Below are 54,312 nucleotides of genomic sequence, written 5' to 3' on the forward strand. Positions count from 1 at the left end.
AAACAACTCATTAGCGCCAAATTAAGTTTGCGTGACTATAACGGGCAGGTGGGTGAGGCATTGGCAGGGGTTAAGGCATTAAACAAAGTCATAAGGCTGGGTATGCCTGTTCGCCAGAAAATCTCGTAAAGCAGCTGAAAGCCTAGGGGTAGTTGCGTTCAAGCGAATGATTTGATCAACAACGCCCCGTAAAATACCCGAGAAGAGATTATCGAAACGTCCCCTCCGAGCCGAACCGCTATGCTTATTGCGTGTTGCGATTTGCTGCTGCACTTCTTGGAAGTCGGAGATTGATACAATCGCAGGGTAGTATTCAGGGATCGGCTCACCAATTGGCTGTCTTTGACCATCAACTCTTGTACAGTTTTGATACTCACCAATCACCCTACGGTTCCTTAAAAGGGAGCCTACACCAGATGGCCGCCAAGGATTGTTCTTACGAAACTCTGTGTGCCCCTCATTATTTATGAATCGCTGCAATTCGAGTATATCCATAACCTTGCATTGCCAGAGCGAACATACGCTGCACTATGGCCGCCCTTTCAGGAATAATAGCAACACGATCCCCTTCCCATTTTAACCACTGAGGAAGATAGGCGTTGCGAATAAGCGTTTTGCTTTCTACTGCAGCCTTTCTACTTTGTTCCCATACAGCTTTAGCCCTTCGGCTTTTCATCTCAGACTCTTCATTGGCACGACTCATATAAACCAAACTGAGCATCAGCTTTGACATATCCAGTTGCCCTTGCCGATATTCAACTTCATCGGTTAAAGTCACGACAACAATGCCAGCTCGTATAATCTCCATGAATTGCATGAGTGCATCTTCCACATTCTGTCGGCTTAATCTGTCATGAGACTCTACTAACAGATATGCCCCTTTAGGGATTTTGCCGTCCTGAACCAAGCGGAGAAAGACCCCTAGTGCAGCGTCTCTGTTGGCACCTTTAAATGCACTTACCCCCATATCTGCTAAAGCAAGCTCTTACAGTTCCAACCCCTTTCTCTTGGCATAATCACGAGCCAACTCAAGCTGACGTCTTGCACTATCACCCCGTACTTGTCTTGTTGTACTAAACCTAAGATAAGAATAAGCCTTGGTGGTGCTCATCATTTTCTCCTGTGGTATGTTTACCCCAACACAAACAAACAATTAAAACAGCATGGAAGTCGAACAGAACTCTCAAACAATAATGTACGGTATTTCTCCCCAAAAGTGCGACACGGTAAAAAAAGCACGAAAATGGTTGGAGGCCAAGGGCCTGCAAGTGACATTTGTGGATTTTCGTGAGCAGGAACTTTCACAAGACACACTCAAGGCCTGGGTCGAGCGCATCGGCTGGGAGGCGGTACTGAACAAACGCTCCACTAGTTTTCGCGCGTTGGATGACGCCGATAAGCAGGATATCGATAGTGCCAAAGCGATATCCCTGATGCTGGCCAATCCAACCCTTATCAAACGCCCTGTACTGACCCGGGGGCTAGATGTGATGACCGGCTTTAAAGAAGCCGACTACCAAGCGTGGTTCGGCCTATGAGTCAGCAGGTGCTTGAGCTTGCCAAGGCGTTGATCTCCCGGGCATCTGTTACCCCTCTGGATGAAGGCTGTCAGGCATTGATGGCCGAGCGACTCGCCAAACTGGGCTTTGCCAACGAGTCCATGGTGTTTGAAGATACCACCAATCTCTGGTCTCGCCGCGGTACTCAGGGGCCGGTTTTTTGTTTTGCCGGCCATACCGATGTGGTACCGCCGGGGGACTTGGCCAATTGGCATACTCCGCCCTTCGAGCCAGTGGTCATCGATGACTATCTTCACGGCCGCGGCGCCGCAGATATGAAAGGCTCGCTGGCAGCCATGGTGGTGGCCACCGAGCGTTTTGTGGCCGCCCATCCGAACCATCAAGGCTCTATCGCTTTTCTGATCACCAGCGATGAAGAAGGCCCCTTTATTAACGGCACCACCCGAGTGATAGACACCCTGGAAGCGCGCAATGAAAAGATCACCTGGGCCTTGGTCGGTGAGCCATCCAGTACCCTCAAACTGGGCGATGTGGTCAAAAATGGCCGCCGCGGCAGCCTCACCGGCAATCTCGTCGTCAAGGGTATTCAAGGACATGTGGCCTACCCTCATCTGGCGGATAACCCTGTGCACAAGGCTGCGCCGGCGTTGGCCGAACTTGCCGCCATGCAGTGGGACAAAGGCAATGAGTTTTTCCCGCCGACCAGTTTTCAGATAGCCAATATCAATGGCGGCACCGGGGCATCCAACGTGATCCCGGGTGAACTCAAGGTGATGTTCAACTTCCGTTACTCCACCGAAGTCACCGCCGAAGAACTGATTAAGCGGGTCGAGAATATCCTCGATGCCCATGGACTGAATTATGAGCTTGGCTGGATCTTCAACGGCCTGCCATTTTTGACCGGCGATGGCCCACTGCTTGAAGCGACCCGCCAAGCGATTAAAGAGGTAACAGGCTCAGAGACCGATCCGCAAACCTCAGGCGGCACTTCAGATGGGCGCTTTATTGCCCCTACCGGTGCTCAGGTAATAGAGTTGGGGCCGGTGAATGCCACCATTCACAAGGTCAATGAGTGCGTGAAAGTCGCAGATCTCGAGCTGTTGGCCCAGTGTTATCAGCGTATCCTGGAAAAACTGTTGTTGGAGTAAGTGATGGCAAGGGGCGATTTTCTCTATGGTATGGAGACTGAAAAAGCGCCGCTAAGGACACTGGTTAGTCTAAGCGGCAGTGAAAGCGGTTCAGGCGCTGAAGTTTGGCTGGAAGCCGAGACGGCCAAGGCCTTTCTTGAGATGCAGGCCGCTGCCGAGCAAGATGGCATCGCCCTGGCCATCTGCTCTGGTTATCGCAGCTTTGAGCGTCAACTCACAATTTGGAATGCCAAAGCCTCAGGGAAGCGCCCTCTACTGGATAAAGACTCACGTCCAGTGAGTGACATCGGCGCCCTTAGTGATGATGAGTTAGTGGCGCTTATTTTGCTTTGGTCGGCGCTGCCTGGCGCCTCTCGCCACCACTGGGGAACGGACGTGGATCTCTTCGACAGCGCCCAAATCAGCAAGCATGAACTCAAGTTGGTTAACGCCGAGTATCAACCCCTGGGCCCTTGCTATAAATTGGACCTGTGGCTGGACGAACGCGCCCCGGATTTTGGCTTCTACCGCCCTTTTCAGGCTGGACTCAGTGGCGTCAGCCCGGAGCGCTGGCACTTGAGTTTCCTGCCAAAAGCCAAAGGGTTTCTCGAGCAGTTTGATAGCGAGCGTCTGCGGCAAATACTCGACCACAGTGACATAACACTCAAGCAAGGTTTGCTTAGACGTTTGCCGGAACTGGTCGAGACTTATGTGAGGCACATTGCCCCCTATCCGGAAAGCCTCACATAAATGCCATTGAAGTAGGTTTGAATGAGCGAGTTTAAATAAACATCATGCAATTTCGTCCCCGGATCCTAAGCCGGCAAACTTGAGGTATCCTGTGTCCCAAACAATAAATCCGGGATACCTTTCAACAATGACTGACTTCAATCAATATCGGCAGCAAATCGAACTCAGGGGCGAAACCCTCAGCTATCTGGATCTGGGCCAGGGCCCTGTGCTGCTACTCGGCCACAGCTACCTTTGGGACGCCACCATGTGGCAACAACAACTGCCTGTACTGGCGAAACACTACCGCTGCATAGTGCCGGATCTCTGGGGCCATGGGCAGTCAGGCGCGATTCCTGCGCTTACCGAGAGTCTGGCGGATATCGCCGCCGATATGTTGACCTTGATGGATAAACTCAGTGTCGATGAATTCACTGTCATCGGCTTGTCGGTCGGTGCCATGTGGGGGGCCGAGCTGGTTCTGAAGGCGCCTTCTAGAGTCAAGGCGTTGGTGATGATGGGCAGCTTCCTCGGCTTTGAGCCCGAAGTTACCCGCAACAAATATATGGCCATGTTGGATGGTATCAACCAATTGGGACAAATTCCTGCGCCCATGGCCGAGCAGATAGCGCCGATGTTTTTTGCCGTGACCACAGCAAGTTTACGGCCACAACTGCTGAGTGATTTCGCCAGCGCCCTGCAAAGTATTTCACCAGAACGGATCCCTGATACCGTCGCCATGGGCAAACTGATTTTCAATCGCCGCGACGCCATGGAAGATGCCGATAACTTGACTCTGCCCTGTTTAATCATGTCAGGTGTGGAAGACACGGCGCGCACTGTACTGGAATCCTTTTTGATGGTCGATGCCATAGACGGCGCCGAGATGGTGCAGATACCGGCAGCCGGCCATATTTCTGTGTTGGAACAGGCCGATTTTATCAACCAAGCCCTGCTGACTTTTCTTAAAAAACATCACTGAAATCCGGCCGCGATGGATAGACCAGCGCGGCTTTATTTTCTGATACACTGCCGAAAATAAATCGGACCACTGTGTTCCCATAAGCCATTTTGTGAGCCTGAATGAAAATACTGAAACCGCTTTTTGAAAACAACCGCCGCTGGGCAGCCAGAATAAGCACTGAAAACCCATCGTTTTTTGAGCAGTTGGCCAAACAGCAAAACCCCGAATATCTCTGGATAGGTTGTTCCGACAGCCGGGTTCCCTCCAACCAGATCATAGATCTGATGCCGGGAGAAGTATTTGTACATCGCAATATCGCCAACATGGTGATCCACACAGATCTCAACTGTTTGTCTGTTCTGCAATACGCAGTCGATGTCCTCAAGGTAAAGCACATCATGGTAGTGGGCCACTACGGCTGCGGCGGCGTCAAGGCCGCCATGGGTACCGACAGACTCGGGCTTATCGACAACTGGCTGGGGCATCTTAGGGATATCTATCGCCTGCATCACCCAGAGTTGGAAACCCTCAATGAAAAACAACGGTTTGATCGCCTTTGTGAGCTCAATGTGATTGAGCAGGTCGCCAATGTCACCAGCAGCAACATAGTTCAGGAAGCCTGGGCCAAGGGGCAAAATCTGTCGATACACGGCTGGATCTACGGAATCGACAATGGGCTTTTGACCGATCTGGATGTCACAGTGGATGGCGGACATCAAAGGGTGGAGTGATCCAAACGGATAAGGGGCGCAGCTGCGCCCCTTGCTTTATCGGTGAAATTTTACCCAGTTGGATTTTTTCCGAAAGAAAGCATCGCAGTATGTTGGCCACCCCGTTATAATTCTGCAGTTAACACGGGTGCTCAGTCATCCGGTCACCCGGCGCACTTCGCGTAACAGCCTTATGGCATAAGGCCTTTTCTGGCGTGACCCTCCCAGAGCACAATACTATCTAAGGAGATATCTTCCATGCCCGGTTTTGAATTGTTTGGTCCTGAAGAAAAACAGGAAGTAGCAGACGTCATGGAGAACGGATTCACCTTCCGTTACAACTTTGATGCCATGCGTAATGATCGCTGGAAAACCCGCGATATGGAGCAGCTCTTATGTGACAAGATGAATGTCAAGCATGCTCACCTGCTCTCCAGCGGCACTGCCGCCCTGCAAACCGCACTGGCCGCCGCCGGTATCGGTGCCGGGGATGAAGTGATTGTTCCTCCTTTCACCTTTGTCGCTTCTGTTGAGGCAGTATTCATGGCCGGTGCCATTCCGGTATTTGCCGAAATCGATGAGACGCTGTGTCTGTCACCCGAGGGCATCGAAGCCGCCATTACCCCACGCACCAAGGCGGTAAACCTGGTACACATGTGCGGTTCCATGGCCAAGATGGACGAAATCAAAGCCATCTGTGAAAAACACAATCTGGTACTGCTGGAAGATGCCTGTCAGGCTATTGGTGGCAGCTACAAAGGTCAGGCACTGGGTACCATAGGCGCTGTGGGTTGTTTCTCTTTCGACTCGGTTAAAACCATCACCTGTGGTGAAGGTGGCGCTGTGATCACCAATGATGAAACCATCTACAACCACGCCCACATGTTCTCTGACCACGGCCATGATCATATAGGTAATGACCGCGGCGCCGAGTCTCACCCTATCATGGGTCTCAACTTCCGTATCAGCGAAATGAACGCCGCCCTGGGCCTGGCTCAGCTGCGCAAACTGGACACCATAGTGGAGATCCAGCGTCGCAACAAGAAGCTTATCAAAGACGCCATGGCTGATATCGAAGAAGTTACTTTCCGCGAAATCCCCGATCCTGAAGGCGACAGCGCCGGTTTCCTCAGCTTTATGCTGCCAACCGAGCAACGCACTCAGGAAGTCAACAAGGCGCTGGCTGCCAACGGTGTCGATGGTTGCTTCTACTGGTATGTCAACAACTGGCACTACCTGAAGAACTGGCATCACATTCAGCAGCTCAAGAGCCCTGCTGCCCTGCCGATCACATTAATCGAAGATCGTCCGGATTATACTAAAGTTTCTGTGCCCAAATCTGACGCTATCATGAGCCGGACCATTTCCATGCTGATCAAGCTGTCCTGGACTGAAGAACAGATTGCCGAGCGCATTGCCAACATCAAGAAAGCATTTGCCCAATAACCTAAAGGGAGCTGGTTGCTATGAGTTTCAAGAATTTTAAAGTCGTCCCCAAAATGATCTTTGGTCGCGGTTCTTTTGTCCAACTGGATGAAGTGCTGGCCGCCGAGCGCAAAGAAGCCAACGACTTCGTGGTTTTCGTCGTGGATGACGTTCACAAAGGCAAGCCACTGGAAGGCCGTTTGCCTTTGAAGGAGCAAGATTTCTTACTGTGGGTCAATGTCGACGAAGAACCAACCACAAAGCAGGTTGACAGCCTTACCGAGCAAGTTCAGGCATTCAACAGCAAACTGCCTGTGAGCGTAGTCGGTCTTGGTGGCGGCGCCACTATGGATCTGGCCAAAGCCGTATCTTTGATGCTGACCAACCCAGGTGGTTCTGCCAAGTACCAGGGCTGGGATCTGATCAAGAACCCAGCCATTCACCATATCGGTATCCCTACCATTTCCGGTACAGGTGCCGAAGCTTCACGCACTGCAGTGCTGTGCGGCCCTGAGCGTAAACTGGGTCTGAACTCTGACTACACTGTATTTGATCAGATCATCATGGACTCCGAGCTGATTGCCGGCGTACCCACTGACCAATGGTTCTACACAGGTATGGACTGCTACATCCACTGTGTTGAGTCTCTGCAAGGTACCTTCCTGAACGAGTTCTCCCGCGCCTACGCCGAGAAATCCATGGACATGTGCCGTGAAGTCTTCCTGGGCGATCACCCTGAAAAAGACGACAAGCTGATGATGGCCTCCTTTATGGGCGGTATGAGTATCGCCTATAGCCAGGTAGGTGCCTGTCACGCGGTTTCTTACGGTCTGTCTTATATCCTGGGTTATCACCACGGTATTGGTAACTGTATCGCCTTCGACGTACTGGAAGAATTCTACCCTGAAGGGGTTGAAGAGTTCCGTGCCATGATGAAGAAGCACAACATCCAGTTGCCTAAAAACATCTGTAAAGATCTGCCGGACGAGACCATTGCCGCGATGGTTAAAGTCACCAAGAGCATGGGTCCTTTGTGGGCCAACGTCTATGGTGACAGCTGGCAGGAAAAAGTCACCGATGAGATGCTGACCAAGCTGTTCCGCCGTATCTAAGCCGGCACAGGACTGCTATGATTAGGGCTCTTTATGAGCCCTTTCTTCTTGAATACTAGGAAAATTGAATGAAAGTCACCCTGTTGATCCCTGCACGCTATGGTTCCAGCCGCTTTCCCGGCAAACCTCTGGCACCGATTAACGGTAAACCTATGATCCAGCACGTTTATGAGCGCGCCGGACTGGCCAAAGGGTTGGATAACATCTATGTGGCAACCGATGATGTACGTATCAAGGACGCTGTAGAGGCCTTTGGCGGCAATGTTGTGATGACCGGCGCCGAAGCGGCCTCCGGCACCGACAGGATTAACGATGCCATCACCCAATTGGGGTTGGCGGATGACGATCTGGTAGTCAACCTGCAAGGGGATCAGCCCCTGATCGATCCCATCTCCATAGAGCAGATCATCAGTCTGTTCCAGCGTCATCCCGGTGAGTTTGAAATGGCCACCCTCGGCTACCAAATCACCGAAGAGGATGAATTGGACGATCCCAAACATGTGAAGATGGTGTTCGACAACGAATTCTATGCTCTATATTTCTCCCGCGCCCGGATCCCATTTGGTCGTGATATCAACGACTACCCTGTCTATAAACATTTAGGGGTGTATGCCTACACCCGCCGTTTCGTCGAAACCTTTGCCAAACTACCTTTGGGAAGACTGGAAGATCTGGAAAAACTGGAGCAACTACGGGCCCTGGAATACGGCCACAAGATCAAGGTCGCCATCAGCGCATTTGACTCGCCTGAAGTAGATACACCTGAAGATATCCGCCGCTGTGAACAGCGTCTGGCCGTAGACTGAAGCAGGTAGCAAGAGATGGAAATGTCATCTTTGGAAGTCTGGTTGATCATCATTTTGGTAATAGGCGTTATTGCCAGTAACCTGGCTGTACTCAAGTACAGTGCCAAGTTTAAAATGCCGCAATTTGGCCAGCAAAGTAAAGACAAGCAGATAAAGCGTAAGGGTGAAGCCGCCGGAAACACGGATAAAACCCCGGGCTCCCAAGCTGATGGAAAAGATCAGGACAAAAACAAAGACTGACAAAAAAGGCGCACTTTGCGCCTTTTTCATATATCTTCTCTACTTTCTACTTGAGCCTAGACTTGAGCAGGGATTAAGCTCAATAAAACTGCACATCGGAAACCCGGGTCAACCGCACACCATCAACCACCATCTGCCAGTCGCTTCCGACCCTGTGTGGCGGCTCTGATACTTCAAAACGACTGGAGAGAAAACCGATCCCCACCTCGAAGTCGTGACCTTCAAACTTCTGGATCCCACCACTTATCGAGGTGCTGCTGTTGCCATCATAACGCTGATACTCTACAGAGCCGTCGTGTTGTATAAGCAGATACATGTCAGCACTCTGCCACTCACCGGCATATTCGGCCTTATCCAGCGGCAAGGGCTGGCCGCAGCCGCCAAGGAGCCAGGCAAAAGCCAACAGCAGCAGATATCTGAGTCTAGAAGATAACTCTCTTAAATTAGTGGCTTTTGACAGACTAACAGAGTAAGGAATTACCGCTGAGCCATACATGACAAGACTCCTTTATCAGATCCGGAAAAGATTAATGACGAAAACCGCTGGCGAAAAAGGTATTTCCACAGGCAGGGCAAGACATTTTAATAGGCAGGGGCTGCAATCCAAGCAAAATCATGGTGCCAAGCCCGAGTGGTACTGTTAACCAGTTGGCAATAAAACCGAAATCGATCCTGGCCTCAGAGATACGACCATTTGCGCCCTTAAACGAACATGTCGGACATTGACAGGCGTTGTAATGCTTGATGATGCACTCGAATCTCACAAAGGCTCCTCCCTGAATCATACAAGCTTATTTATCGGCAACTGTTACGGCAGCAACTGAACTGCCCAAGAAAAACCAATAACTTTCCCCTTTTCAGACCAAACTACCCTAAAGCCAATAACAGTGCAAGCCAGCCTAAAGGACTAAAATTGTTGATTTTGTTGCCTATAAAACCACTTGAGCAAAGAAAAGGCTACCTTGGGTAGCCTTAGTCATTCACAGCTCACAGCCAAATGCTCACAGCGCTGCGATAGCCTCCTGGCACAATCTGGTAATTCTCGCCCAGTCGCCCTGCTCCATCGCTTCCACCGGGGCAATCCAGCTGCCACCAATACAATCGACATTCCCCAGCGCTAGGTAGTCTTTGTAGCTGCTCGGAGTGATCCCGCCGGTTGGGCAGAAACGGACATCGGCCAGCGGGCCGCTGAAGGCTTTGAGTGCATTGACCCCGCCTGAAGCTTCTGCCGGGAAGAACTTGAAGTGGGTATAGCCCAGCCCCAGTCCCACCATGACTTCTGAGATACTGGCCACCCCTGGAATAAGTGGGATCTTACCGGCTTTACCCGCCTTGAGCAGTTCTACAGTTGCCCCCGGGGTGATGGCAAATTGAGCACCGGCCTCTGCCGCCTGCGCCAATTGTGCTTCATTCAGAATGGTTCCGGCGCCGACCAAGGCTTCCGGCACCTCGGCCGCAATCTGCCCTATGGCCTCGAGGGCACAATCGGTACGCAGGGTCACTTCCAGTACCCGAATGCCACCGGCAACCAGGGCCTTGGCCAAGGGCACCGCATGTTCAATCTTGTTGATAACCATTACCGGAATGATCGGGCTCAGTTTAAATATGTCCTGAGGTTGCAAGGACCAGTTATTCTCAAGCATGTACTTTATTCCTTAATGATTAGTAATAGTCATCTATGGCACTGGTACTGCGAGCACCGGTTTCAGGACTGCTGAGATTGGCCCGCAGCGCACTGAACAGCTCACGACCCATGCCGTAACGCACACTTCTCAACTCCACTTTCTCGGCATTTCTTGCGGCCAGTTGCTGCTCATCGATCAGCAGACTAAGTTCGCCCTTTTCGGCATCGACCCGCAGCAAATCGCCGCTGTGTACCTTGGCTATCATACCGCCATCTAGCGCTTCCGGCGTCAGATGGATAGCTGCAGGCACCTTACCTGAGGCTCCTGACATACGGCCATCGGTCACCAGGGCAACTTTAAAACCTCTATCCTGCAAGGTTCCGAGAATAGGGGTCAGCTTATGCAGCTCGGGCATGCCGTTGGCCTTGGGACCTTGCCCCTTGACCACCACCACGCAGTCCTTATCCAGTTGGCCACTGGTAAAGAGCTCATTGAGCTGGTTCTGATCGTCGATAACCACAGCCGGAGCTTCCACCACTCTGTGTTGCTCCTGCACCGCAGAAACCTTAATAACCGCCCGGCCCAGATTGCCCTTGAGCAGTTTGAGGCCGCCGTTGCTCTGAAATGGTTTGGCCACAGAGGTCAGTACTTCGCTGTCCAGACTTTCGGCCGGGCCATCCACCCAACTGAGCTCGCCATTGAGCAACTTGGGCTCCTTGGTGTAACGCTCAAGACCAAAGCCGGCCACTGTGTTGACGTCTTGATGCAGTAAACCGGCATCCAACAACTGCCGCACCAGATAAGCCATCCCACCGGCAGCATGGAAATGGTTAATGTCGGCATGGCCGTTGGGATAAACCCTGGCAAGCAGCGGCACCACATCCGACAGCTCGGAGAAATCGTCCCAGTTGACTATGATGCCGGCCGCACGGGCCACCGCCACTATGTGCATGGTGAGATTGGTCGAGCCACCGGTGGCCAACAGAGCCACTATGCCGTTGACTATCGACTTTTCACAAACCAGTTCACCTATCGGGCTGTATTGGTTGCCAAGTTCGGTCAGACGGCACACCTGTTTGGCGGCCGCCTTATTGAGCGCCTCACGCAAAGGGTCGTCCGGATTAACAAATGAGGAGCCGGGTAGCTGCAGTCCCATGACTTCCAGCATCAGCTGGTTACTGTTGGCCGTGCCGTAGAAAGTACAGGTACCCGCGCTGTGATAGGACTTGGATTCTGCTTCGAGCAAGGCAGTTCTATCGACCTTACCTTCGGCAAACTGCTGGCGAATACGGGCTTTTTCCTTGTTGGGGATCCCGGACTTCATCGGTCCCGCAGGCACAAACAACATAGGCAGATGACCAAAGCTCAGGGCGCCAATCAGTAGCCCAGGAACTATCTTGTCACAAATACCCAGCAACAAGGCACCATCAAACATATTGTGGGACAGGCCAACAGCGGTAGCCATGGCTATCACTTCACGACTCAGCAGACTGAGCTCCATCCCGGATTGGCCCTGGGTAACGCCGTCACACATGGCCGGCACACCGCCTGCCACCTGGGCAACGCTGCCCACTTCATTGCAGGCCTGTTTCAGCAATTCAGGATAGTGTTCATAGGGTTGGTGCGCCGACAGCATGTCATTGAATGCAGTCACTATGCCTATGTTGGCCTTGTTCAACTGGCGCAGGCTGTCTTTATCGGCCGGCTGACAAGCAGCAAACCCATGGGCCAGATTGCCGCAACTCAAACTGCTGCGGTGCACGCCCTTGGCCCTGGCTTCGGCCAATGCCGCCAGGTACTTGCCCCTGTGGTCTTGGCTGCGGGCAATAATCCTGTCTGTTACGGCTTGAACTCTTGGGTGCATCTTGCCTCCTTAAGCGCTCCAGAACACATCGACCGGGGTCTTATGCTGCGCCAACACGGCACGGATCGGCATTTCCCTGGGATCGTCACTCTCGAGAGCTTGGTGATATACGGAAAGTTTGGTTTCGCCGACCAGATGCAGATAGATCTGGCGACTGTCAAGCACGGCCTTACGACTCAGGCTGATCCTGGCGTGAGGCGCATTGCCTGGATGTACGGCGCACAGCAATGCATCGGTTTCCAGCGCCTCGGTCAATTGTTCTTCGGGGGCGCAGGGAAACCAGGAGCAGGTATGACCATCATTGCCCATGCCCAACACGATCACATCAAAAGGCCGCGGAAAATTGGCCAACTGCTCTGAAGCCATACTCAACCCCGCTTCCGGGGTGGCAAACATATTCTTCAGGCCTCGGAACTTGGCGCTGGCGGCGCGATTTTGCAGTAGATGCTCGCGTACCAGGCGCTCGTTGGAGTCCTGGTCTTCGGCATCCACCCAGCGCTCGTCGGCGAGCGTGATATAAACATCGCTCCAGTCGATCATCTTGTGGCTGAGCTCGGCAAACAGTTTCAGCGGCGTCGAGCCACCGGAAACCACCAGGCTGGCCTTGCCGCGGTTATCTATCGCGTTTTGCAGCGCGCCAGCAATACGTTCAGCCAACTGGGCTTCCAGCGCAGTTGGGGTGTCAAACGATTTAAATACGGTTTCTTTAATCATGCTATCTCCTTATTCATCCCAGGAGCGGCCGTCTTTGGTGATCAAGGCCACTGAGGCCACAGGCCCCCAGGTTCCGGCAGGATAAGGCTTGGGCTTTTCGTTGCTCATCTCCCAGGATTGAATAATGCCATCTACCCAGGTCCAGGCCTGCTCCACTTCGTCACGGCGTACAAACAATGCCTGATTCCCCAGCATGGCTTCGAGCAACAAACGTTCATAGGCATCGGCGATACGTTCGTTCTTGAAGGTGTCAGAGAAGCTCAAATCCAGCTTGGTGGTTTGCAGTCGCTGTTTCTGCTCAAGCCCGGGCACCTTGTTCATCATCTGGATCTCCACCCCTTCATGCGGTTGCAGACGAATGGTCAACTTATTGGGCGGCAGATTGCGATGGCTTGAACGATACAGGTTATGGGGTGGATTCTTGAAATAGATGACAATTTCAGAACTCTTGAACGGCATACGCTTACCGCTGCGCAGATAGAAAGGCACCCCGGCCCAACGCCAGTTATCGATATCGACACGCAAGGCAACAAAGGTCTCTGTGTTGGAATCCACGTTGGCACCCTCTTCCTCCAGATAACCGGGAACCGGTGACCCTTTGAGGAACCCGGCCGAATACTGGCCGCGCACAGTGTTTTCAAATACGTTGTCCTGATTGATGGGACGCAGTGACTTGAGCACCTTCACCTTCTCATCACGAATGCTGTCGGCATCCAGGTTCACAGGTGGGTCCATGGCAATCAAGGTTAGTACCTGCAACAGGTGGTTCTGGATCATGTCACGCATCTGGCCGGCTTTGTCGAAATAGCCCCAGCGTCCTTCAATGCCCACCTCTTCGGCCACAGTGATCTGTACATGATCTATGGTGCGGTTATCCCACTTGGAGGCAAACAGTGAATTGGCAAAACGCAACGCAATCAGGTTCTGTACTGTTTCTTTACCCAGATAGTGATCGATACGATAGACCTGACTTTCATTAAAGTAGGCAGAAACCTGGTCATTAATGACTCTGGATGACTGCAGATCTGAGCCTATGGGCTTTTCCAGCACTACTCGGGTATCGGGATGGATCAGTTGTTGTTCATGCAGACACCGGCAGATATCACCGAAGATGGCCGGAGGCGTAGCAAAATAGTTGACCATCACCCGCTTGGCAGGTTCGAGCAGTTGGTGGAAGGCTTTGTATCCTTCAGATTCGGTAAAATTAGTGCCGACGTAATGGCAACGTTCGAGGAAGCGGGAAAGCGTGGTGTCGCACAAGGGTTCTTTAACAAAGGTGCTCAGAGCCGTTTTAACCAGTTCGCGAAAATCTTCGGCAGAGAATTCATCTTTGGCAACACCTATGACCTTGGTGTCCCGATTGAGCAGGCCGGCCTTATCCAGCTGGTAAAGCGAAGGCAACAATTTGCGCCTTGCCAGGTCGCCCTTGGTACCAAAGAGTACAAAATCACAAGCTTTGGCCTCTGATGTTGTTTTGCCCATTGCTTAATGCTCTCCTTTTGTCGGTGGTGGTTCCGCTATGCGATGAAGAATTCCACACTTTTGTTGTAATATAACAACAGTATTTGTTAAATGCATCTATAATTTGCAAATAAAGCCATGAGGCCAGTCTAGGCAGGTTTGGCAATAATCTGGTATGCTTTTCCTGCTTAAAACCTTCTTATCTCGGAAGTTAGCCTGTTTTCATTCCGGTATATACAGGACTTACGTCAAGATTGGTTTGCACCCTACTTTGTAGTGCTCAGGCCTCAAAGAAATAATAAAATTACATAATTTCAACCCAGCGGACGTACGCGTATGAATACCCTAGAAAAGGTTCAAAAAAACCTCCCCCATTTCAGCAAGTCAGAACGCAAAGTAGCCGAAGTTATCCTGGCATCGCCCCAGACAGCTATTCATTCAAGCATAGCAACTCTGGCCAAGATGGCGGATGTCAGCGAGCCTACAGTCAACCGCTTCTGTCGTCGTTTGGATACCAAAGGTTTCCCGGATTTTAAATTACATCTGGCCCAAAGTCTCGCGAATGGTACCCCTTACGTCAGTCGTCACGTTGAGGAAGATGATACACCCGAATCTTACACCACCAAGATCTTCGAATCTTCCATGGCTTCTCTGGATACAGCACGCCAGAGCATAGATACCACGGCCATCAACAAGGCGGTAGACATACTGACTCAAGCGAAAAAGATCTCTTTCTTCGGTCTTGGTGCCTCCGCCTCTGTGGCACACGATGCCCAGAACAAGTTCTTCCGTTTTAATGTACCGGTTTTATGTTTCGATGATGTGTTGATGCAACGCATGAGCTGTATCAATAGTGATGAAGGCGATGTCGTGGTACTGATTTCCCACACAGGCCGTACTAAGTCATTGATCGATATAGCAAGGCTTGCCAGAGAAAACGGCGCGGCCGTGATTGGTATTACAGCGCGTCACTCGCCGCTGTCGCAGGAATGTACCCTGCCGGTTACCATGGAAGTGCCTGAAGACACTGATATGTACCTGCCTATGGCCTCTCGTTTGGCCCAGTTGGTGATTATTGATGTGCTGGCGACCGGATTTACCTTGCGCCGGGGGCCACGCTTCAGGGAAAGTCTAAAGCGGGTAAAAGAGGTATTGAAAGAATCCCGCATCGATAAGAGCGAGCCACTCTAATCCCCTTTCCCGTAAGCACCTGGGCAGTTACCAAAATTGGCAACTGCCCAAGCCCCGCCTAAAATTAGCCGTAACTCACAAAAATAAAACTTTGAGTTAGATCATTTTGTCTGTAAGTTTCCTACATATTGAGCCGTTGTCTGTTAATATAGCGTAAGATTTTTTTAAAACTTAAACGGAGTATATTATGTTCCGCAGAACCAAGATCGTTACCACGCTGGGCCCCGCCACAGATCGTGATGATAACCTGCGTCGTATCATAGCAGCAGGTGCCAACGTTGTTCGCCTCAACTTCTCCCACGGTTCCCCCGAAGATCACCTAAAACGCGCCAGCCAAGCCCGCAGCATTGCGAAAGAGCTTGGTGTACACGTTGCCATCCTCGGCGATCTCCAGGGGCCGAAAATCCGTGTTTCCACCTTCAAGGACAATAAGAAAGTCCAACTCAAGCTCGGCCAACCATTTATCCTGGATGCGGAGCTGGGTAAAGGCGAAGGCGACGAAACTCAAGTAGGTATCGATTACAAGGAACTGCCGGACGATGTGGTTGTCGGTGATATCCTGATGCTGGACGATGGCCGGGTACAACTGAAAGTCGAAAAGGTAGAAGGCCGTAAGGTACATACCAGCGTGACAGTTGCCGGCCCCCTATCCAACAACAAGGGGATCAACAAGAAAGGCGGAGGCCTGTCTGCCGCTGCGCTGACAGATAAAGACAAGCAGGACATTGTCACAGCGGCACAAATTCAGGTCGACTACCTGGCGGTATCCTTCCCTCGCAGCGGCGCCGATCTTAACTATGCCCGCGAACTGGCGCAAAAGGCCGGCAGCAATGCCCTGATAGTATCCAAGGTAGAGCGCGCCGAAGCCGTAGCTTCCGATGAAGCTATGGACGATGTAATCCTCGCCTCCGATGCCGTCATGGTAGCCCGTGGTGACCTAGGGGTAGAAATCGGCGATCCGGCTCTGGTTGCCGTACAGAAAAAGCTGATCAGCCGCTCGCGTCAACTCAATAAGGTAGTGATCACCGCGACCCAGATGATGGAGTCTATGATCAGCAGCCCTATGCCGACCCGCGCCGAAGTCATGGACGTTGCTAACGCCGTACTCGACGGTACAGACGCAGTGATGCTCTCGGCCGAGACCGCTGCCGGGGATTATCCGGAAGAAACGGTTCAGGCCATGGCCAGAGTTTGTCTTGGCGCCGAAGCGCATCCCAGTGTGCGGGTATCCAAGCACCGCCTGGATGAAAGCTTCAGCTCCATAGAAGAAACCATAGCACTGTCTACCATGTATGCCGCCAACCATTTGCAGGGTGTTAAGGCGATTATCGCCCTGACCGAATCCGGCGCAACGCCCAAGTTGATGTCACGGATAAGCTCAGCGCTGCCTATCTTCGCCCTCGCCCGTCATCAACCCACTTTGGCCAAGATGGCACTCTATCGGGGTGTCTATCCGGTAGAGTTTGACTCCACCGTTTATGCCGCCGATGAACTGGCGAAAAAAGCCCTTGAAAGCCTCAAGGCCAAGGGATACCTGGAGAGTGGTGACATGGTACTCATGACCAAGGGTGATGCCATGGAAACCGTAGGCGGCACCAACACCTGCAAGGTGCTGATCGTAGCCTAATGGCTTGCCAATGACGCTAAGCTGATAACAAAACAGAAAAGGTACGCCGAGGCGTACCTTTTTAATTTCTGCTGCTTTCGTTGCTGTTTCAGGCTTGGTGATTTTGTTTACATCAGAGGTAAACCTGCCCGGGACAGGCTTACCAAACTGAAATTCACATACCAATCAATCTCAATTAAAGAGTTTCAAAATCATCGACATTGATTGCCGCCAAGCGCAGCTTATCGGCCTCAAGCAACTGCTCATACTCGGCTTTACTGATAACCTCAGCATCCAATGCCGCCTGATACAGAGATAAAGGCGCCAGTTTGGCAGGCAAACGGCCATCCTTTTGCGCCTTTCTCAGTTTGCTGTGCAGTTCACGGCACTGATATTGAGCCTTGAATGCCGCTTCCACCTCGGCAATACCACTGGTGTCGCCGTCAAATTCAGGACAGAGGAAGGTCAGCCTGTCGCGGGCCGGACCCGGTTTAAGCATGCTCTTGACCAGTTCAATGGACTGGCTGTCTTTCGGGCCGTTGAAGTGATTCCCCAGCGGGAATACCAGCACACGCATGACCCAGGCAACCGGACGATTGGGGAAGTTGGCTATCGCCTGCTCAAGCGCCTTGGCAGCCAGTTGCAATCGGGTATCCATCACATGTTTGACTATCGGTAGATCGTCAAACTGGCGGCCATTGTCTTCAAACAGTTTCAATGTGGCCGAGCCCAGATACAGTTGACTGAGCACATCACCGAGTCTGGCCGAAATCATCTCCTTGCGCTTGAGATCGCCGCCCAAAATAAGCATCGACAAGTCGGTCACCAGCGCCAGCGCCTTGGACAGACGGGCCATCTGCTTGTAATAGTCGCGGGTATCGCCACTCACGGGTGAGCGCTCAAAATAGCTACGGCTGAGGGCGTTGCCCAAAGAGCCAAAGGCGTTACGCAGCGCATAACCTATGTGGCCCATTAACAAAGAGTCGAAACGCTCCAGCGCTTCACTGTTGTCTTCCATGCCGGCAGCTTCCATCTCGGCCAGCACATAAGGATGACAGCGGGTCGCGCCCTGACCGAAGATCATCAAACTACGGGTCAGGATGTTGGCCCCTTCCACTGTGATGGAGATGGGGTTGGCCATATAACCATGAGCAAGATAGTTTTTTGGCCCCATCTGAATACCCTTGCCGGACTGAATATCCATGGCATCGTTCATCACCTGACGGCCAAGCTCTGTCATGTGATATTTGGCAATCGCGGTAACCACAGATGGTTTAACCTTGAGATCTATGCCTGTGGTTGTCAGACGACGGGCCGCTTCCAGCTGATAGGTGTTGGCAATGATCCTTGCCAACGCTTCCTGAACCCCTTCAAACTGACCTATGGCCATGCCGAACTGTTTACGCACGTAGCTGTAAGCGGTTGTCGTCTTGGTCGCCATATGCCCGGACGCCGTCGCCAGCGCCGGCAGTGAAATACCACGTCCTGCAGAGAGGCACTCCACCAGCATACGCCAGCCACGACCTGCGTATTGCGGGCCACCTATGATCCAATCCAGCGGAATAAACACCTCGTCCCCTTGAGTGGTACCATTCATAAAGGCCATATTAAGCGGATTGTGACGGCGACCAATTTTCACGCCGGGATGATCGGTTGGGATCAGGGCGCAGGTAATCCCCAAGTTCACCTTGTCCCCCAACAGCCCGTCTGGGTCGCGCATCTGAAATGCCAGTCCCAGCACTGTAGCCACAGGTGCCAGAGTGATGTAACGCTTGTTCCAGCTAAGCTTAAGCCCCAGAGTTTCCTCGCCCTGGAACTCACCGCGGCAGACTATCCCTTCATCGGGAATAGCACCGGCATCTGAGCCGGCTTCGGGGCCGGTCAGGGCAAAACAAGGGATCTCTTCCCCTTTGGCTAAAGCCGGCAACCAATGCTCTTTCTGCTCCTTGGTACCATAATGAGTCAGCAACTCACCCGGACCGAGTGAGTTGGGCACCATCACAGTCACGGCGGCGCTGACACTGCGGCTCGCCAACTTACTGACTATGGTGGAGTTGGCATAGGCTGAAAACTCACGGCCACCGTATTTTTTCGGGATGATCAGCGCGAAGAAGCCTTCTTTCTTGAAGTACTCCCACAGCTCAGGCGGTAAGTCCTTGCGGTTGTTGACTATGTCATAGTCATCGATCATTTTTAGCGCCGTCATCACCTGATGGTCGATAAAGTCTTTCTCATCGGCGCTCAGCGCCGGTTTACCATAGGCGTGCAGACTTTCCCAGTTGGGTTTACCACGAAACAGCTCGGCTTCCCACCAGACATCACCGGCCTCCATCGCTTCACGCTCTGTATCCGAAAGTGGTGGTAACACCTTGCGAAAGAAGGCCAATATCGGCCGGGTCACAAACTGCAGGCGTATATTGCGCACAAAGAACAGTGCTATCAGGGCAACTATTATTAAGAGGATAATACTCATAACCAGACCTTTATTCTGCTTGAGAAACCAGCGGCACAGCCACACCGGCGGCCATGTAAGGGATCACCTTGCGGATCACTGCCTCAATATCATTATGTTCACCGAAGTCGGCTTCGGCGATTTCATTGAGCGCATCGGCCGAGGCCATAGTGAAAACTATAGTTCCCAGGGTAAAGTGCAAGCGCCAGAACATCTCTGCCGGTGGAATGTGCGGTGCACTGCCGGAGACCGCCTGAACAAACTGATCCAGATGCTTGCCATAGTGGGTGGTAATAAACCAGCGCAAGTGCCCCTGGCTTTCGATGTAGCCACGACCAAGCAGTTGCAGGAAGATACTGGTTCCTTCGTTGCGAACTTTGTTAAGTTCAAGCAGCGGCCCCACCAGAGAGGAGAAAATGGCATCCAAAGAAGCCTGTTTATCCTGGCTGATAAGCTCATTGATGGCGTTTGACGCCGATGGCATAAACACGTCCAGATAACGTGCCAAAACCGCCCGAATGAGCTCTTTTTTGGAACCAAAATGGTAGTTTACAGATGCAAGATTCACTTCTGCTTTGCTGGTGATAAGCCTGAGGGAGGTTTCCGAAAACCCCCGCTCGGCAAACAGCTTCTCCGCGGCATCGAGAATTCTTGTCTTGGTATCAGATCGACTTGCCATTCCGTGACCTTAGTTAATTTAAAACACTCGTTTAAATTAAACACTGGTTACACTTATGTCAAACGAAATCTCGGCTACGGTCAAGGCAGATAATCTGCCGTCCCAAACCGCTCAGCGAAAGCCTGCTCCTTTATGGTTGGTCTCGCGGGATTCAATCCGCTTGGCATCTGATTTAGGTAACATCACATAGAGGGCGCCATAGCCGCCATGTTCGCGCTGGGCGCTGTGAAAGGCCTGTACTTCATCCATCTGCGACAACCAGAAGTTAACGCAAGATTTAATAAGCCCAGGAAACGGCTTGCGATTCTGTCCTTTGCCGTGGATCACCAGCACGCAGCGATGGCCTAAAACCACCTGAGATTGAATGAAACCGAGCAAATAATCTCTGGCTTGGCGCACCGACATGGCGTGAACATCCAGCTCGGCGGCTATCTTGTATTTACCGAGACGTAAATTCTTGAATACCGCCTCCTGGATCCCCTGCTGCTTGTAGCTGAGCATATCATCGGGTTTCACTCTGGGGATCAGCGCTAAATCCAAGGTCAGGCGCTGCAGATACTCATGGGCCTCGGCGGCGGCTTTGCGTGCCTGTTTTGACTCGCTGGAAAGAGGTTTCGCTCTGGTCAGGGCCTGCTGTTGCTGTTTGAGCGGCACCACATCGGCCATTTCTTGCATAAAAAGTGTCAGATCATCTGCTTTCATGATGCGACTCCTCCAACTTATGACGAGGTTTACACACTTTGTAAAGAAATCAATCTTCTGTTACCAAAGGGCTTCTATTATAGTGAGGTCAGATGAGCCTGCTTAGATGATTTTAATGAAATTCTTAACCTTATTGCTCGTTTGCCTGATTTCTGTGCTTCAGCCCCTCAAGGCCGCCGAATTGCAGGATAAAGACCAAGCAGCCCTTAATCGTGTCTATGTCATGTTCAACCGGGCATTTAATGAACTTAACTCCGCCCCTTTGGAAAACATATACGCAGAGGATGCCACTTATATTCCTGAACAGCAAAGCCTTGCCATAGTTCAGGGACGTGAAAACGTACTCAAACTGTATCAAAAGTTCTTTGACCGCATCCGCCATAAACAAGCCAGAATAGATGTGGATTTTCGGGTCGTTCAGCGTCAGGCGCACGGCAAGAGCGCCACCGACATAGGCTATTATCTAGTGCGCTTTCACCCGCCGAAAGACACAGAAGAACCCATGAGCGAGTTTGCCGGTAAAATCGTTATCGTCAGCCACAAAGATAAAAAAGGTAACTGGTTAGTGGATGTTGATACCAGCAACCGCGCCGAGCCGGAGCATTATTTCAACGCCAAACCCCAACCTAACCTGTATTATGGCGAGCAATTTGCCCCTGTACCCCCTGCCAGCGATCTCCCATCCAGTGTTGAAATTGAAATCGTTCATGCCAAGTAATTAGCGGTACTTGAGAGTGCGCCCTGCAAATAGAAGGGCGCTATCGTTTTTGCTGCAATAACAATGACGGGTTACCTTATTCACTTATCTTGCTGAAGTTCACGACAAGTAAAAGGAATTATGAGTCAGATGACACCATTCAAACTGAACGATTGCAAATGGTTCGATAGCACCTTTACCGGCAAATACGCTAATCTGGATTTAGGGAGCGAAATCACTTTACCCATCTCTTTAAGCTTTTTCACCCTGCCCTGGAGAAAAGAGCTGCCGCTGCTTTTGAGCCTAGTTCCCGTTATTGCGCTAGCCACTCTGGTGGCGCCGTTTATAGGAAAGGTTCAGTTGCTGCTTCCTGCCTGCAGCGTCATCTGGTTTTTGATATATATCCAGGTACGTAAAGGCCGGATACTGACTCAGTTAGGCGTAAAAAGCAGTGCCAAAGACGAGCGGCAGATAAGGATAAACCAAACCCATATTTTTCTGCCTCAATATCTCACGGGAGCAACGACCGCTGTTGCCAAAGAAGATATCGCGAGTATGGTGTTCCACTGGGTGGGCTATCATGACAATCATCAGATTGAGCGAAAACGAGCTCACGCCATGACAGTTAAGCTGAAGAATGGCCTTGAGTACCGTCTCTCGGGTATGGCATATCCTTTAAGAAGCCTGCTTTACCTTACTATCTTCTTTGGTTACCCAGTAACACTGCTCCAAGTTTCCCCTCAAGCGGAACGCCTTATCCATTTTGCCGCCTTACTCGCAATCAGTGTACTCACACTCAATGTTGTCATGCTTTTTGTCATCAGTTGAGTGAAGTCAGGCACAGTGAACCAACGCCTTTTTAAAGTAATGACGCCCCATAAACTACTCAAAGCAGATCTGATGCCTGGCTTTATCAAAACCATCAGTAACAAGTTATCGTCTGTGTCGACAACGGATCCTGCCTCTGCGTGACTCTTGACACAAGAGTCACCTAATAACTGAGTATCAAAGGCTTGCAGCACTATAAGAATAGCGAAAACGACGACGTCCCACAAAAACCATGCGGTTAACAATTCAGTGAAAGATACAAAGGAAAGTGTAAAGTTGAAGCGATTGCCTGCAGATATAAAAAAACCGCGCTTTCCTTACACTTCTTTAGGAGTGTAGGCTCGCGCGGTTGATTACTGTATCGCTCGGGTTACCCCGAAAAGCGATTAGCCGATAACAGAAACGTTTTCAGCTTGAGGACCTTTTTGGCCCTGAGTAACAGTGAAGGATACTTTCTGACCTTCGTCCAGAGTCTTGAAGCCGTCAGAGTTGATGGCGCGGAAGTGTACAAACACGTCTGGACCAGACTCTTGCTCGATGAAACCGAAACCTTTGTCAGAGTTGAACCACTTAACTACACCAGTTACTTGTGACATGATATAAATCCTGTAAATAAAACTATCTTTTAAGCCTTAACGGCGGTGGAGCTGAAAATGCCGGTATTACTTATGTTTACAGGACGAACTGGTCGTATTGAAGACATAAAAATAAGCCCAACTTTCAAGCTATGAAGACTATAAATCATTCTGGAGATAAGTCAACAAACTTAATTAACCCTTCTTAGTTTTTTTTACTTAAATTTCGAGTATTTGCCGTAACAAGTTGAAACCTATCTTATAGTTCTAGCTCTTATGTATTACGTTGGTAAATTTGAATGTGAAAATCCAGCTCACAACGCAATCCCTCAGCCTGCAGCTGCTGTTTCTGTTCGGCGCTGAGCTTCCAGGCATAGGGAGTCATTTCCAGAAAATCATTGCAAAGCTGTCCGGCTGGCAGAACCAGCGGCCACTGCAGTCTCTCATCATGCAACAAACTAAAACCCGGTAGCGCTGCCTTGGTAAGCTCATGCTCTCTTGGCTCACTATAGATGATCTCTTTTAACTGAAAGTGATGTCTTGGGCCGGGGGATACACAGATGAAAATGCCGCCTGGCTTACACACCCGTGCCAATTCCTGCACTTTGGATGGTGCATAGATACGCAACATAAGATCAAAGGCTGCATCGGCAAAAGGCATGTCGTAGGCGCTGGCTACACAAAAGTGCATCTGTGGATGTGCCTTGGCGGCGTAGCGAATAGCCGTTCTGGAAATATCCAAACCATAGAGCTCGCCACCAACAGCCTGTTGCAAACGTTGGCTGTAGTAGCCCTCACCGCAACCCAGATCCAAAATGGAGGGGTGTGTCTTGCCATATTCCAGCGCCAGTTCGTTGACCCTGCTGCTGAGAGCCTGATAATAGCCGGCATTTAAAAAACTGCGCCTGGCCTGCATCATCTGCTTGTTGTCACCGGGATCGCGGGAGTTTTTCTTCTGCACCGGCAACAGGTTGATATAACCTTCTTTGGCTTGATCAAAGCTGTGGTTTTGGCTACAACGCCATTGTTTTCCGTCCTGTAGCAACTCGCTGCGGCACAGGGGACAAATATAAGTCATGCATTACTTCCATCAGAATCGGGCTTTGCAGCCCAAGTGATTTTACTCTTCGTCGGTCAACTGTCTGACCATGGCATTGAGCTCAGGTGATGACAGCAGCTCATAACACTCCAGCATACGCCTGAGTTTTTCTTCTGCGATATCTTGGTTGGCACTCAGGCGGTAACTTGGGCGTTCAAGTGACTGATTATAACATCGCAGCAGCCATTGGCGCTTCTGCACCAGGCCGGTAAGCAGGTGCCACACTTCATTGATCAGACCTTCGGGTAACTCAGTTCCCTGCGCTTGCTGGTAACATTCCAGCCGCTTCCTCGCCCGGGTGACTTCATTGAGCTGCAACGCCAGTTTTTCACTGCTGGCCTGATAATCTTGAGGTTCAGCCAAAGCTGCCTTGGCGAGAATGATCTCTCTTGGCTCCTGGGACAAACGTAAATCTTGTTCCAAAGGCAGTAGTTCGAATCTACTGGTTTGCAACGAACAGAGAAATGTCTGCCCAGGCCATAAATCGAGATTCACGCCTTGCCTCAGGGCAGCGATGCAACTTGAAGTACTGGTCCCAACTTCAAAGTAGAGTCTAAAGCCCTGACCTGCCGAGCGCGACACTCCATCCTTCCTGACTGCTTTCAAAGGTAGCAACTCTTGGGTCAGGAATGGCTGCAGCCTCAAAACAAACTGTCCCTGCGAAGCTTTGTCTTCTCCTTCAAGCATTACCCACTCGAGCAGTGGCGAGCGCAGCGCCTCCGACAACACAAAATCGCTGACACTATCAGGTAAGCTGAGGCACAACCTGGTCGGCATAGAAAGATTGACTATAGTGGGCGAACTGAAAAACTGACTATGCATCTGCATCCCTTCGGGTAATCCGAACCTCTTGGTCGTCCCTGCCGGCAGGCATATATTGTACTCAGAGGCCGTCGATTCACCAAGGGCGGCTTTTAACCGAAATAACTGTGATATGGGGTAAAATCCCATTTGCGGAAAAAAATGTTAAGATAAGCTTTTGTCTGAAGAGCAAAAGTCATCAGTATGAGTCAAGCCCAACCTCAGCCTTCCATATTCTGGCATGATTATGAAACATTCGGCGCCAATCCGGCGAAAGACAGACCGGCGCAGTTTGCCGGGATACGTACCGATCTGGAGCTGAACATTATTGGCGAGCCCGAGACCTTTTACTGCCAGATAGCCAGCGATTACCTGCCCTCACCCGAGGCAATTCTCATCACAGGGATCACGCCGCAACTGGCCAATGGCAAAGGGCTGCCGGAAACCGAATTTATGGGGCGGATCAATGCCCTGTTCAGCCAAGCCAATACCTGCGTCGCCGGTTATAACTCGCTACGATTTGATGATGAGGTCAGCCGCTACGGTTTTTATCGTAACTTTATCGATCCCTATGCCAGAGAGTGGCAACAAGGCAATTCCCGCTGGGATATTATTGATCTGGTTCGGGCCTGCTATGCCCTGCGCCCGGACGGGATCAACTGGCCAACCAAAGAGGACGGTTCTCCCAGCTTCAAGCTCGAACACCTGACCCAGGCCAACGGACTCGGCCATGAAAAGGCGCATGACGCCATGTCAGATGTTTACGCCACCATAGCCTTGGCCAAACTGATAAAAGAGAAACAACCAAGGCTGTTTGACTACTATTTCAAACTCAGACGCAAGCAGGCAGTTTCCGAACAAATCGATGTACTCAATATGCAACCTTTGGTGCATATCAGCTCCAAGATCCCGGCGACTCAGGGCTGTGCCACTCTCATTGCCCCTGTGGCCCATCATCCCGAGAACAAGAATGCCATTGTCTGCGTTAACCTACACATGGATATCAGCCCGCTGATTGAACTGGATGTAGACAGCATTCGCGAGCGCCTCTACACGCCAAGAAACGAATTAGCAGAAGATGAATTACCCATACCGGTCAAACAGGTTCATATCAATAAGTGCCCCTTTATTGCCACCGCCAAGACACTGACCGATGAAGCCGCCGCGCGGATTGGATTTGACAAGGCGTTTGCTCGCGAGCAGTACAAGCGTCTGCGCCAGCATCCACAGATCCGCACCAAGTTGGCAAGCCTGTTTGATACCCCGAGAGACAACCCGATTACCGATCCGGATCTTATGCTCTACAGCGGAGGATTCTTCTCTCCGGCGGATAAGGCCAAGATGGAGATGATCCGCCATACCGCCCCCGATAACCTGGCGGCGCTGGATCTCAGCTTTGACGATTCCAGGCTCAAGGAGATGTTGTTTCGCTACCGCGCCCGCAACTATCCCTCGACACTTACGGACAAAGAAACACTGCGCTGGCATGAGTTCTGTCAGCAAAGGCTTAACGATCCGGATTATGTCATTCGCTTGGAAAACCTACTGGAAGAAACTGCCGAAAATGAAAGTCACCAGCGACTTCTCAAGGCTCTGGTGCAATACTTACAGGCGCTTTAACGGGATTTTGCGAAGTCAGTCCCGTTTCAACTGTAACTTCCTGACTAAACTGGATAACCATTAGCTTAACATTTAACAAGGAATGGCCAATGCAAGACAGATTTGTAAACAGCCTGAACCAATTGCCCAAGGCACTTGCCGAACAATTGGTGCCACTGCTCAACGATGAGTTCGCCGGTCATCTGGATGCACAGCAGCTGAGTGAGTTAGCCAAAGTGAGCGGCCTTGGTGATGATGAGTTACTACTGGCACTCTTGCCTATTGCTGCGGCAATGGCCAATCCGCCAATCAGTGAGTTCTATGTCGGCGCCATCGCCAAAGGCAAAAGCGGTGATATCTATATGGGCGCCAATATCGAGCTGCCGGGCGAGGCTCTGTGCCACTCGGTTCACGCTGAGCAAAGCGCCATCAGCCATGCCTGGCTGAGCGGTGAAAGCCAGATAGTCGATATCATAGTCAACGAGAGTCCCTGCGGTCACTGCCGTCAGTTTATGAATGAGTTGGTGGCTGGGCAAGAGATCCGCATTCACCTACCCAAGCAGCCTGCTGCGCCTTTGAGTCATTACCTGCCCTACGCCTTTGGTCCCAAAGATCTCAATGTCACCAAGCCTTTGCTGAGTAAGCAACAGGTAAACCTGGCGCTTGAGAGCTCCGACCCCATGGTGATTGAAGCGTTGGATCACGCCAGCCTCAGTTATGCTCCATACAGCAAGAGCCATTGTGCCGTAGTACTGGAAACGGCTGATGGCGCCACCTTTTGTGGCCGTTACGCCGAAAACGCCGCCTTTAACCCATCCATGATGCCGATGCAGATGGCACTGTCGACCCTGCTGCGCCATAACCGCAGCTTCAGCGAAATCAAACGGGCCCTGCTACTGGAATCAGCCGATGGCAAGATCTCCCTGGTGGGAGCCAGCATGGACGCCCTGCACGCAGTGGCGCCTGTAGAGCTGGAACATATAGTGGTCAGCCCCGAGCCCAACTGATACTTGGCTCACAATCCCCTGAAAGAACAGTGTTGACTGTTCTTTCGGCTGGGCTGAAAAAGAAACCGAGATTCAACAGCCCCAGAATCAGAAACTGACAACTATTTTTCATCGCTACGCCCTATAACCTCCGTTTTTATCTTCCCCAAGATAAGCTTAAAATCCTCCTCATCCCGACATGCTGAGTCCGAGCTTGAGTTTCGCTGCCACTGAGTTAAACTGCCTGCCGTTTCAAGCTTATATAGAGGATACTTATGTTTGTTATTCGTTGGATCCTGGGACGGATCATTTTGCTGCTCAATTTTGTTTTCTCCCCCAAGAGTGTTAAACGTCAACCCGAACAGCAGGCGGATATCGATGAGCAATGTCGTAACCTTAGCCTGTACCAATATCCGGCCTGCCCTTTTTGTGTCAAGGTAAGACGCGCCATGAAGCGACAGAGCTTGAATATTGCGACTCTGGATGCCAAACAAGAGCCACACAGAAGTGAATTACAAAACCGAGGCGGAACCATGAAAGTTCCTTGTTTGAAAATAGAGCAAGCCGGCGAAGTCACTTGGATGTATGAGTCCAACGACATCATAGCTTATCTTGATCAGCGTTTTGGCTAACAGACCTCGGCCTACCAGCACCAAAGGTAGGCCATGCTTGTTGCAGCTGTTATTCCTGTGTATTGTCTTCAACTAGATAATTGCTAATCAGGGACTGAGAGAATGACAGCTGAACACACACCGCAGAGTATCGAGCCAGATTTGGCTCATCACCAACAAGCCCCTGACACCACAGCTCCGGCACAGACATCAATTCCAGAATCCAGCTATCCCATTTACGTCGGTTTTTGGGAGCGGCTTGCAGCAACCCTACTGGACTCTCTCATGCTGATGTGCATCACAGTGCCACTGACCCTCTATGTCTACGGCATCGACCCTATAATGACGGGCAATACCTTTATAAAAGGACCACTTGATCTGCTGATCAATTACCTATTGCCTATAGTTCTGGTCATCTTATTTTGGCGTTATAAGTCGGCGACTCCTGGAAAAATGGCGTTAAGAGCCGTCATAGTCGATGCCGAGACTTTACAAAAACCATCAACCGCCAGCTTGATAATACGATACCTGGGTTATATTCCCTCAACTCTATTATTCGGCCTGGGCTATATCTGGGTGGCCTTCGATCCCCGTAAACAAAGCTGGCATGACAAACTGGCGGGTACCCTGGTGATCCGCGCCCCCAAGGATTAGAAACGCTCAATAAGGGGGATTGCAGTACCCACTGCCGCTATCTTTTTTGGCGCCAGAGATAAACCCGGTCCGAGTAATCGTAGAGCCACTCAGGCCGGTAAACCACCAACAGCGTCACTGCCATACCGTTAAGCAAGGCTTCAGGGAACCCCAGCAGCGGAATAAGCAACAGATAATTATCGACCAGATAAGCTGCGCCGTAATCCATATCAAACCATAGATAAACGGCCCATGCCAAGATATGACTCACCACAGAAAGACCTGCGTTGAAAAAACCTGCTACGAAAATAAAGACAAATAAATGCTTGGGTAATTTATGATAGCTCAAGCTATGTACTGTCAATGCCAGCAACAGTGGCAGACAAACGCCAAACAACATCATGGGCCCCAATACCCAAGGCTGATGATAGACAAACAGGCAAAAGAAACTCACCGGCAGCAGCATCAATATGGACGCCAAACGCCAGCCAAACATCAGCATCAGGGTTACCAAGGCCAGAAAATGCACATGAATACCTTCGGTGACGCTGGCATTGAGCAGCCAAAGGCCATTAATAGCCAAGGTGCAAAACAAGGCTCGCCACTGCAAGCTCTTGTCAGCCAACAGTTGCTGCCAGTCCCATTGAGGCCAAATCCAGGCAAACCAACCGATGAGCACAAGCAAATAGAGGATATCAGCCAGATCCGGCTGCCACTGGATTTGCTCCCAAAGATGTTGAAGATACTCGAACATATAATTGACCATCCGGTTATCAAACAAAGGCGGTAAACGACGAAGTTATGCTAACTTATCACGCCGTTAATGCAATTATGCTTATTCTGCAGTAAGTTAACGATAGTTTGTATCTCAAAAAAATAATAAGGATAACTGCCCCTGCTTATGCGCACGCTTTTTCTGTCATTACTGCCCCTACTGCTTTGTAGCTGCAGCTCAAAACCCAACATAGACCCGGCCGATTTTGCCGGTGCCATCAAAGACAGTTTCCAGACAGATATCAAAACAGATGGCTTGAAACTCTTCACCTATAAGGCACGCTTGGTTGCGCCAGAAATAGACCACAATGACAGGGACAGAGCCCCCGCGCCCCGTACGGCAAAGGAAATGCGCCAACAACTGGCTATAAGAGAAGCCCGGCTTGCCGTCTTTGAACAACAGCTGGTTCTTGGGCTCAACAATACCCTCAAGATGAATCAATACTGCCAAGAAGGCTTCTACGAACTCAGCCGCGTGCTTCATTCCAGTTGGGGAGAAATCCGCGGTGAATGCCACGATGGCGCCAGTGAGATGGACAGGATCCGCTTCAACAACAAGTAATTTTTTTGAATATGAGCTTCAAATTTGCTAGTTTTGCCGCAGTTTACTGCTTTAGGTGCATTTGAGATGGAACCCACAGGAATTATTCAGGAGATAGAAGAGCCGATTAGCCGCAGCAGGGTAAATCGTCAGTTGTTGTTGGCCACCAGCCTATCTGCACTGGTCGCTATGGCGTTATTGCTGTTTGGCGATCAATATGCTCACCTTTGGCAGGATCAAAGTACACTGCAACTCAGTCTGTTTCGCCCTGGATTTTTGTTATTGATAGTCTCGGGGTTAATAGTGATCCCCACCAGCGTGATAGAGCTTATCAAAGCCGCCAAAACGCCGGAGCGGCCACTGATGTTGGATATGGCGCTGCTCAGTATAGGCGTCGCGGTTTCCATGAGCTATATCGGTGTCTTTATGACTCTATTCCTCTAAGAAAATCCCTTTCGCCACAGCATCAACACCTGCTCCGAGGCAGGTTGAGCTTGTTGCCCGGCCGCCGGCAGGCTAAAATGCCTGCCCTTTGCCCATCCCAAGTGGGAAGTACCAGGAAATTTTTGCATGAACAAGCGACAAAAACTGACCAAAAAACTGGCCAAGCGTGCCAAAGCCCGGGAAAACAAGAAAGAGCTCCCCAATGCAGGCCCCGCCAAGCAAGGTTACATCTCCAAGGCTGAGCGTGCCAAAATCGCTGCCGCCGAGGCCGAGCAGGCAAAAAACTGTACCGCTGAGCAGCCAGATGACGGCGCAGCTGCAAACACTACCGCCGCGACTCCCCAATCTGACAGCCTATAAAGCGTTTTCAAGCTCTTCTTTAATGCATCGCGTTAAGGCTTCTGCCGCTGGGGCAAGGTCACCTGGGCACTGGCTATCGGCTCCAACTCTTCGGTCATCTGCCCCATTTGGGCACAGGAAGATGACAGCGGACTACTGGAGGCCATGGAGAGCTCCTTATCATCAAGACTGTCAGCTTCGCGACCTTGCTGGCGGCCATTGGCAGCTACGCTGGCAACCAAACGATAAGCGGTGATCACCGCCAATACACCAAAGAGCACTGAACCCAGTGCCTGACCAATCAAGACCCCATATACCCCACCGAGCTCGGCTCCCAGATAAACAAATGGCAGTGTCCCGATAGTGGCCTTACCCACATTGAAGGCGGTCGAATACTTGGCCTTACCCAGATTGTTGAACGAGGCGTTGGCCACAAACAGCGCGCCGTTGAACAGGAAAAACAGCGCCATATACTGGCAGAAGAAACGTACCAGCTCGGCAGAATCCCCGCGCATGTCGAATGCCAATACCAAAGGCTCGCGCAGCAACCACAGCAGCAGCGACATCCCAAGCACATAGGCGATACAGAACTGCAGCGCCCTTGTCAGGCATTCGCTGAGCCTGTCATAAGCCCTGGCACCATAGTTCTGCCCTATGATGGGTCCTATGGCGCCGGAAAGCGCAAAGATCATTCCAAAGGCCACAGGGGTCAAACGCCCAACGACGGCCCATCCGGCGACAAAGCTGTCACCAAAATCGGCAATTGCCCGGGTCACTACCGCATTGCCTATGGGGGTGGCCACATTGGTCATCATCGCCGGCCCGGCGATAGCAAAAATGGCGCGCAGATCGCCGCGAAAGCTCGCAAGTTCGAAACGGCTCCAAAGGCCGTGTTTGATGAACACGCCTCTTGCCGCGATCAGCAGTACAGTGAGGCGTGCCAATACCGAGGCGGTAGCCGCCCCTTCTATACCCATGGCAAACAGGAAAATAAAAATGGGGTCAAATACTGCATTGACCGCGCCGCCCGCCAGGGTCGATAGCATGGAGAGTCTGGCATCACCCACGGCGCGCAAAGCGCTGCCAAGCGCCATCGCCAAACAGATGATCGGCAAGGAAGGCACCAGAATATACAGATAATCGGCGGCAAGCTCAGCGGTATGTCCCTTGGCGCCCACCAGCGCCAGCAGTTCAGGGATTAAGGCCGTCACCACTATCGCCATCAGACTGGATACCAGCAGAGTTACCATGGCGGCATTCAGCAGCAAACGCTTGGCCCCTTCTGTGTCTCTTGCACCTACAGCGCGGGACACCAGGGCCCCCAACGCAATCGACAGGCCGATACCTATGGAAGTAGTGAAGAAAGAGATGGTACCGGCATAGCCCACGGCCGCTGCCAACTCCAGCTCTCCCAGCATGCTGAGGAAGAAAATATCCAGCAGGTCCACCACAAACAGTGCCGAGATCCCAACGGCCGCAGTAGAACTCATCACCAAAATGTGGCGTAGTATATTGCCTTCAACAAACTTAGCCTGAGTGACGGCTTGAGTGGCTGTCTTAACAGATGATTGGTTGTTTGACACCCTAATCCTTGTTTTCTTCCGGAGGTGGCTCCAGCTCACTGCCACAACGGTTACAGTAAAGAGCATGGTAGTCATGCCCGGTTTTCAAACAGTTGGCGCAGCGACGCAGATCGCGGTTACGGCCCATTTCCTGGGAAATTTCAGCGGTGAGGATCCCGGTGGGAATGGCGATTATCGAGTAACCCAAGAGCATGGTAAACGCCGCTATCGCCTGGCCGAGTTCCGTCTTGGGAGTGATATCACCGTAGCCTACTGTAGTAATGGTCACTATGGTCCAATAGACAGACTTGGGGATCGAGCTGAAGCCGTTGTCCGGGCCTTCGACCACATACATGATGGCGCTGAGCACCATAATGATAAGACTCACAGAGAAAAAGAAGATAAACACCTTGCGACTCGACTGCAGCATCGCTTTGAGCAGCAGGTTCCCTTCGCTCAAGTATCTGAGCAGCTTGAGTACCCGAAAAATTCTGAACAGCCGCAGAATACGGATCACCAGAGTAAAATTGGCCCCGGGGAAGAACAGCGCCAGATAACTGGGCAGGATACTGAGCAGATCCACGACGCCATAAAAACTGCGGGCATAACTCAAGCGATTGCTGGAACAATAGAGCCGCAGCAGATATTCCAGAGTGAACACCAAGGTAAAGGCCCATTCCAGTGCCAGTATGATGTGTCCGAAACGGGCATGGATATCGGCCACGGTATCGAGAAAAACCAGGGCAACACTGAGAATAATGCAGATGATCAAACTGATATCAAACCAGCGGCCGGCTGGCGTTTCCGTACCAAAGATGATTATCCTGAGCTTACGCTTGAGCTCCGGCTCCGAAGGCGTATCTGTCATCTTATGTTGATTCATGCGCTAAGCTTTCCTTACTGTCTAACTCAAACGGCGACCACTCTTGATTCTTTAATGTCTCGCGCTGTCAGTTTTCGCGGCGCCATGCCCAAAAGGCAGGGGCGTAAGTCTGCCACGCATTGGCAAGTGTGCCAAATATTCTCTGGCTGACACTCTGCGCCCAGCGGCAACAATCTTGTTCAAGGGCTTCAAGAGGGCCCCCTTTTTCAGTTATTATCCCGTCAAAATAACCATAATCAGAGCCAAGCGGTCATGGGCCCATCGTTTCGTTATATAGTTTATGCAATATTTCTACTGGCGGTTACCCAGTTGTACAGCCCCTTTGCCTCGGCACAGGTGGATTTAGTGCTGGTCAACAAGTCAGATTCACGTCTGAGCCTGATTAAGGCCGGTAAGGTCATCAAGGAATATCGCATCGCCTTGGGGGATATGCCCAAGGGCCACAAATATCAGGAAGGCGACCAACGTACCCCAGAGGGCCGCTATCTGCTGGACTATAAAAAGGCCGACAGCGCCTTTTACCGCTCAATTCATATCTCCTATCCCAATGACGAGGACAGACTCAGGGCCAAGGCGCTCGGAGTCAGCCCTGGCGGTCAAATCATGATCCACGGCCAAAATCCCCGCTCTGGATTAACTCCGGAAGAAGCACAACAGTTTAACTGGACCAACGGCTGTATCGCCCTCACCAATCAAGAGATGGATGAACTCTGGCAGTTAATTGAGCCGGGAACGCCGATAGAAATCTGGCCCTGAAACAGGAATAAAATATGCAAAACCTGCAATCTCTGTCGCAGTTGCTGGCAGACTGGCAAGCCTTTGCCGACAAAATCATGCCCCTGATTGAGCGCCTCGGACTCGAGCGCTTAAGCGAGTGCGATCACGCCGCGCTGCGGGTCAACTCTGTCGCCGCGGCAGAAAAGCTCAAGGCCGAATTTGCTCAATGTGGTGAAATTATCTCGGAAAATATCATCAACGGCCGCCCTATCCTGATCATACGGCTGCAGCAGCCTCTGCTATTGGGTCAATGGCAAATTCCCTGTGTCGAACTGCCCTTCCCCGGCGATAAACACTATCCCGAAGAGGGATGGGAACATCTGGAGCTGGTTTTGCCCCGTGGTGCCCAAAGCTGCGATGAACTGGCTGAGCAACTGCGTACTCTCTGCCCCCTAACCCAAGCCACACTTGATGGCGACACAGACATCAAACTCAAGGCCAGCAGCCCCAAAGGCGAAGCCGAACGCCTGGCCAACCCGACGTTGGCGTTCAAGGCCGGCGGCGTGTGCGTCAAGGTGCACCCACACAGCATTCAGGCCATTATCGCCAGCGAGCAGTAAGCGGCTCTGATGCCGCTTTACCCTTGAACGACCCGGTTGCGCCCCTCAGCCTTGGCAACATAAAGAAAATGATCGGCTTTATCCTGCAGATCTTTGCCCGAGCGGCAACCAGCGGGGCCGGACACCAGGCCGACACTGATACTGAGACGGATAGGTTGGCCGCTCTCATCATGGAAGTCTTCATCGTCCACTCGGGCCCGCAGCCGCTCCATCAGATTAACAGCCTGAGCCGGCGCGCAGTTTGGCAACAAGATAGCAAACTCCTCACCACCAATTCGGGCAATGGCATCCGACTGGCGACACTGTGCCTGCATTAAGCCCGCCAGTTGCTTCAATACTTTATCGCCGGTAGCGTGGCCAAAACTGTCGTTGATTAACTTGAAATGATCCAGATCCAAAAGCGCCAGGCTGTAGTCTTCACGATTGAGCCTGGCCTGCTTGTCCACCAATTCCAATTGCGGCTCGAATCCACGGCGATTGAGTAAACCTGTCAGCGGATCGCGAAAGGCCACCTGCTGCCAGGCATCTCTATGCTGCTCGGATAGGCGCAACTGGCGATTTTGCAGGGCGATCCCCAGTAAAACCAGCGCATTGGCAAAGCAAAAAGCGGCCAGTTCCGCTGTTTCTGCCGAATACAATCCGGCATCGAACGGCCCCAGCCCCTTGGCACTTACGTAAATAACCACAGCAAAGCTCCCACTGCTGAGACTGCAGGTGAGCAGGAAACTGCCCTCAAATGCCTGCATCACCAACACAGGCAGCAGCAAATACAAGACCCAGGGTTGATTGCCAAATGCCAAAGTAAAAATAACAACCAGAGCCAAAATCGACAGAAGAGATGCCCGGATCTGCCGTTGATTGATAAAAAACCGCTCCGACCAGCCCAGATACACCTGATAAACCAAGACAATCCCCAGAGAATCGGCCAAAAACAGCATCACAGCCATCGTTGGCCAAGAACTCTGGTCGATATAACCGCCCCAAACAAGATTTAGCGCCAGCAAAATACTGGACAGCGCCACAGGGATAACACAAACATAGAAACCAAAGAGCAATAACTCCCTGGCTCTTTGCAGCCCCATGGGCAGGGCCCAACGTAACATTCGGGCGGCCAATAGCGGCATCAGGGCATCAATTGCGGCAGATATCCAGGTGTGTAGCTGTGCCTGCTGCAGATTGCTGCTATTGAGTCCGGGGAAATTGGCCAGGAAGGAGGCGATAAATAAAGGGATAATAGCCACTGTGCCAAAACGCAAGCACAAGATCACTCCTATCCCCGAAGGCAACCATAGAAGGGTGATATTGCTCGGCTGCAATACCAGAGTGGCCATCCCCAGTCGGCCGCTGATATAGCAGAGCAGACCTCCAAGCAAAAGCAGTAGCCAATCGGCTCGCCCCCAACGTCTCAAATCAGTCACTTATTTTTCCGGCAATATTCATAAAAATGAGTATAGCCAAGCCGTTCCAACCCTGTGGCTGCCAAAGGAAAAACAACGCCACCGGAGGGGTAAGTCCGGCGGCGTATGAAATTGAGTGTCGGTCAGTAAAAGTAAAGCGCTACTTTTTCGCGTCACTCTTGGCTTGCTGTAATACCTGACTCATTGGCGGCACCAAAGTGGTAGGATCCAGACGCATCTGATACCAGTTCACCCGCCAATCCAGATGTGGCCCTGTGGCTCGTCCGGTCGCCCCCACTTCGGCCACCGCCTGGCCCTGTTTCACCTCATCGCCCTCTTTGACATACAGCTTGCTTAAGTGCAAAAAGCTGGAACTGACACCATAGCCGTGGTCGATAATCATGGTGCCACCGGAATAGAACATGTCAGGTACCGACAGGCTGATAACGCCATCGGCCGGTGCCACCACCACAGTGCCGGTTTTGGCGGCAACATCCACACCATAGTGCGGTGTGCCAGGCTTACCGTTGTATACCCTTTGGCTGCCATAAACCCCTGAAATTCGCCCGGTCAGCGGCCAGATAAAGTCGTCGGCAAACGCCTGCTGGGTACTGAAATGGCTGCGGGCCGCCTTGACCTGGGCGCTGTCTTTGGCGGCGCGCTCCTGGGCCTTGGGATCCGGCTTCATGATTTTCTTGCTGATCCCCTCAACGTATTGAATGCGATAATCCCGCTTGTCGAGTTTGAGGTTACGGCTCTCACTGCTGCCATCCGGGTAACTGAGTGTCAGCGTCTGCTCGAGCGCGGCCTCACGCTCAAAACCAAAGGCAAACCTGCCATCCGGCGTCAAGGTGATGCTCTCGCCATTGAGACTTACCTCAGTACCCGGCTCTGTTCTGGCTCTAATCAGAGCTCCCTGTTCAAACTTGCCCTGAAACTGCACCCGTGATGACTCAGGTTTGATGTTGGGCTCAGACTTGGATTCGGCCTGCAGTATAGGACTCACAACCAAAGTGCCCAGCAGCATCAACGGCAGCGCCTTAAAAGATGGGATTGGCATCTTGCTGTTATTGAACTTCACTCTTGTTCCTCTTTATCTTTGCGCCGCGTAGACGCCAAGGTGCAGCCTACTTGCGGATACCTTTAGATTACTTTTAGGTTGACCTTATTCTTGGTCCGGCTCAGGCCAAGCAATATCTATCAGTCGCCCTGATGCTGCGCCGATGCGATAGCGCCCTTGCCTATGCCCTCGAAGGCTACCACTTTAAAATGTTTACCCGGCTCAAAGCCCGCCATGCTGTCGGCCATAAAATGGGCCAGCAGTTCGACCGTGGTGTCGTGGGGGATCAAATCACAGCAGTCTCTTGGCATCGCCAACTGAAAATCACCCTGCGGCGCTTGGTATCTGAAGCCAATATGGCTCTTGTCATCTATCTTGGTTTGGGGTGACAACTCAAGCTCACTGACACCAACCACATCTTCTTCACTGCCAAGGTAGATATCTTTCCAACGTTTGGCCCAGTATTCATCCCATTTGGGCGCGGCGATACCATCGGCAAACACATTGACAGGACTGCGGTGACCGTGAGCGATACGCTGGCAGTTACCGTCGTGCTTACGCAAGCCGTGACTGTAATGGTAATAGGGCGTTTCCAGCACCTCGTTGCGAAGTGTCAGGCTGATGCCCTGAACATTGTCCGGCAAGGCATCTGTCAGCGCCTTGTGCAAAAACTGGTTCACGCTGTCAAAGTCGATAATCTCGCTGGGGATAAGGGCGAAAGCCTGCGCCGGACAAGCCAGGTGAATGCTGCCGCGCAGACTATGGAAGTCCATCCACACCTTGTCGCCCTGCTGTTGCCAGCGCACCTGGCTACAGGCGGTGGGTATCAATAAACGGTGATCGGCCACCTCATCTATGGTTTGCTTTATGGTGCGCTTGACCTTGGAAAAGTCGAGCAACATGTTTTGCTCATCCAGGCCACCGTCGAGCAGCACATCGACTATCCAGCTTTCGCCTACCATGCCGCGAAACGGGCACAGGTAAGAAAAATCAACCACAGTTAAATCTTTGACAAATAATTGCATTCTCGCTCCCAGGCAGATAAACAGTCCACCCATGTGTTATCGGCCGGCCGATATTGGCCGCCGATTACGTCAATACCGGCCAGGGTATCGACACTTGACGTATATTTCGCAAAAAGTCTGTGATCTTGTCCAAAAGCTCCACAGCTTTTTGCTTGAGTTTCCGGTATTATACGCAAGTCACTGCCAATATTAATAACGCTAATCAGGTATCCTATGAAAACCCTCATCTGCAACGCCCAATTGGTTAATGAAGGAACAATCCGTACTCAGGATCTGCTGATCGACAACGGCCGCATCAGCCAGATTGCCTCCCAGATCACGGCTCCGGCAGGGGCTCAAGTCATAGATGCTCAGGGTAAACACCTGCTGCCGGGGATGATCGACGATCAGGTGCATTTCCGCGAGCCGGGTTTCCCCAATAAGGGCACCATCGCCAGTGAATCCCGCGCCGCCGTGGCCGGGGGTATCACCAGCTTTATGGAAATGCCCAATGTGAATCCGCAGACCACCAATCTGCAGGCGCTGGAAGACAAGTATACCCGCGCGTCTCAAAGTTCATTGGCCAACTTTGCTTTCTATCTCGGCGCCACCAACGATAACCTGGAAGAGATTAAACGTCTCGATCCCAACCAGGCCTGCGGGGTGAAAATCTTTATGGGCGCCTCTACCGGTAATATGTTGGTGGATAACAGTGCCACTCTGGACGGCATCTTCGCCAACTCTCCTGTGGTCATTGCCACTCACTGTGAAGACAGCCCCACCATAGCCGCCAATGAAGCCGCCATGCGTGAAAAATACGGTGACGCCATACCTATGGAGCTGCACGGCGAAATCCGCTCCCGCGAAGCCTGCCTCAAGTCATCTCAACTGGCGACCGACCTGGCCATTCGTCACAAGGCGCGTCTGCATGTACTGCATTTGACCACGGCCGACGAACTCTATCTGTTTGAGCCGGCCAAGCAGCTGGCACAGCTCAGGGGTGCCAACATTACCGCCGAAGTCTGTGTACACCATCTTTCGTTCAACGACAGTGACTACGCCCGCCTCGGCAGCCAGATAAAGTGTAACCCGGCCATCAAGACCCTTGCCGACCAACAGGCACTGATAGATGCCGTCAATCGCGACATCATTGACATTATCGCCACAGATCACGCGCCGCACACCTGGGAAGAGAAGCAAGCCGACAGCTACTTCAAGGCGCCGTCCGGTTTGCCGCTGGTGCAACATGCACTGCTCAGTCTGCTGGATCTGCATGCCAAGGGGCACTTCAGTCTGGAAAAAATCGTCCAAAAGACCAGCCATGCGGTGGCCGAGCGCTTTGAACTCAAAGACAGGGGCTATCTGCGCGAAGGTTATCTGGCGGATCTGGTATTGGTGGATCTCAACAAGCCCTTCGAGGCCACGCTGGAAAACACCCGTTATCACTGCGGTTGGTCACCCTTCACCGGCCACAAGTTTGCCGCCTCTATCAGTGGTACTTGGGTCAATGGTAAGCAACTGTTTGACGGCAGTCGCTTTATCGACAATACCCTGGGCCAACGCCTCACATTTAATCGCACTTAATCGCTGATAAACCAAGGGCTCCTTTAGCGGAGCCCTTGAACTTATTATTGGAATGGCCCCTTTCCCTTCACTAAAACAATCAAGATTAAGCGGTTCAACTGGAGCCATTTAAATCCCGTGCCAACTGTGTCAGTGCTTTTTTAAAGTCCGGCATGAAACAATACCAGCTTCACGCTTTTAAAACTGGTTGTGTTATTCTGAAACTCTCTGTAGTCATTGCCGCTGCAGGTTGAATGCTTTATCTTCTGCCGTTCGCTCAAATTAAGACGGCATCTGATAACATAATGGTTAATAGATAAATGGCTCACGAACTGGATACCCTGGATCTTAATCTGATGCGCCTGCTTAAGGCGGTTGTCGACAATCGCAGTATCAAACTGGCTGCCATGCAACTTGGGATTTCTCAGCCCAGTGCCAGCCGCGGTGTGATGCGCCTTAAGCAAACCTTCCAGGACCCCCTGTTTGTTCGTAAACCCCATGGTGTAGAACCCTCCCCCATGGCGCTGCGCCTGGCAGAAGAGTTTGACAATATTCTGGCCCCTATCGAAAAAGTTCTGCTGGAGTTCGAAGACTTCAGCGCCAACACCTACACTGGGCAAATAGCCATAGTGACAGATCCCTACCTTATGGATGAACAGGGACAAAGATTGCTGCAAAGCTGTCACCAGGCCTTTCCCAAAGCCAGCTTCACCTTTTCCAGCTGGAACGGTTACAGCCATGATGAGATGCTCGAAGGCATTCACGATTATTGTATTTTGGATCAGGAAACCGAGCTGTCGAAGGATATCTATATGCGGCCGCTATTCACCGAAAAACGGGTGATCCTGGCACGCAAAGATCATCCGCTGCTCGGCGCTGAAAATGATTGGCAAACTGTGTCCACGCTGCCGATAGTCTCCCTGCCAGCACCGGCCTCCTACAATCCGCAATGCACTGTGGAATCTGAGTATCAGCGTATGGGCTATCAGCCTCATGTATTACTCAAATCATACAACCTGAGGGTAGCCTGTCAGATGTTGTTGGAAACCGACGCCATCATGTACGCCAGTCAAGGTACTGCCAGATTGATGCCGGAACTGGCCTCCTTCCCCATGCCCCAGGTTAATCACGAATTCAGTCACTTCGTGGTTTCCGGCGGCTTTTTACAGACCTACCGTAATCACCCTCTGCACCAGCATCTTCACAAGGTGGTACAAGACACATTTCAACCAACGCCAACATCAGTTTAGAGCGTAACAGATATTCATATTTGAATATCTCAATTACCTATCAAGTCAAAACCCGAACAGTTAACCTAGCGGTGTAAGTTTGGAATTGCCACTTAAATTATTGTTACTCCTTTTTTATGACTTATCTGGCCAGATAGATTCGGGTGTAATGTGCGATTCTCCGTTATGCATATTTTTCATTTCATGTAGAAGGTGAATTATGATCCTTGCACGGGTATTTCTATTGTTTGCAATTTCCGCCGAAGTGGCAGGTACCAGTACCATGAACCTACTGGGACCTGAAAGTTCTATCTGGGGCTATCTGCTGATGTACCTCTTGATTGGTGTGTCCTACTTCTTTTTATCACTGGCGGCGAAAAAAATTGCCATAGGCGTGGCTTATGCGGTTTGGGAAGGCTTGGGCATAGCCCTGATCACTCTGGTATCCATGTTGTTATTTGACTCCAGGCTCAACCCGCAGGAACTTGCCGGACTGGCCTTGGCCATCCTGGGTATAGTGCTGGTGACTCTGGGCGAGGGCCATCAAGGTGATAAACCCAAAGGTCAGGACACTGGTTTGAGAGCAAGCAGCGCCGCAAGTAGCTTGTAACGGAGGTTAACATGAACCAGTTTCTGACGCTCTCGTTTGGCTATGTGGTGCTGGCCGCCTTGATTGATATTGCCGCCAATATGGCGCTCACCCGCTCCAACGGATTCAAACGTAAATTATGGGGCGTGCTGGCAATCTTGCTGGTGCTGAGCGCCTTTACTCTGCTGGCACAGGCAGTGAAAGAGATAGACCTGGCGATCGCCTATGCCTCCTGGGGCGCTATCGGCATTTTGGGCACAGCTATCGGCGGCGCCTTGCTGTTCAAACAAAGACTCAAGCCCATAGGTTGGGTCGGCATAGCCGTGGTTATCGCCGCTGTTATCGTGATGAAAACCGCCTAAGGTCAGTAGCAACAAGTAAGGGTTAAGCAAGTAAAGCTGAAATAAGCAAAAAGGCGCCCGAGGGCGCCTTTTCTTATGCTCACTAAAGAGACTTATTTGGTACCGAAAATCTTGTCACCGGCATCACCCAGACCTGGCAGGATATAGCCCTTGTCGTTCAGGCAATCATCGACAGAAGCCGTGTAAAGTTCGATATCGGGATGCGCCTCTTCCAATGCTTTAACGCCTTCAGGCGCCGCAACCAACACCAGCGCCTTGATATGCTTACAGCCGCGCTTTTTCAGCAAGTCTATGGTGCAAATCATGGAGCCGCCGGTAGCCAGCATGGGGTCAACCACCAGTGCCAAACGTTCTTCCATATCGCTGGCGAGCTTCTCGAAGTAAGGCACAGGCTCCAGGGTTTCTTCGTCACGGTAAACACCGACGACTGAAATACGGGCACTGGGAATGTTCTCCAGCACGCCATCCATCATGCCTAGACCGGCACGCAGGATAGGCACTACAGTCACCTTCTTGCCTTTGATCTGTTCCACTTCAACCGGACCGTTCCAGCCCTCAATGGTCACTGTTTCGGTTTCCAAACCTGCGGTTGCCTCGTAGGTTAACAGGCTGCCAACCTCGGCGGCGAGCTCACGAAAACGTTTGGTGCTGATCTCAGCTTCACGCATCAAACCAATTTTGTGGCGTACCAGCGGGTGTTTAACCTCGACAACTTTCATTCTTTTTCTCCTGATCTTGCGGGCGGGACGAGCAATCAGACTGGCAGCTCCAGGCGTGCAGAGCACAAACCAGCCGGATTTGGGCAAATTTGTGAGATTTTAGTTGATTTGTTCCAGCGGTAAAACAGAAAGTTTTATAAATCTGGTAAATCGTGACTTATATCCCTATGAATAAAGTGCAATCTTGGCTTTCGAGCCCCCCGGCAAACTGCTAGAATAGCGCCGCATAAAATCCATAACGATGTACCCGAGAGGATCAAGTGAGTACCCCTACCCCACTGAGCTATAAAGACGCCGGTGTCGATATCGATGCAGGCAACGCACTCGTCAATAACATCAAGTCCGTAGTCAAACGCACTCACCGTCCTGAAGTCATGGGCAACCTGGGTGGTTTTGGCGCCCTGTGTGAACTGCCAACCAAATACAAGCACCCTGTGCTGGTTTCCGGTACCGATGGTGTGGGCACCAAACTGCGCCTGGCCATTGACTTCAAAAAGCATGACACTGTCGGTATCGACCTGGTGGCCATGTGTGTCAACGACCTGCTGGTTCAAGGCGCCGAGCCGCTGTTTTTCCTCGACTACTATGCTACCGGCAAGCTGGACGTCAATGTGGCGACTGACGTGGTTACAGGTATCGGCGAAGGCTGCTTCCAATCCGGTTGTGCCCTGATCGGTGGTGAAACCGCCGAAATGCCCGGCATGTACGAAGGCGCTGACTATGATCTGGCCGGTTTTTGTGTCGGTGTGGTGGAGAAAGAAGCCATCATCGACGGCAGCAAGGTACAGGCCGGTGATGCACTGATAGCCCTGGGCTCCAGTGGTCCTCATTCCAACGGTTACTCACTGATCCGTAAAGTCCTGGAAGTCAGCCAGGCCGACCCACAGCAAGATCTGGACGGCAAGCCGCTTATCGATCACCTGCTGGAACCGACCCGCATCTATGTCAAACCTTTGCTGGAACTGCTGGAAAAACACCCGGTTCACGCCATGGTACATATCACAGGCGGCGGTTTCTGGGAAAACATTCCAAGGGTACTGCCCGAAGGCGCCAAGGCCGTTATCCAGGGCGAGTCCTGGCAGTGGCCCAGCGTATTCAACTGGCTCAAGCAAGCCGGTAATATCACAGAACATGAAATGTACCGCACCTTTAACTGTGGTGTAGGTATGATAGTTGCCCTGCCTCAGGCTGAAGCTGCCGCCGCCATTGAGCTACTCAAAGCCAAAGGTGAAAACGCCTGGCAGATAGGCACTATCGCCAATCGTACTCAACAAGAAGAGCAAGTGGAGATCCTTTAATGCAGGAGAGTTGTCGCATATTGGTAATGATTTCGGGCAATGGCAGTAATTTGCAGGCTGTTATCGACAGCTGTGATAGCAAGATGCCAGGGCGCGTGGTCGGAGTGATCAGCAACAAGGCCGATGCCTATGGTCTGATCCGGGCCCATCATGCCGAAATAGACACCAGTTGCGTCATCGCCCGCAAAGAGGAGTCCCGCGCCCAATACGATGCCAGACTGCAGGCGGCTATCGACAGATATCAGCCCGACCTCATCGTATTGGCCGGCTTTATGCGTATTCTCAGTGATGAGCTGGTCAGCCGTTACCAGGGCAAGATGCTCAATATCCACCCGTCACTGCTGCCCAAGTATCCTGGATTGGATACCCACAAGCGCGCCATCGAAGCCGGTGACAGCGAACATGGCGCCAGTGTTCATTTCGTTATCCCGGCACTGGACAGTGGCCCGGTGATTTTGCAGGCCAAAGTCCCTGTGTTTGCCGATGACACAGTGGCAACTCTGGCGGCCAGGGTGCACGAGCAGGAACACGCCATCTACCCGATAGTGGTGCGCTGGTTCTGCCAGGGCCGACTGAAGATGGTTGACGGTAAGGCCTGGCTCGACGATGAAGCCATCGGCCCCAACGGCTACGCCCCGGACTGATCTCTGAGTAAACTTAGGGAATTCTTACAAAGGACTACGGCCATTTGCTGCGAACCACGCCTTGCATCCATGCCCGTAAGCCGACGCAGAGCACGCATGGGACTTGTTCGCACCTTCCTTAGGTTGATTAATTCAGCAAAAAGGAGCCATACGGCTCCTTTTTTCATTACAACAATGGCTATTACAGCTATGGCACAAGCTTGCCTCTTCCCTTAATTTACCTGGATATGACGCTCCGTTACCGGCTTTTTACCGCGGCCAATTGTAATTTTATGACCAATGGCGTTAGATAGGGGCAGTTATCAGGACAGAACGAGACGCGCATGAAGAATATTATCTGCGATATAGACGGCGTGCTGATGCACGACAACAAGTTAATCCCCGGCAGTGACAAGTTTATCGCCCGGGTACTGGAACAGGGAAATCCCTTGGTCATCTTGACCAACTACCCGGTACAGACGGGTAAAGATCTGCAAAACCGCCTCGGCGCCGCCGGGCTGCATATTCCCGAAGAGTGTTTCTATACCTCGGCCATGGCGACCGCCGACTTTCTCAGGCACCAGGAAGGCAGCAAGGCCTTTGTCATAGGTGAAGGTGCCCTCACCCACGAACTTTACAAGGCCGGCTTTACCATTACCGATATCAACCCCGACTTTGTTATCGTCGGCGAAACCCGCTCCTACAACTGGGACATGATCCATAAGGCCGCCCGTTTTGTTGCCGATGGCGCCCGTTTTATTGCCACCAACCCGGATACCCATGGTCCGGCTTATAGTCCCGCCTGTGGCGCTCTCTGCGCGCCTATAGAAAGAATAAGCGGTCGCAGGCCCTTCTACGTGGGTAAACCCAGCAGTTGGATCATCCGCTCGGCGCTGAACCATATAGATGGTCATTCCGAAAATACCGTGATTATCGGTGATAACATGCGTACCGATATTCTGGCTGGTTTTCAGGCCGGACTGGAAACCATACTGGTCACCAGTGGGGTCAGCAAGCTGGAAGACATAGAAAAAGAGCCCTTCCGTCCCAACCATGTGTTTGCCTGCGCCGCCGACATCGACGTGATCTGAAACCATTGGTAACATTCCTTTTACCGCCTCCGCTTGTGCCGGGGGCGTTTTTTCGTCCATGATAGCGCACAGGCAAAGGCAAAGCCGTTGCCACTTCATACCTGACAATAAAAGCAACAACAGGATCCCTTATGCGCTTGATGATCCCCCTGTGTACCCTGGCACTCTTGAGTGCCTGCAGCCAAAACAATACTGCCGACGACCCCATCCGCGTTGTCAGTTTCAATGAACATGAGTTTCGCCAGGACATCCAAACCTTGGCCTCGGATGAATTTGAAGGCCGGGCGCCGACTACCCACGGCGAGCAGCTGACCCTGGACTATCTCAGCAAGGCCTTTGCCGCTATGGGGCTTGAGCCCGGCGCCAGCGGCAGCTTTTTGCAAAAAGTGCCCATGGTGAGCTATACCGCCAGTGAAACCCAGGCAATACAGTTAGCCGGTATCGATTTTCAATATCCCCAGGATCTGGTGCTCGGCAGTCGCCATGATGTCAAACGCGTCGATATCACCAACGCACCACTGGTGTTTGTCGGTTACGGTATCAACGCCCCCGAGTACGACTGGAACGACTACCAGGGCCTGGACATGAAGGGCAAAATCGCCCTTATTCTGGTGAATGACCCCGGCTTTGCCCGCCCGGATCTCGGTAAATTCAACGGCAAGGCGATGACCTATTACGGTCGCTGGACCTACAAGTATGAAGAAGCCAGCCGTCAAGGCGCATTGGGCGCCATTATCATTCACGACACGGCTCCTGCCGCTTATCCCTGGTCTGTGGTGGAGAACAGCTGGACCGGCCCACAGCAGGATCTGGCCTCGGACTCCGGCAACGAGCGAGTGGCAGTGGAAGGCTGGATAACCCTGAACGCCGCCAAAAAAGTGTTTGCCAAGGCCGGGCTTGAACTGGACAGCGCCATCAGCCGCGCTGCCCACGGCCCACTGCAACTGACGCTGGGGCAAACCGCCAGCATAGGTTTCGATAACAAGGCCGAGTATGGCGACAGCTACAATGTGGTTGCCACTCTGCCGGGCAGCAGCCGCGCCAATGAGCATATTCTGTTTACCGGCCACTGGGATCATCTGGGCATGAGCAGTTCGACCGAAGGCGACAAGGTGTTCAATGGCGCCATGGACAACGCCTCCGGCATCGCCGGCATGCTGGCCATCGCCCGTGAGTTTGCCGCCGACGCCAAGGCTGGCAAGCGCCTGAAGCGCTCGCTGACTTTTATCGCCACCACAGGCGAAGAGCAAGGTCTGCTGGGATCACGTTTCTATGCCGCCCAACCGGCGTACCCGTTGGAAAACACCATAGGGGTGATTAATCTCGACAGCACCAATATCTATGGCCGCACCAAAGACTTTACCATAGTGGGCAAAGGCAAGTCTGAGCTGGAGCGTTATCTGGAAGCCGCGCTCAAGACCCAGGGCCGCTATGCCACGGCAGAGAAACACCCCGAGTCCGGCGGTTTCTTCCGCTCGGATCACTTCAGTTTTGCCCAGTATGGCGTACCTGCGGTATTTGCCGGTGGCGGCAGCGAACCTGTAGATCAGGCCACCGCTAACTACAAAGCGGCGATGAAGCAGCAGATGAAAGGCTGCTATCACAACCTCTGTGATGAGTATCATGCCAACTGGGATCTCTCCGGCGCGCTGGAAGATCTGGCCGTGTACTACAAGGCCGCCGAACGCTTGGCGGATTCGGCCGATCGCCCGGGTTACTTCGAGGGCACAGAGTTTTATCGCTTGCGACCGGAAACCGGCGTTACTCCAACGATTTAACCAGACACATTTCCCCATCCCCCAAGGCGCCTTCGGCGCCTTTTTGTGTTGTTTTCCGGGCCGATAAATCGATCGCCGATAAAAGCAGCGGCTTTGGGAAAGCGCCAATTTGCACGCTGTTACAGCGAGCTTAAATGCAGATCTTTCACCAATTAAGCGATTAAATTATTCAACCTGCAAAAAAGCCACCAAACAAACAGGTTAAAACTTATAAATTGGGCCATTTTTATGATTTATATTTAAAAATAACACTTGGCTTTTGAGAATTCTACAGGCAAAGTGAAGCCATTGCTGAAGAAACACCAAGTTTGGAGTCTTACCATGTGTTCAATTTTTGCCATTCTCGATATCCAGTCTGATGCCGCCGCTCTGAGAAGCACAGCGCTGGAGATGTCCAAACTGATGCGCCACCGCGGCCCGGACTGGTCGGGTATTCATACCACTCCAAGAGCGATTCTCGCCCATGAGCGGCTGGCCATTGTCGATATCGAACACGGCGCCCAGCCGCTGTTATCTGCAGACGGCCAATTGGTATTGGCAGTCAACGGTGAAATCTACAACCACAAAGAACTCAAGGCCGAGCTCGGCGACAAGTACAGCTACCAGACCAACTCGGATTGCGAAGTGATCCTGGCGCTGTATCAGGAATATGGCTGCGACTTTCTCGATAAGCTCAACGGTATTTTTGCCTTCGTACTCTATGACAAGGCCAAGGACTGCTACCTCGTAGGCCGGGATCACATGGGGATCATCCCGCTTTACACCGGCCGCGATACCAGTGGCAACTTCTATGTCGCCTCCGAGATGAAGGCACTGGTTCCCGTATGTAAAACTGTGGAAGTATTCAGCCCCGGGCATTACCTCTACAGTGCAGATGACGCGCCGGTGCAATACTATCAGCGTGACTGGCGCGACTATGAAGCGGTTGCCCAAAACAGCGCCTCCAGCGAAGAGCTGCGCGAAGCGTTGGAAGCCGCGGTAAAACGCCAGTTGATGTCAGATGTGCCCTATGGCGTTTTGCTATCTGGCGGGCTGGACTCCTCGGTGATTTCCGCCATAACCCAAACTTTTGCCAAACGCCGTATTGAAGACAACGATGCCTCCGATGCCTGGTGGCCACAGCTGCACTCCTTTGCCGTGGGCCTGAAAGGGGCGCCGGATCTGGCGGCGGCACAAAAGGTCGCCGATGCCATAGGCACCATACACCATGAGCTGCACTTCACCTTCCAGGAAGGCCTGGATGCCATCAAGGAGGTGATTTATCACCTGGAAACCTATGATGTCACCACCATTCGCGCTGCAACCCCCATGTATTTGATGGCGCGCAAGATCAAGGCTATGGGGATCAAGATGGTGCTCTCAGGCGAAGGGGCCGATGAACTGTTCGGCGGTTACCTCTATTTCCACAAGGCACCAAACGCCCGAGCCTTCCACGAAGAACTGGTGCGTAAACTCGACAAGCTGCACCTGTACGACTGCCTGCGGGCTAACAAGGCCATGGCAGCCTGGGGCCTGGAAGCCCGAGTACCCTTCCTTGACAAGGAGTTTATGGACGTGGCCATGCGCCTGAACCCAGAAGCCAAGATGTCGCGCGATGGCCGGATTGAAAAGCATATTCTGCGTGAAGCCTTCGAGCATAAGCTCCCGGCCGAAGTCGCCTGGCGCCAGAAAGAGCAGTTCAGTGACGGTGTGGGTTACTCCTGGATTGACGGTCTGAAAGAACATGCAGCAGCCCAGGTGGAGGATAAAGAGCTGGCCAACGCCCGTTTCCGCTTCCCGCACAACACGCCGGAAACCAAGGAGGCCTACTTCTATCGCAGTTTCTTTGAAGAGCACTTCCCGCTGGAGTCGGCAGCATTGACTGTACCGGGTGGTAAATCGGTTGCCTGCTCTACCCCGGAAGCGCTAGCCTGGGATGAGAGCCTATCCGGCATCATAGATCCTTCCGGCCGAGCGGTGCGCTCTGTGCACACCGCATCCTACTGAGCTTAAGAAAAAACCATAAAGGCGCCGAATGGCGCCTTTATTCATTAGCGGAAATAGGAGCTTCGCTTCTGTGCCGCTTTATTTGCTTTGAGCTTGTTCACTTGCGCCTTGTTCTCAGCACTCTAAGCCCGGCCGTTACTTGGTCACGCTCAACTTGTCGCTGCCGGCAGCGCTCGAGAATAGCCTGCCGCTCGCTGTCCGTTGCCTGATGCCAGGCCAGAATTTCTTCCAGCGTCCTGAAACAGCCCAGGCAAACATCTTGCAGGTCCAGGCAGCAGTGACGAATACAGGGAGAGTCCACCCTGTTACTGCGCTTTGGCTGCCGGGACATATTAGCTTCTTAGCTACCGCGCTTAAGGTAGCTTGGCTGATGCAGCTCAGTAACCTCCAGCGAGATACTGTCGGCTTTGGCCGCAATCGGCTCCAGTGCGGCAAACACGCTTTGGGTCAGGGCTTGCTTTTGCTCATCGGTGCGTCCCGGCATAATGGCCAAACGCACATGGATAAAGGTTTGCGCGCTGTCCTCCCCTACCAGGAAATGCTCACAGGCATGCGCCCTACTCTTGATGGCAGATGGTGTGAACAAGCCTGAGTCTATGGCACCTTGGTGCACCGCCTGAACCAGCTTGGTAATCGACAACTGCTGCGCCAAGGGCGCCGAATACTCAATAATACAGTGAGGCATAATCCTTCCTTGTAAAGGGAGAAGCGTCCGGGTTTATTCAGACCAGACGGCATACTCGTTTTGGCTCGGGCAGCGAAAATGAAAGCGCCGACCGCCGGGAAAACTGAAAATATCTTTACTGATCTCGCCGCCATGGGCCTTGACGGCTTCCAGGCTGGCATTCAAATCGTTTGAGTAGAGCACCAACAGCGGGCAGCCATTGAGGGTATCGAAGTTCACCGATGAACGGAAAAAACCGCCATCGATCCCGGCCTGGGTAAAACAACTGTAGTCCGGGCCATAGTCAACAAAGCCCCAACCAAACACCGCCTGAAAAAACGCCTTGGTGGCTTCCAGTTCCCGGGCGGGAAGTTCAAGATAGTTAATCGTATGATGTAACGCCATGGCTTTCCTCCCGCCGCTTGGGCGACTTGATTGCTGTAATACTTAATATGCTGAAAAGCTGCTACTTGACCGCGCTTATCGCTAATGCCTGATAGCCATAGTTATAGCAAGCGTTGCAGGTATACGCTGACCAGCCCTATCAAACCGCCAAAGACACCGCCCCAGACAACCAGCCAGCCCAGGTGAGTTTTAATCATCTGCTGCACCATCTCTTTGACCAACTGCGGCGTTAACTCGGCCAACCGCTGCTCGACAATATCCTGAATTTGGCTGCGCATATCGGCCATCACTCCGGGCTGCTCCAGCTCGCCCTTGAGCAGCTCGTAAAAATCATCACTCTTGGCAATATCCGCCAGCGACTGCTGCATCTTTTCAATAAAGGGTTGCTTGAGCGGCGCGAGAGCTTCCTCGCCGCCAAACATGGATAACATGCCCCCCAATGATGACTGGGCCACAGTGGCCACCAGAGCATCAAAGGCCGGAGCCAAGTCTACCTTGGTGATAACACCGGAGAGATCCAGGCTCTGCTTGTCCGAGCGGGTAGACAGGAAACGGTCTATGTTGGCCTCAGAGAAGAACTGCTCCATCATCAGCTCGCTGATCGCTTGCTTAAACTGTTCGAAACGAGCCGGGATCACCCCTGAACCATAGAGACCCGGTACCTTTTCAAACAACATATGCACCGCCAGCCAGTTGGTAATGGCGCCGGATACGGCAAATAGGCCTATGTTAAATAACACATCTGAGTGCATGCCATAGCCGGTCAGCATAATGGCCAGCGCCAAGAGATTGGTAACCGCGCTCTTGTCGAGCACAGGTGTCTGTTGTACTGCTGTTTTCAATCTGAAATCCCCTGAAATTAAAACCCGCTAATGGTAGCAAACAGGGGGCAGCAGATTAAAGTAGTGCGTGATACAGACCTTGCTCTGTGTCATCCCCGGTTGCCGACATGGAGGACTCACCGAATTTGCGTTTCACCGCCAACACCTTGGCATTCTGTGCCAGAGTACGGGCTCTATGGGTGAGTTCTTTGGCAATTCCCTGACCACGGTAATCGGGCAATACAAAAAGATCATCGAGATACCACAAGGGCTGGAGTAACAAAGAAGAGAATGAAGGAAAGAGCTGAGTGAAGGCCACCGGATAATCACCCTCGGTGGCGATAAAGATCATCGAATCATTTTCCTGCAAGCGACAGCGTAAAAATTCGCGACAACGACCGAGATCCGACTCTTGCCCCATCTCCTGCCGATATTCATCAAACAACAGGATCAGTTGCTCCAAATCCATTTCAGTAGCCAAACGTATTTGCATTTTTCATCCCTGAATACAAGTTGAAATCTTACTATTTGCCAGAGGCAAAACGACAATAAACTTCATAAACAAGGCAAGGCTAACATAGAAAAGCTTCTCTGACAGCAGCTTTAGGCTGCCCTCCCCCCAAGCCAGTTCCCGTTCATGCCCATCCTGGCAGCCGTTTTCAACGAGCACACAAACCCAAGCGGACTTAGTCGTATTGGTCGGCGATAACAACTGACATAGCCCCCAGCCATCAAGCACTGAAACAGGCAATTTAAGCAAGGCAATCAATTGGAATATTGCTCATATGATTTGCCGGGCACAGTTGTTTTCATGGCGAATTATGTTGTTAACACCCAAAAAATCAGGGTTTTATAACCTTTGCTAAAAACTTGACCTTTGGCTAATTGTTTTCAAATTAAGTACTGGGTATTGTATAACCAATTCAAACGCTTAGCTTTAGCACTTCCTTAAGCTTAAGGACGAAAGTAACAACACTTTTCCGTTTTCAGCGGAACGCAGGGACGAACAGAGTTTGGACCCGTGCGGTAGCCATGGCTTTACTAAACGCTTTTTGTAGGGCCTGGGTTTTAGGGGGCTTGGTTTTAAGGTGCTTGGTTTTAAGGCCCTTGGTTGCAGGGCTTGAAGCGCTCATGGTAAGTACCTCAGAACTGATTTTCTATACAGCAGTATTATTGACGTTCCTGACAATATGCCGGGAATTTGCAGCTAAGTTTGCGCGTTATTTCCGTAACTTTTAAAAAATAGCATTAAATTCATATAGTTGAAAAGTGCAGCGGGTAGATAATAGGTTTGGAAACCGCGCATGCGCGTTTAGCTGCAAGGGATATTTGGACTAAACTCTTTATATCCAGCTAATTCAAACAGATAGCGATGCGCGTTTACACTCCTCCGAGGACTAAAACGCGCATGCGTACTATACAGCTATTATGCATATTAGGTGAATATGTCTAAAAAATATTCAAGATCAGACTTAATGAAATTAGCAATTGAGGAACACCTCAAGTGTAAAGAATTCCCTAGAGTTGGTGCTGTAATCGCTAAGAGCGGAGAGGTACTATCGACAGGTTATAGAGGGGAAGAAAAAGGCGTACATGCTGAACGTATAGCGATAAGAAAACTGACTTGTGAAGAAGTACAAGGCTCGACTGTTTATACAACACTAGAACCGTGTGTTGAATTGAATGACGGGCAAGAAATTGAACCATGCGCTCAGCTATTAATAAATTCTGGAGTAAGTGAAGTTGTAATCGGCGTTTTAGATCCAAACGGAACGATTTATTCTCAAGGTTATAGAAAGCTGCTGAAAAACAACATTAATGTGAGCTTTTTTAATAGAAAGTTAAGGGCCGCTGTAGAAGAAGATACCTTTGAATTTGGAGATATTCATAAAGTTTTTGGCTGCGGAAAGAGAAGAATTCCCGTTGTTCATAGTGGTACGGAGATTGAGGTACAGTTTAGCAAGAAAGACTTACGAGTCATCAATATAAAGTGGGCCACATTGCAATCAGGTCACGGATGCGTTGATCTTTTAAGTAACAATGGTGCGGTAAGAGTAGCCTCGGGTGCTAGAAATTTTGGAGATATCTCTGACCCAATGGTATTTCGATTCCCAAGCCATTTCGCAAGAATGAAAAAAGGAATGATAGCAATCGTCAAACCCGCAAACACTACATTTTACGTACTAATTCAGCTTATTGATATTTTCGAGAACGACATCATATTTAGGTGGGAAGTTCGAAACGATAATTGAGCGAATATCCAGTTTGCATAACAAGCGTATATTGTCGGGCTGCTTTTCCGCTTCGCTCCAAACCAGCCGCAAATACGGGCGTTGATATGATTCCCTTTGTCAAATAGGTAAAAGTGTCCTTACCGGAGACCCAAAAATCTCCGGTAAGGGCACTCTGACAGTCGGACTTTGGCGAGTAAGTGTCGGCGGTTGACCTTGCTGATATCCGCGAGTTTGGTTATTCGCATTACTTGTGTTCGCCGCAGGAGCCTTGCCTCAGTCTAGGAGCGCGGATGTGACCGCTTAACGCCCTCGAGGATTGCTCGCACCGCTGCCGCCGTCCGGCGCTGCCAGAGTGATTTTTAAATGTAATTCAGTACGCTTGTTGTGGCATATCGGCATCAAAACCTTGGGCTAAATCCCAAATGTAGCCTGTCAGTTCGCGAGCCACAGCGGTAACGACTTTATTGTATTCTTTGCCTCTTGCTTTTAAAGCATGAAAGCGTCGACATAGGCGCTGCTGGATTTCCCATGAGCGAGTTTGCAGTTTGATAGAGTGCTCTTGTTGGCGACTTTCCAATTCCCTCGAGACCCGAGCGGGGAAACGATAGGCCCAGGCCGATTCAATAAGGATGCGTCTGGCGTGGCTATTGCCGCACTTAGTGATGCCGCCACGCCGTTCCCGCTGACCACTGGAGTGTTCGCTGGGTGTCAAACCGACAAAGTTCATCAGTGAACGCGGAGAAGCAAAGCGTCTGAGGTCACCCAGTTCCGCCAATAGGGTCATAGCGGATAAGAAACGTACTCCACGCAGTACCGTCAGACGTTGCACCAGTGGGTACCAACGCCAGCTTTC

Annotated in this window: 58 protein-coding genes and 1 pseudogene; 33 read left to right on the forward strand and 26 right to left on the reverse strand. The window is 51.6% G+C overall.

Translation table 11 applies throughout. The features are described from left to right. A pseudogene (locus ACMHXH_RS17205) lies at window positions 1-129 on the forward strand (IS5/IS1182 family transposase); the annotation flags it as partial. On the opposite strand, the gene ACMHXH_RS17210 reads toward ACMHXH_RS17205, so the two are convergent. Beyond that, window positions 79-495: a recombinase family protein gene (locus ACMHXH_RS17210; protein ID WP_413738371.1), complete on the reverse strand. Its 417-nt coding sequence runs from the start codon at window positions 493-495 to the stop codon at window positions 79-81. The pseudogene ACMHXH_RS17205 and the gene ACMHXH_RS17210 sit on opposite strands and share 51 nt — an antisense overlap. Next, complete coding sequence (locus ACMHXH_RS17215; RefSeq protein ID WP_052248228.1) at window positions 461-967, reverse strand: recombinase family protein; 507 nt, start codon at window positions 965-967, stop codon at window positions 461-463. Before ACMHXH_RS17215 ends, ACMHXH_RS17210 begins: the two co-directional genes overlap by 35 nt. Before the next feature lie 301 nt (window positions 968-1,268). Here ACMHXH_RS17215 and ACMHXH_RS17220 point away from each other — a divergent pair, with 301 nt between their 5' ends. The 9 genes from ACMHXH_RS17220 (at window position 1,269) to ACMHXH_RS17260 (ending at window position 8,633) form a co-directional block, all read left to right on the forward strand. Continuing rightward, window positions 1,269-1,538, forward strand: a complete 270-nt coding sequence (locus tag ACMHXH_RS17220) for an ArsC/Spx/MgsR family protein (RefSeq protein WP_409928950.1) — start codon at window positions 1,269-1,271, stop codon at window positions 1,536-1,538. Then, window positions 1,535-2,668, forward strand: a complete 1,134-nt coding sequence (gene dapE / locus ACMHXH_RS17225) for a succinyl-diaminopimelate desuccinylase (RefSeq protein WP_039035448.1) — start codon at window positions 1,535-1,537, stop codon at window positions 2,666-2,668. The genes ACMHXH_RS17220 and dapE overlap by 4 nt, the downstream gene beginning before the upstream one ends. A gap of 3 nt (window positions 2,669-2,671) precedes the next feature. Then, window positions 2,672-3,397, forward strand: a complete 726-nt coding sequence (locus ACMHXH_RS17230) for a M15 family metallopeptidase (protein ID WP_144362172.1) — start codon at window positions 2,672-2,674, stop codon at window positions 3,395-3,397. A 127-nt stretch (window positions 3,398-3,524) separates the two neighbouring features. Further along, the gene (locus ACMHXH_RS17235) at window positions 3,525-4,358 is read left to right on the forward strand and encodes an alpha/beta fold hydrolase (protein ID WP_071476888.1); all 834 of its coding nucleotides are present in this window, start codon (window positions 3,525-3,527) and stop codon (window positions 4,356-4,358) included. A 101-nt stretch (window positions 4,359-4,459) separates the two neighbouring features. Continuing rightward, window positions 4,460-5,071: a carbonate dehydratase gene (can, locus tag ACMHXH_RS17240; protein WP_335912657.1), complete on the forward strand. Its 612-nt coding sequence runs from the start codon at window positions 4,460-4,462 to the stop codon at window positions 5,069-5,071. Between the two features lie 237 nt (window positions 5,072-5,308). Next, window positions 5,309-6,496 (forward strand): 8-amino-3,8-dideoxy-alpha-D-manno-octulosonate transaminase KdnA, encoded by a 1,188-nt coding sequence (kdnA, locus tag ACMHXH_RS17245; protein ID WP_039035451.1) that lies wholly within the window; start codon window positions 5,309-5,311, stop codon window positions 6,494-6,496. Window positions 6,497-6,516: 20 nt separating this feature from the next. Continuing rightward, window positions 6,517-7,587 carry a 3-deoxy-alpha-D-manno-octulosonate 8-oxidase KdnB gene (kdnB, locus tag ACMHXH_RS17250; protein WP_039035452.1) on the forward strand — a complete coding sequence of 357 codons (1,071 nt, stop codon included), beginning with the start codon at window positions 6,517-6,519 and terminating at the stop codon, window positions 7,585-7,587. Between the two features lie 68 nt (window positions 7,588-7,655). After that, window positions 7,656-8,393, forward strand: a complete 738-nt coding sequence (gene kdsB, locus ACMHXH_RS17255) for an 8-amino-3,8-dideoxy-manno-octulosonate cytidylyltransferase KdsB (RefSeq protein WP_039035453.1) — start codon at window positions 7,656-7,658, stop codon at window positions 8,391-8,393. A 21-nt stretch (window positions 8,394-8,414) separates the two neighbouring features. Beyond that, window positions 8,415-8,633 (forward strand): DUF2897 family protein, encoded by a 219-nt coding sequence (locus ACMHXH_RS17260; protein WP_144362176.1) that lies wholly within the window; start codon window positions 8,415-8,417, stop codon window positions 8,631-8,633. Window positions 8,634-8,712: 79 nt separating this feature from the next. Here the strand turns inward: ACMHXH_RS17260 and ACMHXH_RS17265 are convergent, their stop codons facing one another. The 5 genes from ACMHXH_RS17265 to zwf form a co-directional block, all read right to left on the reverse strand. Continuing rightward, window positions 8,713-9,129, reverse strand: a complete 417-nt coding sequence (locus ACMHXH_RS17265; protein WP_233962405.1) for a hypothetical protein — start codon at window positions 9,127-9,129, stop codon at window positions 8,713-8,715. Between the two features lie 505 nt (window positions 9,130-9,634). Then, window positions 9,635-10,276, reverse strand: a complete 642-nt coding sequence (locus tag ACMHXH_RS17270) for a bifunctional 4-hydroxy-2-oxoglutarate aldolase/2-dehydro-3-deoxy-phosphogluconate aldolase (RefSeq protein ID WP_071476886.1) — start codon at window positions 10,274-10,276, stop codon at window positions 9,635-9,637. Between the two features lie 19 nt (window positions 10,277-10,295). Further along, window positions 10,296-12,122, reverse strand: coding sequence for a phosphogluconate dehydratase (gene edd / locus ACMHXH_RS17275; RefSeq protein ID WP_234501540.1), 1,827 nt, complete (start codon window positions 12,120-12,122; stop codon window positions 10,296-10,298). Window positions 12,123-12,131: 9 nt separating this feature from the next. Then, window positions 12,132-12,836, reverse strand: a complete 705-nt coding sequence (gene pgl, locus ACMHXH_RS17280) for a 6-phosphogluconolactonase (protein WP_039035457.1) — start codon at window positions 12,834-12,836, stop codon at window positions 12,132-12,134. 9 nt (window positions 12,837-12,845) lie between these two features. Beyond that, window positions 12,846-14,318, reverse strand: a complete 1,473-nt coding sequence (zwf, locus tag ACMHXH_RS17285) for a glucose-6-phosphate dehydrogenase (protein WP_071476884.1) — start codon at window positions 14,316-14,318, stop codon at window positions 12,846-12,848. 315 nt (window positions 14,319-14,633) lie between these two features. Between zwf and ACMHXH_RS17290 the strand changes: the two genes are divergently transcribed. Together ACMHXH_RS17290 and pyk are read left to right on the forward strand one after the other, a co-directional pair. Next, window positions 14,634-15,488: a MurR/RpiR family transcriptional regulator gene (locus tag ACMHXH_RS17290; protein WP_028781506.1), complete on the forward strand. Its 855-nt coding sequence runs from the start codon at window positions 14,634-14,636 to the stop codon at window positions 15,486-15,488. Window positions 15,489-15,675: 187 nt separating this feature from the next. Beyond that, entirely contained in the window at window positions 15,676-17,115 is a 1,440-nt protein-coding gene (pyk, locus tag ACMHXH_RS17295) for a pyruvate kinase (RefSeq protein ID WP_039035459.1), read from the forward strand. 175 nt (window positions 17,116-17,290) lie between these two features. Here the strand turns inward: pyk and ACMHXH_RS17300 are convergent, their stop codons facing one another. From ACMHXH_RS17300 to smrA, 3 genes are all read right to left on the reverse strand, one after another. After that, a complete protein-coding gene (locus tag ACMHXH_RS17300) occupies window positions 17,291-19,567 on the reverse strand; it encodes an acyl-CoA dehydrogenase (RefSeq protein WP_039035460.1) in 2,277 nt (758 codons plus the stop codon). A 10-nt stretch (window positions 19,568-19,577) separates the two neighbouring features. Further along, on the reverse strand, window positions 19,578-20,225 hold the full coding sequence (locus tag ACMHXH_RS17305) for a TetR/AcrR family transcriptional regulator (protein WP_039035461.1): 648 nt from the start codon (window positions 20,223-20,225) through the stop codon (window positions 19,578-19,580). 111 nt (window positions 20,226-20,336) lie between these two features. Continuing rightward, the gene (smrA, locus tag ACMHXH_RS17310) at window positions 20,337-20,927 is read right to left on the reverse strand and encodes a DNA endonuclease SmrA (RefSeq protein ID WP_039035462.1); all 591 of its coding nucleotides are present in this window, start codon (window positions 20,925-20,927) and stop codon (window positions 20,337-20,339) included. 115 nt (window positions 20,928-21,042) lie between these two features. Between smrA and ACMHXH_RS17315 the strand changes: the two genes are divergently transcribed. Both ACMHXH_RS17315 and ACMHXH_RS17320 read left to right on the forward strand, forming a co-directional pair. Further along, on the forward strand, window positions 21,043-21,645 hold the full coding sequence (locus tag ACMHXH_RS17315; RefSeq protein ID WP_071476883.1) for a YybH family protein: 603 nt from the start codon (window positions 21,043-21,045) through the stop codon (window positions 21,643-21,645). A 129-nt stretch (window positions 21,646-21,774) separates the two neighbouring features. Beyond that, window positions 21,775-22,452, forward strand: coding sequence for a hypothetical protein (locus tag ACMHXH_RS17320; protein WP_143078431.1), 678 nt, complete (start codon window positions 21,775-21,777; stop codon window positions 22,450-22,452). A gap of 386 nt (window positions 22,453-22,838) precedes the next feature. Here the strand turns inward: ACMHXH_RS17320 and ACMHXH_RS17325 are convergent, their stop codons facing one another. From ACMHXH_RS17325 to ACMHXH_RS17335, 3 genes are all read right to left on the reverse strand, one after another. Beyond that, window positions 22,839-23,048: a cold-shock protein gene (locus ACMHXH_RS17325; protein ID WP_025009607.1), complete on the reverse strand. Its 210-nt coding sequence runs from the start codon at window positions 23,046-23,048 to the stop codon at window positions 22,839-22,841. Window positions 23,049-23,301: 253 nt separating this feature from the next. Next, a complete protein-coding gene (rlmA, locus tag ACMHXH_RS17330; RefSeq protein ID WP_071476881.1) occupies window positions 23,302-24,105 on the reverse strand; it encodes a 23S rRNA (guanine(745)-N(1))-methyltransferase in 804 nt (267 codons plus the stop codon). A gap of 42 nt (window positions 24,106-24,147) precedes the next feature. Then, the gene (locus tag ACMHXH_RS17335; protein ID WP_071476880.1) at window positions 24,148-24,948 is read right to left on the reverse strand and encodes a hypothetical protein; all 801 of its coding nucleotides are present in this window, start codon (window positions 24,946-24,948) and stop codon (window positions 24,148-24,150) included. Between the two features lie 183 nt (window positions 24,949-25,131). Between ACMHXH_RS17335 and sbcB the strand changes: the two genes are divergently transcribed. The 4 genes from sbcB (at window position 25,132) to ACMHXH_RS17355 (ending at window position 28,777) form a co-directional block, all read left to right on the forward strand. After that, the gene (sbcB, locus tag ACMHXH_RS17340; RefSeq protein WP_335912656.1) at window positions 25,132-26,547 is read left to right on the forward strand and encodes an exodeoxyribonuclease I; all 1,416 of its coding nucleotides are present in this window, start codon (window positions 25,132-25,134) and stop codon (window positions 26,545-26,547) included. 89 nt (window positions 26,548-26,636) lie between these two features. Further along, window positions 26,637-27,533, forward strand: coding sequence for a cytidine deaminase (gene cdd, locus ACMHXH_RS17345; RefSeq protein ID WP_101095116.1), 897 nt, complete (start codon window positions 26,637-26,639; stop codon window positions 27,531-27,533). A gap of 254 nt (window positions 27,534-27,787) precedes the next feature. Then, entirely contained in the window at window positions 27,788-28,144 is a 357-nt protein-coding gene (locus ACMHXH_RS17350; RefSeq protein WP_039035469.1) for a glutaredoxin family protein, read from the forward strand. Between the two features lie 102 nt (window positions 28,145-28,246). Beyond that, window positions 28,247-28,777, forward strand: a complete 531-nt coding sequence (locus ACMHXH_RS17355; RefSeq protein ID WP_082014346.1) for an RDD family protein — start codon at window positions 28,247-28,249, stop codon at window positions 28,775-28,777. Window positions 28,778-28,814: 37 nt separating this feature from the next. On the opposite strand, the gene ACMHXH_RS17360 is transcribed toward ACMHXH_RS17355, so the two are convergent. Continuing rightward, a complete protein-coding gene (locus ACMHXH_RS17360) occupies window positions 28,815-29,510 on the reverse strand; it encodes an energy-coupling factor ABC transporter permease (RefSeq protein ID WP_039035470.1) in 696 nt (231 codons plus the stop codon). 147 nt (window positions 29,511-29,657) lie between these two features. On the opposite strand from ACMHXH_RS17360, the gene ACMHXH_RS17365 reads away from it, so the two are divergent. The 3 genes from ACMHXH_RS17365 to ACMHXH_RS17375 all read left to right on the forward strand — a co-directional run bounded on the left by ACMHXH_RS17365 (window position 29,658) and on the right by ACMHXH_RS17375 (window position 30,875). Beyond that, on the forward strand, window positions 29,658-30,092 hold the full coding sequence (locus tag ACMHXH_RS17365) for a hypothetical protein (protein WP_071476877.1): 435 nt from the start codon (window positions 29,658-29,660) through the stop codon (window positions 30,090-30,092). 66 nt (window positions 30,093-30,158) lie between these two features. After that, on the forward strand, window positions 30,159-30,515 hold the full coding sequence (locus ACMHXH_RS17370) for a hypothetical protein (RefSeq protein WP_071476876.1): 357 nt from the start codon (window positions 30,159-30,161) through the stop codon (window positions 30,513-30,515). A 126-nt stretch (window positions 30,516-30,641) separates the two neighbouring features. Then, the gene (locus ACMHXH_RS17375) at window positions 30,642-30,875 is read left to right on the forward strand and encodes a DUF2986 domain-containing protein (RefSeq protein ID WP_039035473.1); all 234 of its coding nucleotides are present in this window, start codon (window positions 30,642-30,644) and stop codon (window positions 30,873-30,875) included. Between the two features lie 32 nt (window positions 30,876-30,907). Here the strand turns inward: ACMHXH_RS17375 and ACMHXH_RS17380 are convergent, their stop codons facing one another. Together ACMHXH_RS17380 and ACMHXH_RS17385 are read right to left on the reverse strand one after the other, a co-directional pair. Then, window positions 30,908-32,344: an MATE family efflux transporter gene (locus ACMHXH_RS17380; RefSeq protein WP_071476894.1), complete on the reverse strand. Its 1,437-nt coding sequence runs from the start codon at window positions 32,342-32,344 to the stop codon at window positions 30,908-30,910. 94 nt (window positions 32,345-32,438) lie between these two features. Next, window positions 32,439-33,299, reverse strand: a complete 861-nt coding sequence (locus tag ACMHXH_RS17385; protein ID WP_404830118.1) for an ion transporter — start codon at window positions 33,297-33,299, stop codon at window positions 32,439-32,441. Between the two features lie 252 nt (window positions 33,300-33,551). Here ACMHXH_RS17385 and ACMHXH_RS17390 point away from each other — a divergent pair, with 252 nt between their 5' ends. Together ACMHXH_RS17390 and ACMHXH_RS17395 are read left to right on the forward strand one after the other, a co-directional pair. Next, on the forward strand, window positions 33,552-34,055 hold the full coding sequence (locus tag ACMHXH_RS17390) for a L,D-transpeptidase family protein (protein WP_071476874.1): 504 nt from the start codon (window positions 33,552-33,554) through the stop codon (window positions 34,053-34,055). A 14-nt stretch (window positions 34,056-34,069) separates the two neighbouring features. Next, window positions 34,070-34,636 (forward strand): VOC family protein, encoded by a 567-nt coding sequence (locus ACMHXH_RS17395; RefSeq protein ID WP_071476873.1) that lies wholly within the window; start codon window positions 34,070-34,072, stop codon window positions 34,634-34,636. Window positions 34,637-34,653: 17 nt separating this feature from the next. Here the strand turns inward: ACMHXH_RS17395 and ACMHXH_RS17400 are convergent, their stop codons facing one another. The 3 genes from ACMHXH_RS17400 to ACMHXH_RS17410 form a co-directional block, all read right to left on the reverse strand. Continuing rightward, window positions 34,654-36,054, reverse strand: coding sequence for a sensor domain-containing diguanylate cyclase (locus tag ACMHXH_RS17400; protein ID WP_083399852.1), 1,401 nt, complete (start codon window positions 36,052-36,054; stop codon window positions 34,654-34,656). Between the two features lie 139 nt (window positions 36,055-36,193). Further along, window positions 36,194-37,093: a M23 family metallopeptidase gene (locus tag ACMHXH_RS17405; protein WP_083399857.1), complete on the reverse strand. Its 900-nt coding sequence runs from the start codon at window positions 37,091-37,093 to the stop codon at window positions 36,194-36,196. Between the two features lie 140 nt (window positions 37,094-37,233). Further along, window positions 37,234-38,118: a 6-carboxytetrahydropterin synthase gene (locus tag ACMHXH_RS17410; RefSeq protein ID WP_039035476.1), complete on the reverse strand. Its 885-nt coding sequence runs from the start codon at window positions 38,116-38,118 to the stop codon at window positions 37,234-37,236. Window positions 38,119-38,331: 213 nt separating this feature from the next. On the opposite strand from ACMHXH_RS17410, the gene ACMHXH_RS17415 reads away from it, so the two are divergent. The 4 genes from ACMHXH_RS17415 (at window position 38,332) to ACMHXH_RS17430 (ending at window position 41,840) form a co-directional block, all read left to right on the forward strand. Next, window positions 38,332-39,681 (forward strand): dihydroorotase, encoded by a 1,350-nt coding sequence (locus ACMHXH_RS17415; protein WP_071476872.1) that lies wholly within the window; start codon window positions 38,332-38,334, stop codon window positions 39,679-39,681. 299 nt (window positions 39,682-39,980) lie between these two features. After that, entirely contained in the window at window positions 39,981-40,910 is a 930-nt protein-coding gene (locus tag ACMHXH_RS17420; protein WP_039035478.1) for a LysR family transcriptional regulator, read from the forward strand. Between the two features lie 199 nt (window positions 40,911-41,109). After that, window positions 41,110-41,499 carry an SMR family transporter gene (locus ACMHXH_RS17425; RefSeq protein ID WP_039035479.1) on the forward strand — a complete coding sequence of 130 codons (390 nt, stop codon included), beginning with the start codon at window positions 41,110-41,112 and terminating at the stop codon, window positions 41,497-41,499. An 11-nt stretch (window positions 41,500-41,510) separates the two neighbouring features. After that, window positions 41,511-41,840: a multidrug/spermidine efflux SMR transporter subunit MdtI gene (locus tag ACMHXH_RS17430; protein ID WP_039035480.1), complete on the forward strand. Its 330-nt coding sequence runs from the start codon at window positions 41,511-41,513 to the stop codon at window positions 41,838-41,840. Between the two features lie 92 nt (window positions 41,841-41,932). Here the strand turns inward: ACMHXH_RS17430 and upp are convergent, their stop codons facing one another. After that, entirely contained in the window at window positions 41,933-42,559 is a 627-nt protein-coding gene (upp, locus tag ACMHXH_RS17435; RefSeq protein WP_039035481.1) for a uracil phosphoribosyltransferase, read from the reverse strand. A 260-nt stretch (window positions 42,560-42,819) separates the two neighbouring features. Here upp and purM point away from each other — a divergent pair, with 260 nt between their 5' ends. The 5 genes from purM (at window position 42,820) to asnB (ending at window position 49,335) form a co-directional block, all read left to right on the forward strand. Next, the gene (gene purM / locus ACMHXH_RS17440; RefSeq protein WP_039035482.1) at window positions 42,820-43,857 is read left to right on the forward strand and encodes a phosphoribosylformylglycinamidine cyclo-ligase; all 1,038 of its coding nucleotides are present in this window, start codon (window positions 42,820-42,822) and stop codon (window positions 43,855-43,857) included. Further along, entirely contained in the window at window positions 43,857-44,501 is a 645-nt protein-coding gene (gene purN / locus ACMHXH_RS17445) for a phosphoribosylglycinamide formyltransferase (protein WP_039035483.1), read from the forward strand. Before purM ends, purN begins: the two co-directional genes overlap by 1 nt. 323 nt (window positions 44,502-44,824) lie before the next feature. Beyond that, a complete protein-coding gene (locus ACMHXH_RS17450; protein ID WP_039035484.1) occupies window positions 44,825-45,571 on the forward strand; it encodes an HAD-IIA family hydrolase in 747 nt (248 codons plus the stop codon). Window positions 45,572-45,702: 131 nt separating this feature from the next. After that, the gene (locus ACMHXH_RS17455; protein ID WP_039035485.1) at window positions 45,703-47,349 is read left to right on the forward strand and encodes a M28 family metallopeptidase; all 1,647 of its coding nucleotides are present in this window, start codon (window positions 45,703-45,705) and stop codon (window positions 47,347-47,349) included. A 321-nt stretch (window positions 47,350-47,670) separates the two neighbouring features. Beyond that, entirely contained in the window at window positions 47,671-49,335 is a 1,665-nt protein-coding gene (asnB, locus tag ACMHXH_RS17460) for an asparagine synthase B (RefSeq protein WP_039035486.1), read from the forward strand. Between the two features lie 97 nt (window positions 49,336-49,432). On the opposite strand, the gene ACMHXH_RS17465 is transcribed toward asnB, so the two are convergent. The 5 genes from ACMHXH_RS17465 to ACMHXH_RS17485 form a co-directional block, all read right to left on the reverse strand. Next, window positions 49,433-49,666, reverse strand: a complete 234-nt coding sequence (locus tag ACMHXH_RS17465; RefSeq protein ID WP_039035487.1) for a DUF1289 domain-containing protein — start codon at window positions 49,664-49,666, stop codon at window positions 49,433-49,435. 9 nt (window positions 49,667-49,675) lie between these two features. Beyond that, window positions 49,676-50,020: a 5-carboxymethyl-2-hydroxymuconate Delta-isomerase gene (locus ACMHXH_RS17470; RefSeq protein ID WP_413738381.1), complete on the reverse strand. Its 345-nt coding sequence runs from the start codon at window positions 50,018-50,020 to the stop codon at window positions 49,676-49,678. A 33-nt stretch (window positions 50,021-50,053) separates the two neighbouring features. After that, the gene (locus tag ACMHXH_RS17475) at window positions 50,054-50,404 is read right to left on the reverse strand and encodes a VOC family protein (protein ID WP_039035489.1); all 351 of its coding nucleotides are present in this window, start codon (window positions 50,402-50,404) and stop codon (window positions 50,054-50,056) included. 101 nt (window positions 50,405-50,505) lie between these two features. After that, window positions 50,506-51,174: a DUF445 domain-containing protein gene (locus tag ACMHXH_RS17480; protein WP_215774437.1), complete on the reverse strand. Its 669-nt coding sequence runs from the start codon at window positions 51,172-51,174 to the stop codon at window positions 50,506-50,508. A 127-nt stretch (window positions 51,175-51,301) separates the two neighbouring features. Further along, window positions 51,302-51,718 (reverse strand): GNAT family N-acetyltransferase, encoded by a 417-nt coding sequence (locus ACMHXH_RS17485; RefSeq protein WP_071476864.1) that lies wholly within the window; start codon window positions 51,716-51,718, stop codon window positions 51,302-51,304. A 982-nt stretch (window positions 51,719-52,700) separates the two neighbouring features. Between ACMHXH_RS17485 and ACMHXH_RS17490 the strand changes: the two genes are divergently transcribed. Further along, window positions 52,701-53,477: a deaminase gene (locus tag ACMHXH_RS17490; RefSeq protein WP_413738383.1), complete on the forward strand. Its 777-nt coding sequence runs from the start codon at window positions 52,701-52,703 to the stop codon at window positions 53,475-53,477. A gap of 352 nt (window positions 53,478-53,829) precedes the next feature. On the opposite strand, the gene ACMHXH_RS17495 is transcribed toward ACMHXH_RS17490, so the two are convergent. After that, on the reverse strand, window positions 53,830-54,312 hold a 483-nt coding region (locus ACMHXH_RS17495; protein ID WP_412514248.1), incomplete at its 5' end, for a transposase.

The sequence above is a fragment of the Shewanella sp. BJSY2023SW001 genome, from assembly GCF_047314685.1.
Taxonomy (GTDB): Bacteria; Pseudomonadota; Gammaproteobacteria; order Enterobacterales; family Shewanellaceae; genus Shewanella; species Shewanella indica.

Coding starts and splice junctions, on each gene's coding strand:
- ACMHXH_RS17210 (WP_413738371.1), bottom strand. CDS start 495: ATGGATATACTCGAATTGCAGCGATTCATAAATAATGAGGGGCACACA.
- ACMHXH_RS17215 (WP_052248228.1), bottom strand. CDS start 967: ATGGGGGTAAGTGCATTTAAAGGTGCCAACAGAGACGCTGCACTAGGG.
- dapE (WP_039035448.1), top strand. CDS start 1,535: ATGAGTCAGCAGGTGCTTGAGCTTGCCAAGGCGTTGATCTCCCGGGCA.
- ACMHXH_RS17230 (WP_144362172.1), top strand. CDS start 2,672: ATGGCAAGGGGCGATTTTCTCTATGGTATGGAGACTGAAAAAGCGCCG.
- ACMHXH_RS17235 (WP_071476888.1), top strand. CDS start 3,525: ATGACTGACTTCAATCAATATCGGCAGCAAATCGAACTCAGGGGCGAA.
- can (WP_335912657.1), top strand. CDS start 4,460: ATGAAAATACTGAAACCGCTTTTTGAAAACAACCGCCGCTGGGCAGCC.
- kdnA (WP_039035451.1), top strand. CDS start 5,309: ATGCCCGGTTTTGAATTGTTTGGTCCTGAAGAAAAACAGGAAGTAGCA.
- kdnB (WP_039035452.1), top strand. CDS start 6,517: ATGAGTTTCAAGAATTTTAAAGTCGTCCCCAAAATGATCTTTGGTCGC.
- kdsB (WP_039035453.1), top strand. CDS start 7,656: ATGAAAGTCACCCTGTTGATCCCTGCACGCTATGGTTCCAGCCGCTTT.
- ACMHXH_RS17260 (WP_144362176.1), top strand. CDS start 8,415: ATGTCATCTTTGGAAGTCTGGTTGATCATCATTTTGGTAATAGGCGTT.
- ACMHXH_RS17265 (WP_233962405.1), bottom strand. CDS start 9,129: ATGTATGGCTCAGCGGTAATTCCTTACTCTGTTAGTCTGTCAAAAGCC.
- ACMHXH_RS17270 (WP_071476886.1), bottom strand. CDS start 10,276: ATGCTTGAGAATAACTGGTCCTTGCAACCTCAGGACATATTTAAACTG.
- edd (WP_234501540.1), bottom strand. CDS start 12,122: ATGCACCCAAGAGTTCAAGCCGTAACAGACAGGATTATTGCCCGCAGC.
- pgl (WP_039035457.1), bottom strand. CDS start 12,836: ATGATTAAAGAAACCGTATTTAAATCGTTTGACACCCCAACTGCGCTG.
- zwf (WP_071476884.1), bottom strand. CDS start 14,318: ATGGGCAAAACAACATCAGAGGCCAAAGCTTGTGATTTTGTACTCTTT.
- ACMHXH_RS17290 (WP_028781506.1), top strand. CDS start 14,634: ATGAATACCCTAGAAAAGGTTCAAAAAAACCTCCCCCATTTCAGCAAG.
- pyk (WP_039035459.1), top strand. CDS start 15,676: ATGTTCCGCAGAACCAAGATCGTTACCACGCTGGGCCCCGCCACAGAT.
- ACMHXH_RS17300 (WP_039035460.1), bottom strand. CDS start 19,567: ATGAGTATTATCCTCTTAATAATAGTTGCCCTGATAGCACTGTTCTTT.
- ACMHXH_RS17305 (WP_039035461.1), bottom strand. CDS start 20,225: ATGGCAAGTCGATCTGATACCAAGACAAGAATTCTCGATGCCGCGGAG.
- smrA (WP_039035462.1), bottom strand. CDS start 20,927: ATGAAAGCAGATGATCTGACACTTTTTATGCAAGAAATGGCCGATGTG.
- ACMHXH_RS17315 (WP_071476883.1), top strand. CDS start 21,043: ATGAAATTCTTAACCTTATTGCTCGTTTGCCTGATTTCTGTGCTTCAG.
- ACMHXH_RS17320 (WP_143078431.1), top strand. CDS start 21,775: ATGACACCATTCAAACTGAACGATTGCAAATGGTTCGATAGCACCTTT.
- ACMHXH_RS17325 (WP_025009607.1), bottom strand. CDS start 23,048: ATGTCACAAGTAACTGGTGTAGTTAAGTGGTTCAACTCTGACAAAGGT.
- rlmA (WP_071476881.1), bottom strand. CDS start 24,105: ATGACTTATATTTGTCCCCTGTGCCGCAGCGAGTTGCTACAGGACGGA.
- ACMHXH_RS17335 (WP_071476880.1), bottom strand. CDS start 24,948: ATGCATAGTCAGTTTTTCAGTTCGCCCACTATAGTCAATCTTTCTATG.
- sbcB (WP_335912656.1), top strand. CDS start 25,132: ATGAGTCAAGCCCAACCTCAGCCTTCCATATTCTGGCATGATTATGAA.
- cdd (WP_101095116.1), top strand. CDS start 26,637: ATGCAAGACAGATTTGTAAACAGCCTGAACCAATTGCCCAAGGCACTT.
- ACMHXH_RS17350 (WP_039035469.1), top strand. CDS start 27,788: ATGTTTGTTATTCGTTGGATCCTGGGACGGATCATTTTGCTGCTCAAT.
- ACMHXH_RS17355 (WP_082014346.1), top strand. CDS start 28,247: ATGACAGCTGAACACACACCGCAGAGTATCGAGCCAGATTTGGCTCAT.
- ACMHXH_RS17360 (WP_039035470.1), bottom strand. CDS start 29,510: ATGTTCGAGTATCTTCAACATCTTTGGGAGCAAATCCAGTGGCAGCCG.
- ACMHXH_RS17365 (WP_071476877.1), top strand. CDS start 29,658: ATGCGCACGCTTTTTCTGTCATTACTGCCCCTACTGCTTTGTAGCTGC.
- ACMHXH_RS17370 (WP_071476876.1), top strand. CDS start 30,159: ATGGAACCCACAGGAATTATTCAGGAGATAGAAGAGCCGATTAGCCGC.
- ACMHXH_RS17375 (WP_039035473.1), top strand. CDS start 30,642: ATGAACAAGCGACAAAAACTGACCAAAAAACTGGCCAAGCGTGCCAAA.
- ACMHXH_RS17380 (WP_071476894.1), bottom strand. CDS start 32,344: ATGAGTTCTACTGCGGCCGTTGGGATCTCGGCACTGTTTGTGGTGGAC.
- ACMHXH_RS17385 (WP_404830118.1), bottom strand. CDS start 33,299: ATGAATCAACATAAGATGACAGATACGCCTTCGGAGCCGGAGCTCAAG.
- ACMHXH_RS17390 (WP_071476874.1), top strand. CDS start 33,552: ATGGGCCCATCGTTTCGTTATATAGTTTATGCAATATTTCTACTGGCG.
- ACMHXH_RS17395 (WP_071476873.1), top strand. CDS start 34,070: ATGCAAAACCTGCAATCTCTGTCGCAGTTGCTGGCAGACTGGCAAGCC.
- ACMHXH_RS17405 (WP_083399857.1), bottom strand. CDS start 37,093: ATGCCAATCCCATCTTTTAAGGCGCTGCCGTTGATGCTGCTGGGCACT.
- ACMHXH_RS17410 (WP_039035476.1), bottom strand. CDS start 38,118: ATGCAATTATTTGTCAAAGATTTAACTGTGGTTGATTTTTCTTACCTG.
- ACMHXH_RS17415 (WP_071476872.1), top strand. CDS start 38,332: ATGAAAACCCTCATCTGCAACGCCCAATTGGTTAATGAAGGAACAATC.
- ACMHXH_RS17420 (WP_039035478.1), top strand. CDS start 39,981: ATGGCTCACGAACTGGATACCCTGGATCTTAATCTGATGCGCCTGCTT.
- ACMHXH_RS17425 (WP_039035479.1), top strand. CDS start 41,110: ATGATCCTTGCACGGGTATTTCTATTGTTTGCAATTTCCGCCGAAGTG.
- ACMHXH_RS17430 (WP_039035480.1), top strand. CDS start 41,511: ATGAACCAGTTTCTGACGCTCTCGTTTGGCTATGTGGTGCTGGCCGCC.
- upp (WP_039035481.1), bottom strand. CDS start 42,559: ATGAAAGTTGTCGAGGTTAAACACCCGCTGGTACGCCACAAAATTGGT.
- purN (WP_039035483.1), top strand. CDS start 43,857: ATGCAGGAGAGTTGTCGCATATTGGTAATGATTTCGGGCAATGGCAGT.
- ACMHXH_RS17450 (WP_039035484.1), top strand. CDS start 44,825: ATGAAGAATATTATCTGCGATATAGACGGCGTGCTGATGCACGACAAC.
- ACMHXH_RS17455 (WP_039035485.1), top strand. CDS start 45,703: ATGCGCTTGATGATCCCCCTGTGTACCCTGGCACTCTTGAGTGCCTGC.
- asnB (WP_039035486.1), top strand. CDS start 47,671: ATGTGTTCAATTTTTGCCATTCTCGATATCCAGTCTGATGCCGCCGCT.
- ACMHXH_RS17465 (WP_039035487.1), bottom strand. CDS start 49,666: ATGTCCCGGCAGCCAAAGCGCAGTAACAGGGTGGACTCTCCCTGTATT.
- ACMHXH_RS17470 (WP_413738381.1), bottom strand. CDS start 50,020: ATGCCTCACTGTATTATTGAGTATTCGGCGCCCTTGGCGCAGCAGTTG.
- ACMHXH_RS17475 (WP_039035489.1), bottom strand. CDS start 50,404: ATGGCGTTACATCATACGATTAACTATCTTGAACTTCCCGCCCGGGAA.
- ACMHXH_RS17480 (WP_215774437.1), bottom strand. CDS start 51,174: ATGCTGACCGGCTATGGCATGCACTCAGATGTGTTATTTAACATAGGC.
- ACMHXH_RS17485 (WP_071476864.1), bottom strand. CDS start 51,718: ATGCAAATACGTTTGGCTACTGAAATGGATTTGGAGCAACTGATCCTG.
- ACMHXH_RS17490 (WP_413738383.1), top strand. CDS start 52,701: ATGAAATTAGCAATTGAGGAACACCTCAAGTGTAAAGAATTCCCTAGA.